48 protein-coding genes (2 of these 48 running past the window's edge) are annotated in these 57,671 nt (G+C 47.6%); 14 read left to right on the forward strand and 34 right to left on the reverse strand.

Annotated elements, in window-relative coordinates:
• From ACQCVH_RS20725 to ACQCVH_RS20735, 3 genes are all read right to left on the reverse strand, one after another.
• Positions 1-2,044, reverse strand: the 5' portion of a protein-coding gene (locus ACQCVH_RS20725) for a polyprenyl synthetase family protein (RefSeq protein ID WP_426837473.1). It extends 320 nt beyond the left edge of the window; only the first 2,044 of its 2,364 coding nucleotides appear in the window; it begins with the start codon at positions 2,042-2,044; its stop codon lies beyond the left edge, outside the window.
• Between the two features lie 277 nt (positions 2,045-2,321).
• Positions 2,322-3,182, reverse strand: coding sequence for an EamA family transporter (locus ACQCVH_RS20730; protein WP_426837474.1), 861 nt, complete (start codon positions 3,180-3,182; stop codon positions 2,322-2,324).
• Between the two features lie 91 nt (positions 3,183-3,273).
• Positions 3,274-4,710 (reverse strand): glycoside hydrolase family 1 protein, encoded by a 1,437-nt coding sequence (locus tag ACQCVH_RS20735; protein ID WP_426837475.1) that lies wholly within the window; start codon positions 4,708-4,710, stop codon positions 3,274-3,276.
• Between the two features lie 238 nt (positions 4,711-4,948).
• Between ACQCVH_RS20735 and ACQCVH_RS20740 the strand changes: the two genes are divergently transcribed.
• Positions 4,949-5,674: a MurR/RpiR family transcriptional regulator gene (locus ACQCVH_RS20740; RefSeq protein ID WP_426837476.1), complete on the forward strand. Its 726-nt coding sequence runs from the start codon at positions 4,949-4,951 to the stop codon at positions 5,672-5,674.
• 67 nt (positions 5,675-5,741) lie between these two features.
• Here ACQCVH_RS20740 and ACQCVH_RS20745 read toward each other — a convergent pair whose 3' ends face one another.
• Positions 5,742-6,515, reverse strand: coding sequence for a GNAT family N-acetyltransferase (locus ACQCVH_RS20745; protein WP_426837477.1), 774 nt, complete (start codon positions 6,513-6,515; stop codon positions 5,742-5,744).
• Positions 6,516-6,749: 234 nt separating this feature from the next.
• Between ACQCVH_RS20745 and ACQCVH_RS20750 the strand changes: the two genes are divergently transcribed.
• Positions 6,750-7,160, forward strand: coding sequence for an ion channel (locus tag ACQCVH_RS20750; RefSeq protein ID WP_426837478.1), 411 nt, complete (start codon positions 6,750-6,752; stop codon positions 7,158-7,160).
• Positions 7,161-7,232: 72 nt separating this feature from the next.
• Here the strand turns inward: ACQCVH_RS20750 and nhaC are convergent, their stop codons facing one another.
• The 6 genes from nhaC to ACQCVH_RS20780 form a co-directional block, all read right to left on the reverse strand.
• Positions 7,233-8,654, reverse strand: coding sequence for a Na+/H+ antiporter NhaC (gene nhaC / locus ACQCVH_RS20755; RefSeq protein WP_426837479.1), 1,422 nt, complete (start codon positions 8,652-8,654; stop codon positions 7,233-7,235).
• A gap of 450 nt (positions 8,655-9,104) precedes the next feature.
• Positions 9,105-10,100 (reverse strand): LacI family DNA-binding transcriptional regulator, encoded by a 996-nt coding sequence (locus tag ACQCVH_RS20760; RefSeq protein ID WP_426837480.1) that lies wholly within the window; start codon positions 10,098-10,100, stop codon positions 9,105-9,107.
• A gap of 14 nt (positions 10,101-10,114) precedes the next feature.
• Positions 10,115-10,909: an alpha/beta hydrolase gene (locus tag ACQCVH_RS20765; RefSeq protein ID WP_426837481.1), complete on the reverse strand. Its 795-nt coding sequence runs from the start codon at positions 10,907-10,909 to the stop codon at positions 10,115-10,117.
• Between the two features lie 70 nt (positions 10,910-10,979).
• Positions 10,980-11,801, reverse strand: coding sequence for a carbohydrate ABC transporter permease (locus tag ACQCVH_RS20770; protein WP_426837482.1), 822 nt, complete (start codon positions 11,799-11,801; stop codon positions 10,980-10,982).
• Positions 11,802-11,812: 11 nt separating this feature from the next.
• Positions 11,813-12,700, reverse strand: coding sequence for a carbohydrate ABC transporter permease (locus tag ACQCVH_RS20775; protein ID WP_426837483.1), 888 nt, complete (start codon positions 12,698-12,700; stop codon positions 11,813-11,815).
• 78 nt (positions 12,701-12,778) lie between these two features.
• Positions 12,779-14,026 carry a sugar ABC transporter substrate-binding protein gene (locus ACQCVH_RS20780; RefSeq protein ID WP_426837484.1) on the reverse strand — a complete coding sequence of 416 codons (1,248 nt, stop codon included), beginning with the start codon at positions 14,024-14,026 and terminating at the stop codon, positions 12,779-12,781.
• 361 nt (positions 14,027-14,387) lie between these two features.
• Between ACQCVH_RS20780 and bglX the strand changes: the two genes are divergently transcribed.
• The 3 genes from bglX to ACQCVH_RS20795 all read left to right on the forward strand — a co-directional run bounded on the left by bglX (position 14,388) and on the right by ACQCVH_RS20795 (position 20,473).
• Positions 14,388-16,550, forward strand: coding sequence for a beta-glucosidase BglX (gene bglX, locus ACQCVH_RS20785; RefSeq protein ID WP_426837485.1), 2,163 nt, complete (start codon positions 14,388-14,390; stop codon positions 16,548-16,550).
• Between the two features lie 16 nt (positions 16,551-16,566).
• Positions 16,567-19,896, forward strand: coding sequence for a GH36-type glycosyl hydrolase domain-containing protein (locus ACQCVH_RS20790; RefSeq protein ID WP_426837486.1), 3,330 nt, complete (start codon positions 16,567-16,569; stop codon positions 19,894-19,896).
• 172 nt (positions 19,897-20,068) lie between these two features.
• Positions 20,069-20,473 carry a DUF2500 domain-containing protein gene (locus ACQCVH_RS20795; RefSeq protein ID WP_426837487.1) on the forward strand — a complete coding sequence of 135 codons (405 nt, stop codon included), beginning with the start codon at positions 20,069-20,071 and terminating at the stop codon, positions 20,471-20,473.
• 68 nt (positions 20,474-20,541) lie between these two features.
• Here ACQCVH_RS20795 and ACQCVH_RS20800 read toward each other — a convergent pair whose 3' ends face one another.
• Together ACQCVH_RS20800 and ACQCVH_RS20805 are read right to left on the reverse strand one after the other, a co-directional pair.
• Positions 20,542-20,718 (reverse strand): hypothetical protein, encoded by a 177-nt coding sequence (locus tag ACQCVH_RS20800; protein ID WP_426837488.1) that lies wholly within the window; start codon positions 20,716-20,718, stop codon positions 20,542-20,544.
• Between the two features lie 138 nt (positions 20,719-20,856).
• Positions 20,857-21,555 carry a Na-translocating system protein MpsC family protein gene (locus ACQCVH_RS20805; RefSeq protein ID WP_426837489.1) on the reverse strand — a complete coding sequence of 233 codons (699 nt, stop codon included), beginning with the start codon at positions 21,553-21,555 and terminating at the stop codon, positions 20,857-20,859.
• Positions 21,556-21,867: 312 nt separating this feature from the next.
• Here ACQCVH_RS20805 and ACQCVH_RS20810 point away from each other — a divergent pair, with 312 nt between their 5' ends.
• Together ACQCVH_RS20810 and ACQCVH_RS20815 are read left to right on the forward strand one after the other, a co-directional pair.
• On the forward strand, positions 21,868-22,566 hold the full coding sequence (locus tag ACQCVH_RS20810; RefSeq protein ID WP_426837490.1) for a Na-translocating system protein MpsC family protein: 699 nt from the start codon (positions 21,868-21,870) through the stop codon (positions 22,564-22,566).
• 129 nt (positions 22,567-22,695) lie between these two features.
• A complete protein-coding gene (locus tag ACQCVH_RS20815; protein ID WP_426837491.1) occupies positions 22,696-23,118 on the forward strand; it encodes an anti-sigma regulatory factor in 423 nt (140 codons plus the stop codon).
• A gap of 151 nt (positions 23,119-23,269) precedes the next feature.
• Here ACQCVH_RS20815 and ACQCVH_RS20820 read toward each other — a convergent pair whose 3' ends face one another.
• From ACQCVH_RS20820 to ACQCVH_RS20840, 5 genes are all read right to left on the reverse strand, one after another.
• Positions 23,270-24,415 (reverse strand): glycerate kinase, encoded by a 1,146-nt coding sequence (locus ACQCVH_RS20820; protein WP_426837492.1) that lies wholly within the window; start codon positions 24,413-24,415, stop codon positions 23,270-23,272.
• Between the two features lie 25 nt (positions 24,416-24,440).
• Complete coding sequence (locus ACQCVH_RS20825) at positions 24,441-25,715, reverse strand: GntP family permease (RefSeq protein WP_426837493.1); 1,275 nt, start codon at positions 25,713-25,715, stop codon at positions 24,441-24,443.
• Between the two features lie 119 nt (positions 25,716-25,834).
• Positions 25,835-26,956, reverse strand: a complete 1,122-nt coding sequence (locus ACQCVH_RS20830; RefSeq protein WP_426837494.1) for a sugar diacid recognition domain-containing protein — start codon at positions 26,954-26,956, stop codon at positions 25,835-25,837.
• A gap of 76 nt (positions 26,957-27,032) precedes the next feature.
• On the reverse strand, positions 27,033-28,493 hold the full coding sequence (locus ACQCVH_RS20835) for a carboxylesterase/lipase family protein (protein WP_426837496.1): 1,461 nt from the start codon (positions 28,491-28,493) through the stop codon (positions 27,033-27,035).
• Positions 28,494-28,563: 70 nt separating this feature from the next.
• The gene (locus tag ACQCVH_RS20840) at positions 28,564-30,021 is read right to left on the reverse strand and encodes a protein adenylyltransferase SelO (protein WP_426837497.1); all 1,458 of its coding nucleotides are present in this window, start codon (positions 30,019-30,021) and stop codon (positions 28,564-28,566) included.
• A 281-nt stretch (positions 30,022-30,302) separates the two neighbouring features.
• Between ACQCVH_RS20840 and ACQCVH_RS20845 the strand changes: the two genes are divergently transcribed.
• The gene (locus tag ACQCVH_RS20845; RefSeq protein ID WP_426837498.1) at positions 30,303-31,199 is read left to right on the forward strand and encodes a 3-hydroxyacyl-CoA dehydrogenase; all 897 of its coding nucleotides are present in this window, start codon (positions 30,303-30,305) and stop codon (positions 31,197-31,199) included.
• A gap of 386 nt (positions 31,200-31,585) precedes the next feature.
• Here ACQCVH_RS20845 and ACQCVH_RS20850 read toward each other — a convergent pair whose 3' ends face one another.
• From ACQCVH_RS20850 to ACQCVH_RS20870, 5 genes are all read right to left on the reverse strand, one after another.
• Positions 31,586-32,293 (reverse strand): M48 family metallopeptidase, encoded by a 708-nt coding sequence (locus tag ACQCVH_RS20850; RefSeq protein WP_426837499.1) that lies wholly within the window; start codon positions 32,291-32,293, stop codon positions 31,586-31,588.
• 6 nt (positions 32,294-32,299) lie between these two features.
• Positions 32,300-32,815, reverse strand: coding sequence for a YehS family protein (locus ACQCVH_RS20855; protein WP_426837500.1), 516 nt, complete (start codon positions 32,813-32,815; stop codon positions 32,300-32,302).
• A 66-nt stretch (positions 32,816-32,881) separates the two neighbouring features.
• Positions 32,882-34,783, reverse strand: coding sequence for a ribosomal protection-like ABC-F family protein (gene abc-f / locus ACQCVH_RS20860; protein WP_426837501.1), 1,902 nt, complete (start codon positions 34,781-34,783; stop codon positions 32,882-32,884).
• 422 nt (positions 34,784-35,205) lie between these two features.
• On the reverse strand, positions 35,206-36,255 hold the full coding sequence (locus tag ACQCVH_RS20865; protein ID WP_426837502.1) for a C45 family autoproteolytic acyltransferase/hydrolase: 1,050 nt from the start codon (positions 36,253-36,255) through the stop codon (positions 35,206-35,208).
• 62 nt (positions 36,256-36,317) lie between these two features.
• Positions 36,318-37,202: an aminoglycoside phosphotransferase family protein gene (locus tag ACQCVH_RS20870; RefSeq protein WP_426837503.1), complete on the reverse strand. Its 885-nt coding sequence runs from the start codon at positions 37,200-37,202 to the stop codon at positions 36,318-36,320.
• Positions 37,203-37,478: 276 nt separating this feature from the next.
• Between ACQCVH_RS20870 and ACQCVH_RS20875 the strand changes: the two genes are divergently transcribed.
• The 3 genes from ACQCVH_RS20875 to ACQCVH_RS20885 all read left to right on the forward strand — a co-directional run bounded on the left by ACQCVH_RS20875 (position 37,479) and on the right by ACQCVH_RS20885 (position 39,703).
• Positions 37,479-38,270, forward strand: a complete 792-nt coding sequence (locus ACQCVH_RS20875; protein WP_426837504.1) for a transporter substrate-binding domain-containing protein — start codon at positions 37,479-37,481, stop codon at positions 38,268-38,270.
• Positions 38,271-38,333: 63 nt separating this feature from the next.
• The gene (locus tag ACQCVH_RS20880) at positions 38,334-38,978 is read left to right on the forward strand and encodes an amino acid ABC transporter permease (protein ID WP_009791872.1); all 645 of its coding nucleotides are present in this window, start codon (positions 38,334-38,336) and stop codon (positions 38,976-38,978) included.
• A complete protein-coding gene (locus tag ACQCVH_RS20885; RefSeq protein WP_426837505.1) occupies positions 38,975-39,703 on the forward strand; it encodes an amino acid ABC transporter ATP-binding protein in 729 nt (242 codons plus the stop codon). Before ACQCVH_RS20880 ends, ACQCVH_RS20885 begins: the two co-directional genes overlap by 4 nt.
• Before the next feature lie 232 nt (positions 39,704-39,935).
• On the opposite strand, the gene abc-f (ACQCVH_RS20890) is transcribed toward ACQCVH_RS20885, so the two are convergent.
• Entirely contained in the window at positions 39,936-41,567 is a 1,632-nt protein-coding gene (gene abc-f / locus ACQCVH_RS20890) for a ribosomal protection-like ABC-F family protein (RefSeq protein ID WP_426837506.1), read from the reverse strand.
• A gap of 307 nt (positions 41,568-41,874) precedes the next feature.
• On the opposite strand from abc-f (ACQCVH_RS20890), the gene ACQCVH_RS20895 reads away from it, so the two are divergent.
• Complete coding sequence (locus ACQCVH_RS20895) at positions 41,875-42,030, forward strand: hypothetical protein (protein ID WP_426837507.1); 156 nt, start codon at positions 41,875-41,877, stop codon at positions 42,028-42,030.
• Between the two features lie 4 nt (positions 42,031-42,034).
• On the opposite strand, the gene ACQCVH_RS20900 is transcribed toward ACQCVH_RS20895, so the two are convergent.
• Both ACQCVH_RS20900 and ACQCVH_RS20905 read right to left on the reverse strand, forming a co-directional pair.
• Positions 42,035-42,910, reverse strand: a complete 876-nt coding sequence (locus ACQCVH_RS20900) for an aminoglycoside 6-adenylyltransferase (RefSeq protein ID WP_426837508.1) — start codon at positions 42,908-42,910, stop codon at positions 42,035-42,037.
• Between the two features lie 18 nt (positions 42,911-42,928).
• On the reverse strand, positions 42,929-43,441 hold the full coding sequence (locus tag ACQCVH_RS20905; RefSeq protein ID WP_426837509.1) for a DinB family protein: 513 nt from the start codon (positions 43,439-43,441) through the stop codon (positions 42,929-42,931).
• 358 nt (positions 43,442-43,799) lie between these two features.
• On the opposite strand from ACQCVH_RS20905, the gene ACQCVH_RS20910 reads away from it, so the two are divergent.
• Positions 43,800-44,285 (forward strand): DinB family protein, encoded by a 486-nt coding sequence (locus ACQCVH_RS20910; protein ID WP_426837510.1) that lies wholly within the window; start codon positions 43,800-43,802, stop codon positions 44,283-44,285.
• Positions 44,286-44,485: 200 nt separating this feature from the next.
• Here the strand turns inward: ACQCVH_RS20910 and ACQCVH_RS20915 are convergent, their stop codons facing one another.
• The 6 genes from ACQCVH_RS20915 to ACQCVH_RS20940 form a co-directional block, all read right to left on the reverse strand.
• The gene (locus ACQCVH_RS20915) at positions 44,486-45,505 is read right to left on the reverse strand and encodes a GGDEF domain-containing protein (protein WP_426837511.1); all 1,020 of its coding nucleotides are present in this window, start codon (positions 45,503-45,505) and stop codon (positions 44,486-44,488) included.
• Positions 45,506-45,708: 203 nt separating this feature from the next.
• Entirely contained in the window at positions 45,709-47,403 is a 1,695-nt protein-coding gene (locus tag ACQCVH_RS20920; RefSeq protein WP_426837512.1) for an NAD-dependent malic enzyme, read from the reverse strand.
• 267 nt (positions 47,404-47,670) lie between these two features.
• A complete protein-coding gene (locus ACQCVH_RS20925; RefSeq protein ID WP_426837513.1) occupies positions 47,671-49,017 on the reverse strand; it encodes a 2-hydroxycarboxylate transporter family protein in 1,347 nt (448 codons plus the stop codon).
• Positions 49,018-49,138: 121 nt separating this feature from the next.
• On the reverse strand, positions 49,139-49,846 hold the full coding sequence (locus tag ACQCVH_RS20930) for a response regulator (RefSeq protein WP_426837514.1): 708 nt from the start codon (positions 49,844-49,846) through the stop codon (positions 49,139-49,141).
• Positions 49,843-51,444: a DcuS/MalK family sensor histidine kinase gene (gene dcuS, locus ACQCVH_RS20935; protein ID WP_426837515.1), complete on the reverse strand. Its 1,602-nt coding sequence runs from the start codon at positions 51,442-51,444 to the stop codon at positions 49,843-49,845. Before dcuS ends, ACQCVH_RS20930 begins: the two co-directional genes overlap by 4 nt.
• Before the next feature lie 124 nt (positions 51,445-51,568).
• Positions 51,569-52,309, reverse strand: coding sequence for a sulfite exporter TauE/SafE family protein (locus ACQCVH_RS20940; protein WP_426837516.1), 741 nt, complete (start codon positions 52,307-52,309; stop codon positions 51,569-51,571).
• 448 nt (positions 52,310-52,757) lie between these two features.
• Here ACQCVH_RS20940 and xylE point away from each other — a divergent pair, with 448 nt between their 5' ends.
• A complete protein-coding gene (gene xylE / locus ACQCVH_RS20945; protein ID WP_426837518.1) occupies positions 52,758-54,179 on the forward strand; it encodes a D-xylose transporter XylE in 1,422 nt (473 codons plus the stop codon).
• 70 nt (positions 54,180-54,249) lie between these two features.
• On the opposite strand, the gene ACQCVH_RS20950 is transcribed toward xylE, so the two are convergent.
• The 3 genes from ACQCVH_RS20950 to xylA form a co-directional block, all read right to left on the reverse strand.
• Positions 54,250-55,233 (reverse strand): aldo/keto reductase, encoded by a 984-nt coding sequence (locus ACQCVH_RS20950; RefSeq protein WP_426837519.1) that lies wholly within the window; start codon positions 55,231-55,233, stop codon positions 54,250-54,252.
• 98 nt (positions 55,234-55,331) lie between these two features.
• Positions 55,332-56,831, reverse strand: coding sequence for a xylulokinase (gene xylB / locus ACQCVH_RS20955; protein ID WP_426837520.1), 1,500 nt, complete (start codon positions 56,829-56,831; stop codon positions 55,332-55,334).
• Between the two features lie 22 nt (positions 56,832-56,853).
• Positions 56,854-57,671, reverse strand: partial view of a xylose isomerase gene (xylA, locus tag ACQCVH_RS20960; RefSeq protein WP_426837521.1) — the 3' portion only. Its footprint extends 505 nt past the window's final position; 818 of the gene's 1,323 nt are visible here — the last part of the coding sequence; its start codon lies beyond the right edge, outside the window — the gene reads right to left on this strand; its stop codon occupies positions 56,854-56,856.

Here is a 57,671-nt window from a genome sequence, read left to right on the forward strand (position 1 = left end):
TGGACGCCTCAAAGGCAATGCCGGTTTTATAAAAACAAAGAGCATCAAGCTGTTCGGGTGTTAGTGTTTTTCCTTTTGCTTCAAGGTCCATCGCCTGTCCGCGGCACATTTCAGCCGTTGAACGGGCGGTATAGCGGATCAGTTCCAGTACCGCTTCAGGCGCGAATGAGGTGAGCGATGCCTGATCCTCCATAGCTTTCTGCGTCAAATAAAGGCCTGTAAGCTCAGCAGCTGCAGTGCCATATACCTCATGGACAGCGGCCTGCCCCCTTCTGCTCGGAGCATTATCCTGTGCCGGAAGATCATCGAAGATCAGGGAAGCTGTGTGCATATATTCCAATGAACGAAGAAGCGGCATTAAAGCAGCTTCCTCCATCCCATATGCCTCAACCCCTGCAAACCAGGCAATGACCGGACGCAGCCTTTTTCCTCCGGCTGCCAGGCTGTAGTTGGCCGCCTCCCGGACAGGCTCCTCCATCACCAGATCTTTGTCCTCAATCGGAAGCACTTCATTGATCTTTTGCTGTACTTCCTCCACTCTGCCGCGGAATTTATCCCGCTCCTGCCGCTCCCTTTTGAGGCTATCCAGCATATGGTCCCTCAGCAGCTTATCGAAAAAGTCGACATCAGCAGACTTCGCGGCCATCTGCTGAATCAGCCGGCTGAATGCCGGGCTGCCTGGGGCAAACAGGACCATAACTTCCATGTATTTTTCTTTCCCAAGCCTCTGCCTGCTGCGCTTCAAGCCATTGATGGCCCGGTCCAAAATAACCTCGCTCGCTTTCGGATCGGAGCCGTAGACATCATGGATGAGGTGGGCAATGACGGTCCAGTAGAGCTCAAACGGGTTCAGCAGATCCTGCCGCGTCCTATGGTGGGTGAGATAGTATGTATAAGGGGTGACCGCCCCATCCTCCAGATCAGCGTACAGATCGGCAAAATCATCGGCAAGCTGGTTATAGATTCCATAATAAAAGGTCCGGCTGTCAAAGCCGGCATCCTTCACGCTGTTCAGCACCGAACGGACAATCAGGCGTGAAGAGGACGACTTCAGGATCACCGGAATATACAATTCTTCATTTGTGTATGATGAATTATTCAGATCCTTTTGCCGGTCCACCTCCTGGGACTGGAAAAAGACATAGGCCTGCTCAAGGAAGCTGGCCAGCGTCTCCGGCGTCTGCTGGGCTTTTATATAGTGGAAGGCTTCCCGGAGCTCAGAATGCACATAGCTGATAAAAGGATGAATAGCACGCTGCCACCTGCCAAGCGGCGGGACGCTTCCTGTTGTCAGGGTGGTGCGGATCAGCTCTGAATACTGCTTTTTCTCTTCTTCAGTCAGCACCCGGCTGTCCAGCAGATCGTCAATAAAGGGATAAGTCAGCCCATAAGAATAGCCCAGCCTGATGGCCCTCTCCAGCCTTCTTTTCCGCTCTTCTCCCTCTATCCCTTCTTCCATTCCATCATTTTCATGCATGAGGACGCCTGCGATGATTTTGATCAGCTTCCGCTGGGCATGGGCAGCATTCATGCCTTCAGGGATATTCTGTGCAGTCTGCAGCAATTTTTCCATCAGCCAGATGACTGCTGATTGGAGGCCCTCTTTCTCAGCCCATCTGTACAGCCCTGCCATGCCGAAATGCCCTGCCTCTTGCTGCTTCGGCGCCGTGAGACGCTCCTTCAGGCTCTCCACTGCCCGTCCGATGCTTTCCTTTGTATCCTGGTCATCAAGGGATTTTCCCAGATCCCTCATATATAAATAAGAAACGCTCCGGTCCAGATAATCATCCAGCTTGCCCCTGTACTCCAGCCACTTGATATAAGAATAATAGGCTTTGGAATCGGGCTTTCTGTTTTTTCGTGAAAAAAACGGCAAAAAAGGCCGCTGCCGATGATTCTTTTTCCATGAATGAAAGTCTCTCTCCAGAACGGGAACAAAGCTTTTTTCTGCAGCCTGGGCGGATAGCACCTGAAAATAGGCAGCTGCCTTCTTCTCCGCCTCCCGGCAGCAGGCTTCAGCATTGATTATGGTTTCTTTTATCATCTGGACACTACCTTTGCTTTTGGTCTCTTCTATATGTATGCATGCAAATGGGCAATCATTAATGAGGCCATCCTCCCATATCATTCTTTTAACATAGCATGTTTCAGGGCTTTTGCGGGGGTAAGAAAGGAAAAAAATCCCCTGTCTGAGAAAAGCAGAGGATTGCCGGGTGTAATTATAAGGCAGGAAGTTTTTCGGATACGGGAGGGGCAACAGGATTATTTGGTACTAGTCAGCAAGGGTGGGGGCAATGGTTTGTTCCTGGACAGGCCTCCTGTTAAAAAACCAGAAACGCCGTCCCAACAGTGATGATCGCCCCGCCCGCAATCGTGTGCTTCCTCGCTTTTTCTTTTAAAATGACAAAGCTCAAAATCATGGTGATAACAACACTGAATTTGTCAATTGGAGCCACGACCGAGACCTTGCCGATCGCAATCGCCCCGAAGTAGCAGAGCCAGGACAGCCCGGTTGCCGCTCCTGAAAGGATGAGAAACAGATAGCCTTTGGAGGAGATGGTTTTCATTTGCCGGTATGTCTTTTGGTAAAAAACAATGGCCCATGCGAACAGGAGGATGACGATGGTCCTGAGAAAGGTGGCAACATTGGAGTCTACCCCTTCCATCCCGATTTTGGCCAGGATTGAGGTCAGGGCAGCAAAAACAGCACCCAATATCGCATAAACAATATAGCTTTGTGAGCCGGTGAATCTCTTTTTGTCTTCATTTTTGCCGATCAGCACGAAGGTGCCAATGGTGATGAGGGCACCTCCGGCCAGGATTTGGGGAGCTGCGGGTTCACCGAGCAGCAAAATGGAGAGGATGATTGTGAGGACGATGCTGGACTTATTAATTGGCACGACCTTGGAAACCTCGCCGATTCCCAGTGCTTTGAAGAAAAACAGCCAGGACAGTCCTGTTGCGAAGCCTGATAAATTAATGAAGAGCATGGCTTTCGGCTGTATTGCAGCGATCGTGCCGAACTTGCCTGTGATCAGGACCATGAGGAAAGCGAGGATCAGGACAACGATGGTCCTCACCGCTGTTGCCAGATTGGTGTTTACATTTTCCATTCCGATTTTCGCCAGAATATTGGTCATTGAGGCGAAAAGAGCGGCCAATAATGCGAGGATGATACTCATTGTGACATCTCCTTTGAATAGGATGCCTGCCCAAATAAAAAGGCTGCCGGTTACAGCAGCCTTAGACTGGGTACATCCGGGTTCTTGTACCCTATAGTGTACGCCCGTTTGTCCCGATTACATCCTTATACCAATAAAAAGATTTCTTTCTGCTTCTCTCCATGGTGCCGGTTCCGTCATCCTGCTTGTCCACATAGATGAAGCCATAGCGCTTTGAGAATTCACCCGTCGACATGCTGACCATGTCGATGCAGCCCCAGCTTGTATAGCCCATCAAATCAACTCCGTCTTCAATGGCCTCCCCCATCGCTTCAATATGGCCGCGCAGGTAATCGATCCGGTAATCATCATTGATTGTGCCATCTTCCTCAGGTTCATCATAGGCACCCAGACCGTTTTCAACTACGAAAAGCGGCTTCTGGTAGCGGTCATGCAGCAGGTTCAAACTGATCCGCAGCCCTTCTGGATCAATCTCCCAGCCCCAGTCGCTTCTCTTCAGGAAAGGATTGCGGACGCCTCCGATCAGATTGCCCTGTGAAGCTTCTTCATCTGACTTCTCCTTCTTCTCGGTGCGGGACATATAATAGCTGAAGCCGATATAATCGACAGTCCCTTCGCTGATAATATCCAGGTCTCCTTCTTCCATTTCAAGCTGGATACCATGATCTTTAAAGTATCTGTCCATATAGGAAGGATATGCTCCCCTGACCTGCACATCTGCACAAAAATAGTTGAAGAGCTGTTCTTCCCTTAAGCTGTGCATAACGTTGGCCGGATTGCTGTCATAAGAATACACAGGGGCAAACAGGATCATGCATCCGATCCTGGATTCAGGGCTGATTTCCCGGCACAGCTTCACTGCAAGAGCGCTGGCGACAAATTGATGGTGATACGCCTGGAATGTGGCTTGATAACGGTCTTTTTCTTCTTGGATGGAAAAGCCCAGCCCCTGAATCGGCATGACAAGGCCGCTGTTGATTTCATTAAAGGTCATCCAATATCTTACCTTATCCTTATAACGGGTTAAAACTGTCCTTGCATATTTTTCAAAAAAGGCAACTGTCTTCCGGCTTCTCCAGCCGCCATATTCCTTCACCAGATGAAGCGGCATTTCATAGTGGGAGAGTGTTACGACCGGCTCAATGCCATGCTTATGAAGCTCATCAAAGACACGGTCATAGAATGCCAATCCCTCTTCATTTGCTTCAGCTTCATCCCCGTTCGGAAAAATCCGCGTCCACGCAATCGACATCCGGAAAGCCTTGAAGCCCATTTCCGCGAACAAAGCGATATCCTCCTGATAGCGATGGTAAAAATCAATCGCTTCATGGTTGGGATAATAGTAATCGTCAGGATGGATCTCAAAGTTAAAGCCCGGCCTTGTTAAAATTTCATAGCGCCCTTTTCCGCCGGGAAGGACGTCTGCTATATTCAGTCCCTTGCCTCCTTGATTATAGGCGCCTTCTATTTGGTTGGCTGCCGTCGCGCCTCCCCATAAAAAACCTTCTGGAAATTGATATTCCTTCATGATATCTGCCTCCTCTGGCTAGTCCTTTTTTAGCTTAGCCTAATCTCATTAATAAGCCTGATATTAATTATCTTAACGCCGAATCCCTAGAGGAGTAAATAAAGGCTGCTGATTCAGTTCGTTTTTACCGACAAAGTGATTTGTTTCATAACAGGAACACTGTGTTTCAGGAAACACGCTTGTGATAAAATAAGGAAACGATTGATGACATCCTTTAGTTAAAGGGGCGAAGACAGCCTTGTTTACCAATGAAATGATTGCCAGCTTTAATCAGCTGGAGATTTCTCTATATAATTATATTTCCCAAAACCGCGAGAAAGTGGTTTATATGCGGATCCGCGAGCTGGCAGATGAAACACATGTCTCAACAAGCACGATCCTCCGCTTTTGCCGCAAACTGAATTGCGAAGGATTTTCGGAGTTTAAGGTAAAGCTGAAAATGCAGCTTGAGGAGCAACAGGGAGCGGGCATCAAAAGCTCCCGGGAGTCGGCAGCCGAGTTTCTGGAAAGGGCGCTTAAGGGGGATCTTGAGGAGAACATTGCAAAAGCTGCCAGGCTTGTGGCAGGGGCTGACAGTGTCATTTTTATCGGAATCGGGAGCTCAGGGATCCTGGCTGAATATGGAGCCAGATATTTTTCAAGCTTAGGGGCCTTCTCTCTGTATATAAAAGACCCGCACTTCCCAATCCATTCTAAGTGGCAGAAAAACAGCGTCGTCATTGCCCTCTCTGTTTCAGGGGAAACACCCTTTACCGTGGCACATCTGAACAGGCTGAAGCAGGAAGGAAGCAGAATCATCAGCATTACGAATAACCGTGCTTCGACGATTGCGAAGATTTCAGACTTGAATATCTCCTATTATGTAAGCGAGGAATGGATGGGAGAATCCAACATCACCACCCAGGTGCCAGTCGTTTATATCCTTGAATCGATTGCCAGGAAAATACACCGGCTTGGCAATTAGGGCAGCCTGAAGGGGTGAAATGGCCGGGAACTAAATAAAGACCCGGCCATATTATATCGCGGGAATTTCAAGTCTGGCCTAAGCCGCCCAGTGCCTTCAATCGCTTCATCGCCGAATGTACAGTCAGCCTGTGATAAGAAATCAGTGTCCCTTTATAAACAGCACCATAAATGCCGTATGGTGTCGGTGAAAGCTGCAGCAGTTCTTCCCTGCTTGTTAATTCAATGATATTTGCTTTCAGCCCCAGTTTTTCCGCCGCGGCTGTGAGGTTGTCTGCCGCAATTTCCACAAACGGGCACTGCGGCATCCGAAGTATTGTCAGCTCTTGGAAAGGCTCCAGCCGCTTCTCCCAGTTATCAGGAAAATAAGGGTCAGTGTCATCTGCAAATTTATGGACCATAAGCTGGAATCCGTAAGGCGCCCGCCCTTTTTCCACAAATCCATGTTTGATGAAAATATCCGCGCTTGGCGTCCAGGAGGTATCCGGATTCGTGATTACGACGACACCTGCTTTCTGCTGCTTTCCGGCATCCTCTAAGCACCGCTCAATCAATTGCGAGGCATAGCCTTTCCCTGTCACATGCACCCACAGGCAATGGATGACAAGATAATTTTCCCCATAGACAGCCCTTGAGGAAAATTCGATCGGCGTATATTCAATGAATCCTGCGTGCTTGCCGTCTTCCATGATTCTTACATATTTCAGGCCCTCCGCAAACCTCTCGGCCAGCCATAGATTTTTATTTTGGTAGCCCCGGGAACCCGGCTTGCTGCGCAGGCAGTAACAGCCTTTGTCCCCAAGACATTCTCCATTTAATTCTCTCAGTTCTGGAGCAGGCATATTTCTTCCCCTCTTTCTCTCTAGTTTGCAAGTATGATGAGAGCCCGGTTTCATCCGTTTTCTTCTCTACTTTTTTCATCCGTACCGCCTCAATACATATTATTTCTTCATATCTGCCTTTTTTCCTCCTTTTACCAGATGAAGGAGCTGTTTACTGGCAGTTCTAACGTTTACCCCCAGCCCATTAAGGTCAAATACATTATATAAGCTGTATGCAAGGAGGTTCACATTGTTTTGAGTTCTGTTCTAACAGGGGCCGCCCTCATTTTTATCGGGGCGAATCTGTATTATTTTTTTGCTAATAAGTCCTATAAGAAGAGCCGCTTCAGCTCTGTCTTATTTTTAAAGCTATTTTTTGTGATGCTTGGCCTCACCATTGGCTTTTCCGTTATTTTCTTCGCCCTTTCACTGGATGATGTGGTACTGCGGATTGGGACACTGGACGGGAAACCGGCAGACCAGTCATTTTGGAATCTGCTCTATTTCAGCGGAGTTACCATTCTATCCGTCGGCTACGGAGACCTGATTCCTGTAGGTTCCCTGCGATTTTTTGCCCTGCTTGAAGCTGCAATCGGCGTCCTCCTGCCGACTGCGTATTTTATGAAAGCGATGGGGTCGTCAGGAGATGAAAAAGAGCAGGATTAGGATAGGCCTATCCATCCTGCTTGTCATAAAGAAAGGCTGCCGGACAAAATCCTCCGGCAGCCTCTTTTTATCTTATGATGCTTCCACAGTTTTCATGGAAGTTTTCTTCTTTGGACGTTCTTTCTCGGTCATGGTCAGCCCGGTGAATCCGTAGAACAGGGATACAAGCGGCGTGATCAGGGCAAGGAAACAGAATGGCAGATATGCCCCTGTTGCAACGCCGAGCGCGCCAGCTGTGTAAATGCCGCTTCCGGTCCATGGGACAAGGGAAGAGCTTTGTGTCCCTGTATCCTCCAATATTCTCGACAGATTTTCAGGCTTGAGGTTAAGCCGTTCAAAAATTGGCCTCATCAGTGTGCCGCCCATGACGGTCGAGAAGTATACCGATCCGCCGATGGCAAGTGTTGCATAGCTGACAAGGATGGTCACAAGGGTCAAAACGCCTGTGCTTTGGATCTTATCCGCAAAAGAAGCAATGAGCGCTTCCAGGACGCCGGATTCAGCAAGCATCCCGCCAAGGCCCAAGGCGAACAGAAACAGCGCGATGAGCGCAAGCATGCTGACAAGTCCGCCGCGCTGAAGCAGGCTGTCGGCCATTTCAATGCCGGATTCTACTCCATAGCCGTTATAAAAAATGCTGATTGTGTCTGAAAAACTGAAGCCCTGGTAAACGATGGCAATGATGCCGCCAACAGCTGCACCGATAAAAATGGCCGGAATGGCCGGTTTTTTCAGCATTAGCATCCCGATCAGGACGATGACAGGAATCATCGGCACAAGACCCAGATTAAATGCTTCAGCCAGATAGGATGTCAGTTCATTTACACTTGCTGCATCCACGGTGGCCCCGCTGTATTTAAAGCCAATAAACGTGAAAATAATCGCCGTGATCAGATAAGCGGGTACAGTCGTCCAGAGCATATGCTTGATATGGCTGAACAAATCTCCGCCTGAGACGGTCGGAGCCAGATTCGTTGTGTCAGACAAGGGCGACATTTTATCCCCGAAATACGCACCGCTAATGATGGCGCCGGCTGTCACGCCGACAGGTATGCCTAATGTCGTCCCTACACCCATCATGGCAATCCCTGCTGTTCCAATGGTTCCCCAGGAAGTCCCTGTTGCCACAGACACCAGTGAACAGAACAAAAGAGTCGTGACCAGGAAGAATTGGGGCGATATGGCTTTAATTCCATAATAAATCAGAGTAGGCACGGTTCCAGATGCAATCCATGCACCGATTAAAATGCCGACGGTTAAAAGAATCAGCGAAGGCTGAAGCGCCTTGCTCATCGATGACAGCATCGATTTTTCCACTTGCTTATAAGAGTATCCCAGCCCCATCATGAAAGGGATCAATACAAGCATACTAATAAACATCAGAATTTGAATCGGTGCATCAAAAGCAAGAATGCCGACCGAGATAACGGCAATTGCCGCAAATAACATCGATAACGCATAAATAAAAGACGGTTTTCTAATATCGGTTTCCAACCAACCACTCCTTACAGTGAATTTGATCTTACAACTGTCCTGGATTGTTTTTTGACAAGAAAGAATAAGATCGTTTGTTTTTGCAGTACGAGGTTTAAATAGGATAAAACAGAGGGCCCAAAAAAGGGCAGCAGCGTGCAAAGCTTGATGTGACAAGCTTTACTTGGAAGGCTATGCAGCGGTGCCTTCTCGCCGACCTAATAAAAAGGTATATAAAAATAATACTATAGTGGAATTTTTCTGTAAATTCCGATATAAGCGCATATTTCATCATGAAACATGGTGAGCCTACCTGAAAGCTTCTTTACGCTGGAATTCTTAATAATGCACCGGTATGGTCCGGGAGACTTCCTAAAACAAAAGGTTTAATTGCAGTATGACACGAAACTTCAAAACAAAGCCCTGAACAAAGAAATTTGTCAGGGCTTAAGAGTTTTCCTTTTCACCTAATTATAAATCAGCATGCTTGACCGATTGCCGTTCTACCAGCTTTGTCGGCAAAGAAAAGAAAGAAGACACCTTCCCGCCCTCCAAAACCTGAAGGATCAGCTGTACAGCCAGCGCCCCTGCTTCGTATTTAGGCTGGGCAATGGTTGTCAGCGGAGGGGATACATATTCTGAAATCTGAATGTCGTCAAATCCAATTACGGAAATATCATCCGGCACTTTCAGCTGATTCTCCTGGAGAGCCTGCAGTCCCCCTATCGCCATCTCATCGTTAGCATAAAAGATTGCCTGCGGCAGATCCTGCTGGGCAATGAGCAGCTTTGTCGCACGATATCCCCCTTCACGGGTGAAATCGCCGGGAATCTTCCACTTCGACTGAAATCCGATCCCATGCTCTTTCAAAGCTTTCATATAGCCCGCGAATCTCTTATTATTATCCAATGAATTAGATGGGCCGCTCACATAGGCAATGGTTTTGTGGCCGCTGTCAATCAAATGTGTGGTCGCCATAAATCCGCCCTGCTCATTATCCACTTCTACATGAAATATATTGTCATTCGGCAGCTTCCGGTCCAGCACTACCAGCGGGAAACAATCTCTGGCAGACTCCAGGGCAATTTGATCGCTGATATTATGCGCCAGAATGATGGCACCATCAACTCTTTTTTCCTTAAGGAATTTGACTGCAGTTGAATTCGCTCCGCCAATTGAACTGCATGCAATTAAATCATATCCATTGGATGTGGCGAAATCCTGTACGCCTTTAATTAACTCAGAATAATAGGGTCCTGATAAATCGCTTAAAATAAGGGCGATCGTATTCGTTTTATCCTTTTTCAAGTCGGAAGCAAGCCCATTCTTCTGATAATTCAGCTCCCTGGCTGCTTCCTCTACCCGCTGTTTGGTTTCTATACTGATTTTACTGCTGTTATTCAGTGCATAAGAGGCTGTAGACACTGCTACGCCCGCCAGCTTTGCTACATCTTTAATTGTTGCCATGCTTATTGCCTCCGTCAGAAACTGCTTGCATCTTCAATAGGCAGCCACCTTAGAATCTTTTGTATTGCCTGATCCCAATACGCCCAATTATGGTCACCCTCCATAAACTCAGACGTGATTGGTATATTTAATTCTTTACACTTCTCATAAAAACGAATGTTATGCTCATAGAGAAAATCCTCTGTGCCGCATGTTTGGTAAAGCAGCGGCATTTCTTTGTCCGATTTCGCCATTTCCTCTAATTTCCATAATATATCGTTCGCCGTCCCCGAGATATCTCCTTCTCCAAAAACAAGAGACAGAGCCTTTGTTTTATCGCTATTTTCTTTTCTGACATTCTCCAGATGGAAGACCATATCAGCCACGCCCGACATAGAGGCTGCCGCTTTGAACATATCAGGGCGGTTCAGCACCCATTTCAGCGCGCCAAAGCCTCCCATAGAGTGTCCCGCAACAAAGTTATCCTCCCTTTTTGAAGATAAGGGGAACATCGCCCGCGCTTTTAGCGGAAGCTCCTCGGTCAGATAGGTCCAATACTTGCCCCCATGAACCATATCCGTATAATAACTGTTGTCTGCCTGAGGCATGACAACAGCCAGGCCAAGCCCTTCCACATATCTTTCCAGCGAGGAAGTCCTTGTCCACGCGCTATGGTCATCACTAAATCCGTGAAGCAGAAACAAAACAGGATACACTTTCCTCCCGCTGCCTTCCTTTAAGCTTGAAACCGTTTCTCCAGGCAAAATCACTTTCATGGAAACTGTTTTCGACAATACTTCTGAAGAAAAGCTGCATTCAATCAGCGGCATTTCCACCACTCCTGTCTATTTATATTACCAATGGATGATTATATATATTTAAAAACGCCTTCTGCCTTACTTATTTAATTCCTGAAACATTGAACCCTTCAACAATATACTTCTGGAAAATCGTGAAAATAATGATGATAGGGATGACCATCAGCGCAGAACCAGCCATCTGCAAACCATAGTTGGTTACATTCTCATCCTGCAGAAGCGATAATCCCACTGATAAAGTATAAAGTGATTCATCATTTGCTACAATCAGCGGCCACAAGAAACTATTCCATGAACCGATAAAGGTCAAGATGACCTGCACAGCAAGAATCGGCTTTGCCAGCGGAATGATGATTCTCATGAATATATAAAACTCCCCTGCCCCATCAAGCCTGGCCGCCTCAATCAGGTCATCAGGGATGGTGACCATAAACTGCCTTATCAGGAAGATATTAAAGGCCGCGATTAAGCCTGGCAGGATAATCCCTGCCATCGTATTCGTCAATCCCATTTCATTCAGGATTAAATAAGTCGGAATCATTGTCACCTGTCCAGGGAGCATCATGGTGACAAGCACCACCATGAACCAGATTTCCTTGCCCCTGAAGCTGAACTTGCCGAACCCATAGCCGGCCATCGTATTGAGCAATAATCCAAACATCGAAAAGAATACAATGATGAGCGTATTCACAAGATATACATCAAAATTCAAATTCTGAAACAATTCAAGATAATGCTCAAAAGTCGGTTCCTTCGGAAACACTGTCGGAGGGATAGCCAGCACTTCTGTTTCATTTTTGAAAGAGCTCAATATCATCCAAATAAAAGGAAGAGCAACAAGCAATCCGCCGATCAGCATGATTCCGATCACGATTGACTTTTCAAATCTATTTTTTAAGGTCATCGAATGCCACCTCACATAGTCTGATCTGATTTTCTAAACTTAAATTGAACCAGTGTAGCAACAATGACAATGGCAAACAGGACAAATGATGCTGCTGCCCCATATCCAAATTCACTGTATTGGAAGCCTTCCTGGTAAATGAACAGGGCAATAGAGTTCGTCCCGTTCAGAGGGCCTCCCTCTGTCATGACAAAAGGCTCTTCGAAAAATTGAAGCCAGCCAATCAATGTCGTGACCGTTACAAAGAAAGTAGCGAAGCTCATTGACGGCAGGGTAATCTTCGTAAGCTTCTGCCAGCGATTTGCCCCATCAATTTCAGCTGCTTCATAATATGTGCGCGGAATTGATTGCAGGGCCGCCAGGAAAATGAGCATGCTGACCCCATTGCTTTTCCAGACCGCTAAAAGGATCAGGGAAAGCTTGGCGACGAAAGGGTCTTCCAGCCATGGCACTGCACTTAAGTTCACGGACTCTAATATATAATTGAACAGCCCGTATTCCTGGTTGTACAGAAAACTCCAGACAACCGCCACTGCCACGATGTTTGTGATGGATGGCATATAATAGATCACACGGAAGGCAGATGACAGCCAGCTTCCGAGCATATTCAGGAAAAAGGCAATGATGAACGAGCTTCCCACAGCGAGCGGAACTCCGATGATTACATAGATAAATGTATTGCCCAAAGATTGCAGAAAAGCTTCATCTTGGAATAATTCCACGAAATTGTCTATGCCGATGAAATTGATATTGGACCAGTTCGCCAGTCCTGCAAGGTCCAAATCGGTAAAGCTTATGCCAAAAGCTATGATGATTGGCAGGAATGCAAACAACATCAGCAATAAGACAGCAGGTCCGATAAAGAAGAACGGTGTAAGCCTAGATTTGTATTTGTGCATGGAAGTCTCCTTCCTCCTACCCTTTATAATAAAGAGGGGCGCAAGCAGATCTGCGCGCCCCTTCTATCTTTCTCTCAATCATTCAGATAAAACCTTGGCCGCTTCCTTCTTATAATCAGCTATGGCCTTGTCGATATCTTTTCCTCCACGATTGATTTCCTCTAATTGAGTGATCAGCTCCTGTCCTAACCTTTCAAATTCAGGTATAAGCGGGAGCGGCTGTGTAGACTCAAGCTGTTCACCGAACGTGCTTACCATTGGGTCATCAGATAAAGCAGGATCTTCCCAGGCAGCCATATTTGCCGGGAGCTCACTGTTTGTTTCATACCACTTTACCTGAGTTTCCGGATCAGCCATCCAGTTGATGAAATCAAGCGCCAAATCCTTTTTGTCAGAATTATGGAAAACAGAGAAATGTGCTCCGCCCATCATAGATTTATTATTTTCAGCCTTTGGCATCACATGTACGTCCCATTTACCTTCAATTTCAGGAGCCCTTTCTTTAATGGTTCCGATATCCCAAGGACCGCTGAAGAACATAGGCTTTGAGCCATCCGCGAATGACTGGAAGAATTCTTTCCCTTTTTCCATCTGTGATAATTTTTCATCATAGAAAAGGTGGTGCAGTTCCACAGCTTCTTTGAATGCCGGGCTGTCAAAGTTTGCAGAACCTTCCCCTGCTTCATAATCCCAGCCCTGCTGCCATGCCAGCATGAACGGGAACTGAGGATCACTCTTAGGCATATCGATGGCATATTGTCCATCGCCGCGGGCAGCCAGTTTCCTTGAAGCATCAATCATATCGTCCCATGTCTCCGGTCCTTCCGGGTAGCCGACTTCACCTAAGATATCAGTCCGATAGAATACCAGGCGCGTATCCACATACCAGGGAATGGCTATTGTCTTATCTTCAAAAGTAGTGGTCCCGATCGCACCTTCATAGAAATTGCCGCTGGCCAGATTTTCATAGTCATCCAGATACTCTGTTAAATCAAGGAATGTCCCTGCTTCAGCAAACTCAGCCACCCAGGTCGTCCCGATTTGCAGAACATCCGGACCTTTTCCTGACGCAACAGCCGTCAGCAGCTTGTCATGCGCATTAGCCCAGGGAATCGTTTGTACTTTAACGGTAACACCCTCTTCATTTTCAAACTCTGTCACAAAATCATCCAGTGCCCCTGACATTGTCCAAACTTCCAGCGTCTTATCGCTTCCTTTGCCATCCCCGCCTGCTTCATCACCAGATGAACAAGCGCCAAGCATGGCAACCAGGCTTACGGCAAGAATTGCTGCTGCCCATTTACTCCAATTCATTCTCTTAACCACTCTCTAACACCCCTTTTAGAAAATTAAGATTCCGGAGAGCCTTCCTCTCCCAAAGAAACCGAGAAATTATTAGTGAAACGTTTCAACAACTAGATTATAAAACAGACTGAAATCGTTTTCAATATATTTTATGTTTTTTTGCAAATTATCTATTAAAACCTTTAAATAATAGCATTGTAGAGAGTTAGTATAAAATTCAGTTTAATTATATTCCTTCTTTTCTATTGAAACGTTTCTCCAAATCTCTTATAGTTATTGGTGAAATCGATTACAATGTTTCACTAAAACAAAACCAATCACACAATATACAGACAGATACCATTTTCTATCGCGTCTGCAGCCAAAGGAGGAATCATCATATATGAAGGACTTGCAGCAATTGGTCAGAGACATGACTTTAGATGAAAAAATTGCTCAGCTAATACAATTAGCAACACCATTTTTTAAAGGTTCAACTGATCAGGGAGAAATAACCGGACCTATGAAGGAAATGGGAGTCTCTACAAAGACAATCGAAAACGCCGGATCTGTTCTTGGCGCATCAGGTGCTAAAAACATCAAAAGCATACAAGAGCAGCATTTGAAGGATAGTCGCTTGGGCATCCCGCTGCTTTTCATGTCAGATATCGTTCACGGGTACAAAACGATCTTCCCTATCCCGCTGGCTATAGGATGTTCATGGGATTTGGAACTGGCTGAAAAAAGCGCGCAGATTGCAGCTCTGGAGGCATCAGTTTCCGGCATCCACGTAACGTTTGCCCCAATGGTTGACCTGGTCAGGGATCCAAGGTGGGGACGTGTGATGGAATCAACAGGAGAAGACCCTTATCTGAACAGCGAGTTTGCCCGTGCCCAGGTGCGCGGTTTCCAGGGCAGCGATCTGACCAATGATCTGGAACGGGTTGCCGCGTGCGTAAAGCATTTTGCTGCATACGGTGCACCGGAGGGCGGACGGGACTATAATACCGTCACGATGTCTGAACGGGATATGAGGGAATCATATCTGCCGGCTTATAAGGCTGCCCTGGATGAAGGATGCGAAATGGTCATGTCTGCCTTCAACACAGTTGACGGGATTCCCGCCACAGGAAACAAGAAGCTGATGCGCGACATACTCCGCGGGGAGATGGACTTTAATGGAGTTCTGATATCTGACTGGGGAGCAGTAAAGGAATTGATTCCCCATGGCATAGCAGAGGATGAAGCAGCCGCTGCTTTAAAAGCAATCCAGGCAGGCATAGACATTGAAATGATGACAACCTGCTATGCGGATCACTTAAAATCTTTCGTGGATAACGGCGATCTGGACGAAGGAGTCATTGATGAAGCAGTGTTCAGGATTTTAAAGCTCAAGGAAAAGCTGGGATTATTTGAGAACCCGTACCGGGGAGCTGATGAACAGCTCGAGAAGGAACTGGTCATGTCAGAAAACCACCGCAAGGTTTCCCGGGAACTTGCAGTAAAGTCAGCGGTGCTTTTAAAAAATTCCGGGAATGTACTCCCGCTGGATAAAGGCACAAAAATTGCCCTGACCGGCCCTCTGGCCGACAGCGGCGACATACTAGGCGCGTGGTCATGGCAAGGATCAAATGAAGACACAGTAACTCTCAAGGAAGGGATCTTGCAGAAAATCGATCCTTCCCTTTTATCCGCGGCTTCGTGCTCCAGTATAGAAGCCATATCACAAAAAGAGGCAGCAGCAGCCATAAAGTCCGCAGAAAAAGCCGATATCATATTGCTTGCCTTGGGAGAAAGCTCAGGAATGAGCGGTGAAGCTGGCTCCCGTGCAAATATAAAGCTGCCTGAAGCGCAACTGGAACTTTTCAGGGAGCTCAAAAAAACAGGCAAGCCGATTGTCGTCATCCTATTTAACGGGCGTCCGCTTGACCTTACTGACATTGCAGGCGAGGCAGATGCCATTTTGGAAGCCTGGCAGCCCGGCACTGAGGGAGGAGCTGCCATCGCAGATATAGTGTACGGGGACGAAAATCCGTCCGGCAAGCTGACAATGTCCTTTCCTTATACAGCCGGCCAGGTTCCTGTCTATTATAATCACTATAATACAGGACGTCCTAAAGACGCACCGGATGCGCAAGAAAGGTATGTATCACAATATCTGGATATTCCGAATAAGCCGCTTTTCCCCTTTGGATATGGACTAAGCTATACCACATACAGCTATAAAAATATTAACATCTCTGCTGATACGCTGGTTAAGGGGGATAAATTAACTGTTTCCGCTGAAATTACGAACACTGGCAGTAAAGCAGGAGAGGAAACGGTTCAATTCTATATCCGTGATGCTGTTGGGGAAGTCGTACGCCCTCTTAAAGAATTGAAAGGGTTTAAAAGGATCGCCCTGGAGCCTGGAGAGACAAAAAGGGCTGAGTTTTTTATAACTGAGGAACAGCTCCGCTATCACCATGCAGATCTCAGCTTCACGAGTGACAACGGACAATTTTTTGCATACATCGGCTCAAGCAGTGATGAAGTAATGACGGTTCCCTTTAAACTGCAATCATAAAAAAGGAGAAGATATAATGAACAGCTCTACTATTAACATACAATCAGGTGATCTAAGCTTCTCTTTTATGAAGAGCGGCGATGTGTTCAAGGTTTCCCATAAAGACACGATGATTAATCAGCTCCTCTCCAATCCGATTGATGGCTCTTTAAACAATATTTATCTGCGTATTTTTAATGAGAGAGAAATTACGGCGATCCCTTTGCTCGGGATCCGCTCTGAATCAGCGGTTTTTGCCTCAGGATCATCCATCAGATGGACAGGGGAGGCAGAAGGCATCCGCTATAAAGTCACTTTTACATTAACGGATAATCAGATCTGGTTCTGGGACGTGACTTTGGAGGGCTCGAATAAAGAAATCGATCTGATCTACGGACAGGATATCGGTCTGGCAGGTGAAGCCGCCGTCCGCTCCAATGAGGCCTACACCTCCCAATATATAGATCATTCTGTTTTCAATGATGGACTAAAAGGATATGTTGTCTGTTCCCGCCAGAATCAGCCGCAGCAGGGACAGTTTCCTTATTTGCAGCAAGGGAGCCTTGGCAGGTCCGCAGGGTTTTCCACCGATGGATTTCAATTTTTCGGTTTATCCTATAAAACAACAGACCAGCCTGCTGCACTGGCAAAGCCTGGTCTGGAAAATAAAGTTTCACAATATGAATTTGCGTACACTGCCCTGCAAACAGAGAAAACCATGCTTAATGGTCAGCAACGCTTTGTTTTTTATGGCCTGTTCAGAGAAAATCATCCTGATGCCGTAACCTGTCTGGAATATAAAGAGGAAATCCAATCTGCCTGGGAACAGCTGAACGGGAAAGAGATAGTTTTGGCAGACCAGATTGAGCGGGTAAAATTATCCAGCAGACTGGGAGCTCCAATTGAAACCACCGGACTTACCCAAGAGGAAATTGATCAATATTTTCCCGGCAGAATATTGGAGGAGAAAAACGGGGATACGCTTCTTTCCTTCTTTACAGATACTTACGAACATATCGTTCTTAAGCCAAAAGAAGAGCTTGTTGAAAGGCCGCACGGCCATATTTTGATGAATGGAAATAACGACAGAGTCCGTGAAGATGTACTCTCTACTACCTCTTATATGTATGGTGTCTTTAATTCTCAGCTTGCCGTCGGGAACAGCTCCATGAATAAGATGATGACCAATGTGCGCAATCCGCTTAACCTGCTGAAAACATCCGGACAGCGCATTTATATTGAGATCGATAACCGCTATCAGCTGTTAACGATGCCTTCACTGTTTGAAATGGGATTCAACTATTCAAGATGGTATTACAAGACAGATGATGAAACTTTCATCATCACTGTATTCACCACAGTCGGCAGCAGGGATGTCCAGCTTGACTTTAAAGCACAGAGCGGAAAATCCTATCGCTATATGGTGACTACCCAGATATCAATGAACCAGAATGAATATGCGGTCCCTTTCCACTACAAACTTGATCATGACATTATCACCTTTACTGCAGCGGATAATGCTGATAGCGCCGGAACATACCCGGATCTTGTCTATCGGCTGACAGTAAGAGGCGCAGACTTTCAGCTGCTTGACGAAAGTGAACTTGCCTCAGGCACAGAATCTGCAGCGTCTCTTGCAGTTATAGAGATAGACTCCGCCAGCGATTGGACTATGCTGATACAGGGAGACTTATCCGGAGATTTTTCTGAATTCGAGAAAAGGGATTTGCCGGAGGAAGCAGCGGGATTCAGGAGCTATTATAAGAGCGTCATGAATGATTTTCATTTATCGCATCCAGAAGGTGATTCTCGGGAAATCGAAAAATTTAATGCATTGGCTCACTGGTATACGCATAATATGCTGGTCCATTTTTCGACACCGCATGGCCTTGAACAATACGGAGGCGCAGCCTGGGGAACACGGGATGTCAGCCAGGGACCTGCTGAATACTTTTTGGCTACCCAGAAGTATGGGACTGTCCGTGACATCATCCTGACAATATATACCCATCAATATAGTGCAACAGGCAGCTGGCCGCAATGGTTCATGTTTGATGAATATACGAAAATTCAGCAGCCGGAAAGCCACGGAGATATAATCGTATGGCCATTAAAGCTGGTCAGTGATTATCTGGAGGCTACAGGAGATTTTTCAATTTTACAGGAACAAATCCCCTATATGGACCAGGAGGCCTTTACATTTACAGAGAGTCACGCTGCATTGCTCGATCACGTTAAAAATCAGATTGCTTATATGGAAAGGCATTTCCTGCACGGCACCTTCCTGCCTTCTTATGACGATGGAGATTGGGATGACACTCTGCAGCCTGCAAATCAGCTGCTGAAAAAATATATGGTCAGCTCCTGGACGGTATCATTGATGTTCCAATCAATAAAGAAGATGGCAGATATGCTCTCAGCTGCAGATGTTCCCGAAGCATCAAAGCTGAGTGAGCTGGCTCAGGGGATTAAGAAAGATTTCAACCGGTACATTTTATCTTCCAGTGTCATTCCCGGCTTTGTTTATATGGAAGACCCGGAGAAAACAGAATTTATGCTTCATCCAACCGATGCCGACACCGGCATCCAATATCGCCTGCTGCCTATGCAGCGGGGCATTATCAGCGAGATCTTCACCCATGAACAGGCAGATGCCCATTATAAGCTGATCAAAGAGCATCTGACCTTTCCGGATGGCGTCCGCCTGATGAACCGGCCGGCCAACTATGCCGGCGGGGTCAGCACCCACTTCAAACGTGCTGAACAGGCATCCAATTTTGGGCGTGAAATCGGGCTGCAGTACGTCCATGCCCATATCCGGTTTGTAGAGGCCCTGGCCAAGCTGGGTGTACAGGAGGAAATATGGCATGCCTTGTCTGTCATCAATCCAATCAGGATCCAGGACGCGGTGCCGAATGCTGCCCTCCGCCAAAGCAACGCATACTTCAGCAGCTCTGACGGAGATTTTGATACCCGCTATGAAGCCCAGAAAGAGTTCAATAAACTGAAAGACGGCACCGTCCCTGTAAAAGGCGGATGGAGGATCTATTCGAGCGGACCGGGCATCTACCTGAACCAGCTCATATCGAATGTTTTGGGAGTCCGCCAGAAAAATGGCCGCCTGGAGCTTGATCCCGTCCTTCCAGACAGCTTGGATGGTCTGGAATTCCGATATAACTTCATGAATAAGCCGATAACATTCATATATCACCTTGCTAAGGGAAAACGGGTTATCCTCATCAACGGGACAGAGGCTGAGGTAGAACCCAGCCCCAATCCTTACCGGGAAGGCGGAGCAGTCATTCCCAAAAAAATACTGGATGACTTGCCAGAAACCGAGAATAACCGTATAGATATCTATATGTAAAAAATCCTCACAGATCAAAGTGAAATCCGAAAAGCAGGCCATAATGGCCTGCTTTTTGCATAGGTTCCCTTGCCAGCACTTATTAAACGTGCTATGAAAGCCAGCAGTTTTGTGAAACTTTAAACCCTCCCGCGCGTAACTATTATATAAACACCGTGAAAGGAGCACTAGCATGTCAGAACCATTTTTCATGGGGGACTTTATCTTTCAGGCTGCCCCCGTTTTTATCGGCCTTATATTTATCATCGTTATCGGCGGCCTCATATTCAGCATTTTCAAAGGGGTCGGCCAGTGGCAGAAAAATGAGCAGTCCCCCAGGCTGAGCGTGACGGCGGCCGTTAAATCAAAGCGGACAGATGTATCAAGGAGATCACATGCCCATCATGATAACCATCACCATGTTTCCTCAAGCACCCGCTATTATGTGACATTTGAATTTGACAGCGGCGACCGCTCGGAATTCCATGTATCCGGAAAAGAGTATGGGCTGCTTGCAGAAGGAGACGTTGGGATGCTGACGTTTCAGGGAACGCGGTATTTGGGGTTTGAGAGGAATAGAGGGCAAAGCCATTCTTAAGGAGAGGCGGGGTTCTGCCTCTCCTTCCTTCCTTCCTTTCTTTCTTGGTCACCGGTCTTTCGGGAATGTCAGTATCTTTGTATCCTGTTTATGACGGTCAGCAGGATCTGAATATCAGCCTGAAGTTCTTTTTTAAAAAATTCATCTTCACATTGTTCATAATCCTGTTTCAGACGAAAAAGCTCTTCCATAAAGAGTTCTAATTCTTCCTCCATTATGCCGGTCTTTGGCTGTTTCTGTGCCATTGATATCCTCCTGTTTTAATAGATCAAAAATGACCTATTGCAAAATCTGCTGCTGAGCAAAAGAAAAAGCCGAAAAGAACAGGATTTCCTGTTCTCTTCGGCTTATGTCCGGCACAATTTGTCCGGTTCATTACTGCCTTATGCATCATTGGGTTTGAGTATAAATGAAATAACACTGTTATCCAGTTCAAAATTCCAGTCAACAAAAACGTCCTGTATCTCTGCTTCCAGGATACCAGCAAAATGAATATCATTGCTGAGCAATTCACCTTCCAGCTGCCTTTTGGCTACCCGGAGCGTTTCGACAAATCCCAGGGCAATCAGCTGCTTTTCGATTGGCACCAATATCCCCTCGCGGATCACAACCAATGTGCGGGACCCGAGCATATAAGATTCAACCCGGTCCGGCGCTTTCTCAGCCTGCCTGCTTATGCTGATGATTTCTTCGTGGACCTTTTTCTTCCCTTTATAGTCAGATTCTGAATCTTTGCCTTCAGCCACAATGGACGGGCCAACGCCTACAAAAACCCCTGTCTGCCTATCAAGATTCCAATCATAATACATATGCTGAATGTCTATATCTGTGATTGCTTTAATCTGGCCCCGCATTTCGGGGTCCAGCGATTTCATCAGATATTCTCTTGTTGTCAGTACCGTCAATTCCTGGCCCTGGTCAAGAAGCACCTGCTCTGTTGCTGATATAAAGCCGCTTATATAAATAAGGACATATGGCTTTGATACCGTCACGTAAATGGCTTCCGGGCCTTTTCCAAACTTCTCCCGCAGCAGCTTGCCAAAATTATTTGCCAGTTTTGTCTGCTGCGCCTTAATCTCCATGTTTACGTCTACCCTTGCACACAGAAAGAAGCATCATATCCTCTCTCCTTTTTCCATTTTAGCATCAGCCTGCCAGAAGGGAAACTCCTAACAGGCAAATCTCCACAACTTAATTCTCCCCTTTTTATCACAAAAAAAACATATTTTATGAATAATCTGTAAAAATATAGAGGATTATTTTAATTTTGGAAGAATAAATAGGTAGAGCTAAAATTTTTACGTTATAATGGCATTATCTTATGACTGAACGATCCCCATCCCCGCAAACGAATGGATTCGGGATATGAAGCCTGAATCTAAAGGATGGCGAGTATGGACATTAAGAAAAAAGAAAAAGAATTGGGATCTTTTATCGGACGCCTTTTGCGCAGCGCTTTCGGCAAGGGGCCAGGGGCAGTGTTTGCCACCATTTCTCCCCCTTATATCACTGTATATATGAAAGACTTTATGTCACCGATAGAAGATAGATTATTAGATACAGAGCAAAGCAAGTATGTCGAGAAAATCAGGGATATGCTGATGCCTGCACTCATAGACGAGATAAAGGTATATATCCAAATGGATATAGGAGTTACGATTGATGAATTCTATTATGACTGGAATCTGGAAAGCTATTCCGGGATGTTCGTTGGCATTTCAAAAGAAATCGCCCCGGAACACAGCTTGTATCAGAACCAGGAAGATGTACATAAGGAAGTCATCCAAGTTAGCATGGAAGCCGAAAAGCCTCCAGGGGAAGTGCACTCATCCCTGCTGAATCCCAGGACGCTGGTGATTGTCCGTAATCAAATACTGGTAGCTGTTGAAAAAGAATTGATCCGGCAGGGCTATCCGGAAGTCCTTACCCTTGCCAAAAGGGATCTGGAAAAAAGATTGTTCATGGAGCACAGACCACAGTTCGAACGCTATTTGGATGCAGAACTGGAAAATGTATTTGCTTCATGGGATTTTGAACAGGATAAAAGCGTATGCTTATTCATCTTAAAGCCCAATAATAACAGGCAGCAATGACCCAGGCGACAGAACTGGACATGAGCCAAAAGAAGGAAGCTTCCTTCTTTTGGCTCTTTTTTTTTTAACATTAGACACGTGACCATACAAATGCCAGAGTGCGATTTGGCAGTAAGGGGTTTGCCAGACATGGAGAAATCTGCAGTGGTTCAAATTATAAAGGAGAATGACATCATCCTGGCCAGAAAAACGGGCAGAGAACTTGCCCGATCCCTGCACTTCAATCCAATCGACCAGGCAAGAATTCTAACCGTCATTTCTGAGCTTGCCAGAAACATCTACCGTTATGCCGGCAGGGGCCAGATTCAATTTGACAGTCTTTCACAAGGCGATCAGATTGGGCTGCGGCTTACTGCCATTGATTGCGGCCCAGGCATCGCTGACATTCCAAAGGCACTTAAGCAGGGCTATTCCAGCAGCAGTGGGCTTGGGGCAGGACTGCCTGCTGTAAAAAGGATGATGGATGAGTTCTGCATTGATTCCAGCAAAGAAACGGGAACCAAAATTACTGTGATCAAATGGAAAATAAGGATCTATGAAGGAATGTGTTAAGCGTCTGCAATGGATGGATTGCGGGAAGGCACTGGCGGGAAATTTTTAATATACTGATAAAAACTATAAAGATGAATTTCTATAGAAACGCATAAAAAGCGCCTGGACTTTTAAAAAATCCAGGCGCTTTTTTATTTTATGCCTATTCCAACTAAGGTCTGACTAGCCGTCCCAGTTTCCAGACAGCTGCTATATTGGCAGCGGCCTGCTCCACATACCCAGATGCGTTCCGGAAGGCGTCCTCCAGGGAGACTGCTCCAGGCACGATGCTGAAGACTGCGTCAATCCCGTGCTCCCGTACAACATCACTGTCCCTTGAAATGCTGCCGGCCAGCCCGATCACCGGAACTCCCGATTTTTTAGCGGATTTGGCAACACCGATCGGGGTTTTTCCAAAAATCGTCTGTCCATCGATCCTGCCTTCTCCTGTGATGACAAGATCAGCATCTGCCACAATTTGCTCGAGCCTGGCAGCTGCAATGACAATATCGACTCCCCGCTTCAGTTCAGCCGGAAGGAAAGCCAGCAGTCCGCCGCCAAGGCCGCCCGCCGCTCCGGATCCAGGCACATCCTTGATTTTTTTCCCAAGATCCTGTTCAATAACGCTCGCATAATGTGCCAGGTTTTTATCCAGTATTCCTACCATCTGAGGATCGGCCCCTTTTTGCGGACCGAAAATGGCGGAAGCTCCTTTCTCCCCTGTCAGCGGGTTGTCGACATCACATGCAACCTCAATCTTTACAGCTTCAAGGCGTTCATCAAGCTCGGAAAGATCAATCGATGCCAGGCTTGAGAGCGATCCTCCGCCCCCGCCGATTTCCCGCTCTTCTGCATCGAGCAAACGGGCCCCAAGTGCCTGTGCCATCCCGGCCCCTCCGTCATTCGTCGCGCTGCCGCCGATGCCAATGATGATATGGCGGACTCCGAGATCAAGTGCAGCCTTGATTAATTCGCCGGTCCCTTTTGTAGTTGTCACAAGCGGGTTTCTTTTTCCTGGCGGCACAAGATGGATGCCTGATGCTGCCGCCATCTCAATAACAGCGGTTTTCTTATCTCCCAAAAGGCCGAAGAAGGCTTCCAAAGGCTCCCCCAGCGGTCCTGTCACCTGCGCCGTGATAATGCTGCCGCCGGTCGCATCGACCAGCGACTGGACCGTACCTTCCCCTCCATCAGCCATCGGCACTTTCACATATTCAGCATCAGGAATGATCCGCTTGAAGCCTTTTTCGATACAGTCAGCGGCCTCCATGGCCGACAAGCTCTCTTTATAGGAATCTGGTGCAATCACAATCTTCATTTCTATCACTCCTGTTTATTGAATTCTATCCGAACAGCTGAAATACACCGTAAATGAGAGTAGATACAACCGCCATTGTTAGGCCGACCAGTGATTCGTACGGCATGACCTTCAAACGTTCTTTAATTTCCATATTGACGCTTCCGCCTGTTGCGTGGAAGAAGCTTCCGTGCGGCAGATGATCAAGGACTGTAGCCCCCGCATGGACCATGGCTGCGCCTGCTAAAGCACTGACGCCCATTTCCAGGATCGTTGAACTGAATACCTGGCTCGCTACAGCCGTACCTGCAGTTGTTGAAGCAGTGGCAGCCGACATGAAGATACCGGATGCAGGTGCAAGCACATACCCTGGCAGACCGACGGCCTCAAGTCCATTTATAAGAACATCCTTCAGCCCTGAATTGGCGATGATTCCCGCCAATGTGCCTGTTCCAAGCAGCATGATGGCGACGCCTGTCATTTTTCCGAGTCCCGAGACGGCAAAATCATTAATCTTCCTTGCCTTGCCCATCACAATTGCTCCTGCAATCCCTCCAAGCGGCAGGGCAATCATCGGATCGATACTGATATCAAATAATGGCCTCAATGCCAGTAAAATGATGGTAATGACAGGTCCGATCAGCGCGGCCCAAAACGGTGGAAGCGTGCCTTCAGTGTGCGGAGCAACTTCGCTTGCAGAAATGGCAGTCCCTTTATTCACAAGCTTTCTCGCAATGAAATAGGTCATAGCTAGACCAAAGACTGCCGGGATGATCCCGGCTGCCATAATGCTGGTCAGCGGGATATTGAATGCATCTGATGCTGCAATGGCATTCGGGTTCGGCGACATAATATTGCCGGCCTTGCCCCCGCCGATCATGGCGAGCAATATCGCCGTTTTGCTGATAGCTGCTCTTTGCGCAATGGCCAGGGCGATCGGTGCAACCGTAATGACAGCCACATCGACAAACACGCCTACCGCTGTAAGAATCATCGTGGCAGCCGCCAGTGCAAGCAGAGCCCTCGTTTCCCCGAGCTTCTTCACAATCGTTTCTGCAATGACGGATGCAGCGCCCGATTCGATCAGCACACCTGCCAGGACGCCGGCAGCCAGTATCCTTAAAACAGCCGGGATGATGCCTTTAGCGCCCTCCATCATTAAAGTGACGGTATCGGTGATATTTACCCCGCCGATGAGGCCGCCGATTAAGGCGCCGGCAATCATGCCATAGGCCGGGGAAACTTTTTTCAAAATTAATATGATGGCAACGGCTAAAGCGGCAATTGCCCCTAAAGCGCTTACTTGAATGGTAGCTTCCAAGATGATTCCTCCCTTAAAAGATGTTACCTATATTGTAAGCGTTTGCGTAAAGGTTTACATTGTTCACATCATAAAATAAAGGCCCGGTAATCCCGGACCTTTTTGTGCATTTGCACAATTTATATAAGCTGATTCTGCAAGAGAGATAAATAGAGTTCCAGCAGATCCTTTATGGAGCGCGGATCTTTTCCGGTCAGCTCCCTGATCCGCTCCAGGCGGTATCTCAGGGTGTTGCGGTGTATGTAGAGGCGGCTTGCCGCAGAGCTGCTGTCCCCATTTTCTTCAATATAAATCCTCAAAGTCTCCAGCATCTCGCCTTTTTTGTCATGCTGATTTAAGTTTACGGCATGGTGCCGGAACGCTCCTGCTATTCCGAGCTCGGCTGCCCTGGCAACGAAGACTGGCAGCTTATAATCTTCATAGTAATAAAGTGCCTTCTGGGGGTCAATCTTCCTTCCCGCCTCCAGCGTATGTACAGCCTCCCGGTAAGAGCTGGAGATCCCCTCCAAACCGGGATGATACTGGCCGATGGCCGCCTGGCATGACAGCTCCTGGCTGCCTGCAAGCCCGGAAAGCCAATCCTTCACCTGGTTCATGGTTTGGCCGTGATCCCAGTTTTCTCCTTTTATCATCACCTTTTTGAGCAGGACGATAAACTCGGGGTTCATCACATACAAATCATCCTTTTCCAGCCTGTCGCGGATCCATTTATAGCTTTTGGTCTGCTCATCGGCTGCTATGACGATTGCCGTCCTCGGGATATCCAAGTCAATTCCGAGGCGGTCCGCTCTTTCAAAATAGAGAGAATCCAGGCTTTCCGTACCAGACAGCAGCTGGCTTGTCAGCTCTTCTTTCAAGCGTTCATCCCACTGCATTTCATCCATTAAAACAGCCTGCTGAAGGATCATTTCAGAAGCCATTTTAACAAGCTCTCCGTAGCTGCGTATTTCCCTCGGCTCCCCTGTAATCCCAACCACGCCTATGATGCGATCCCGGAAGGTGATCGGCAGATTAATCCCTGCCCTGGCCCCGTTCAGCTGCCCGGCCTCTGCTTCAGTAATTTCAAACCCGCGTCCAGCCCTGATCACTTGGACCGCCCCTTCATGGACAGACTGGATCCTCTCCTTATCACCGGAACTGATGATCACACCTTTTTCATTCATTACATTAATATTCCGGCCGATGATCTGCATCGTCCGATCCACGATTTCCTGAGCTAAAGCTCCATCCAGAAACTTCATTTTGCACCTCCTCAGGACGGAGGTGCCAGGTTTACTGTCCCAGCCTGTTGAAGAAGCGGGACAACTAGCCCGGCCATTATCCCCGTCCTGTGATCAGCTCACGCTTTTCTTTGTAAGGGTCAGCTTCAACCCGGCTCTCACTGTCAAAAATATAGGTATAGCGGTCCAGCGGCTGATACGCCGGCCAATTCATGTCATCTCCAGCCGCATTCGGATTGCCCGCTTTGGCAAACGAAATCCAGGCTGACTGCATATGCCGGGAAAGTCTTTGTATGGTTTCATCCACTTTGACGCCAAGCCGGCTGAAGTAGAAAAGATTTGAAAAAACAAACGCTATTTCCAGTCCATGTGCTGCCTTGCCGACATGAGGATGACCGGGTATATGCCAATCAAACCGGTACATCCAGACAGGAGCATGCTTTGCCTGCCCGGAAGCATATTCAATCGCAGGCTTCCAGAAAACAAAATCGGTCATGAACTGGGATTCCCCTTCAATTGTTGCCGGGTACTGCTCTTTTACCTTTTCTGCCGCTTCCGGACCAATCAGCTTGGCCATTGCTTCATCTCTTGCCGGACCAGGCATCGGGGCTGAGCCCGGCCTGAAGAAAAAGGCGCCTTCATCATGATTGGTCCCGATCATGACAGGTATCCCTTCTGCTGCTCCTCCGATGATTGCCTGCAGCGGAGGAACCGGCAGTGTCTCCGCATCAACCGTTGGCTGGAAAATCATACCCGGCCCCTGACCCGCGGTGACCCGCTCGGCAGCCTTCAAAATATCCTCCGCCGGCACTTCATTCAATTTATCCATGTTCCCCTCATCAATGCCCAGCTGCTGCAGCACTGCTTTAGCTATCATGGAAGCCTGCTCTGGCGGGATGATCTGCGATGCCCCGCTTTCCATGATGGCCTTCTGAAATTGTCCCTTTGCAGCAGGCATGGCCAATAATGAGGCTATGCTCATCGCCCCTGCCGACTCCCCGAACACCGTCACCTGTTCAGGATCGCCGCCGAATGCTTCAATGTTTTCCCTGACCCATTTTAATGCAGCAATCTGGTCCAGCAATCCAAGGTTCGCACTATAACTGCTGTCCAGCCCGGCAAGATGCAGGAAGCCGAAGGCGCCGAGCCTGTAATTGATTGTTACAACAATGACTCCGCCGTTTTCCGCCATACTTGTTCCATCATAAAGAGGGCTGCTGCCGGCACCTGCCCTGAAGGCACCGCCATGAATCCACACCATAACCGGAAGCCCTTCCCTTGGACCTGCCGGCGCCCATATATTCAAATACAGGCAGTCCTCTGTCATGTTTTCAGCCGGCGCGCCAAGCATGGCTGCTATATCTTTGTTTTGCGTACAAACAGGGCCAAATTCAATCGCCTCGAAAGTTCCTTCCCATGCTTCAGGCGGTTCTGGAGGCTGAAAGCGCAGATTGCCGACCGGTTTCTTGGCAAAAGGAATGCCTTTCCACACTGTGGCAGCATGTCCTTCCGTCCCCCTTACTGATCCCTGCTTTGTTTTTACAATGACTGAATCCATTTTCACACTCTCCCTTTGGATTTTTTCAAAAAAAGAGCCATGCCCCATGATCGGGGCACGCTCCTGCTGATCAGGTTCCGCAATAAGTTACATAGCCCTTTCCATCATCATCGGGACCGGTGCAGTATTCCTCTTCAGCCTCCGAATGGGCATATGGCTTTGCCAGCACGTTCAGGAGCCTGCCCATCACACTGTAGTCTCCTTCAACAGCCGCCTCAAGGGCCTCTTCGACTCTATGATTCCTCGGGATCACTGCCGGGTTGCTGTTGTGCATCAGCGTTTTGCTGTCTTCAGATGTTTTATCCTGTTTTTCCAAGCGGGCCTTCCATTTATCATGCCACCCGGCAAATCCCGGCTTGCCCTCTAAGGCTGTTTCCCTTCCGATCGTTAAGGCCCTGAATGTGTTCGTATAATCAGCCTGATGCTCCTTCATCAGGGAAAGCAGTTCCTCAAAGAGCGCTTTGTCTTCTTTTTCAACAGTGAAGATCCCAAGCTTTGCTCCCATACCTTCCAGCCAATTGCCCTGGTAAATGTCCATAAAACCGGAAATTTCCTTTTGGGCAATCTCAACAGCCTGGTCCTGATCATCATGCAGAAGAACCAGGAGGCTCTCCGCCAGGCGGGCCAGATTCCAGCCGGCCATGTACGGCTGATTTCCGTAGGCATAGCGTCCCTGTACATCAATGGAGCTGAAGACTGTTTCAGGGTTATAGGTGTCCATAAAAGCGCAAGGGCCATAATCGATCGTCTCACCGCTGATCGTCATATTATCGGTATTCATAACCCCATGGATGAACCCGGCCAGCTGCCATTTGGCGATTAATGAAGCCTGCCGCCTGATGACCGCCTTCAGGAGTGCCAGATAAGGCTCCTTCTCTCCTTCTATTTCCGGGTAGTGGCGGCTGATGGCATAATCTGCGAGAGCTTTTACATCTTCCTTCTCCCCGAATTGAGCTGCGAATTGGAAGGTCCCGACACGGAGATGGCTGTCAGCTACCCTCGTTAAAATGGCTCCGGGCAGCATGGTCTCCCTCCGGATCATTTCCCCTGTCGTGACAACGGCGAGGCTCCTGGTCGTCGGGATCCCGAGGCTGTACATCGCTTCGCTAATAATATACTCGCGCAGCATCGGCCCAAGCGCCGCCCGGCCGTCTCCGCCGCGGGAATAAGGGGTCCGCCCCGAGCCCTTCAGCTGGATATCAAACCGTTCTCCTTCCGGGGTGATCTGCTCGCCGATCAAGAGCGCGCGCCCGTCCCCAAGCATATTGAAGTGGCCGAACTGATGCCCCGCATATGCCTGTGCAAGCGGCGACGCTCCTTCAGGCATTTCATTTCCGGCCAGAATGCTGATGCTTTCATTACTCTGAAGCTCTTCAGCATCCAGTCCCAGTGAAGCGGCCAAAGGCCCATTCAGAATGGCCAGCTCCGGCGCCTCCACAGGATTGGGATCCTGGCTTGTAAAGAACATCTCCGGCAGGCGTGTGTAGCTGTTATCTAACTTCCACCCTGTTCTATTGCTGTTTGTCATTTTAGCTCCTTTGCGATTTTTGACATAAAAATCCTATTTGCAGTCGATAGTTTTATTATACCCTTTCCGTTTTGAGTTGACGCGCGGAATGCACGGGAGAAATGGAGAGATGATTTTAATCGCTGAAATCTGCGAGGGGACTTTTGTATATCATCATTTTTTAAAATAGTCATATAGTCCTTTTTACCCAAGCATTATACTTCTATAATTTCTCAGCTTAGGTATATAATAAAAGTGGTATTAAATCTATGAACGATACAAATAGAAAGGGAGTTTTTTCTATGAATTACAAGAATGTAACCGTTGCCGGAAGCGGAGTGCTTGGAAGCCAGATCGCATTTCAAACTGCATTTAAAGGGTTCAATGTATCTGTATATGACATTAACGACGAGGCACTTGACCGTGCAAAAGATAGAATCGGAAAGCTGAAACCGCGCTATCAGGAGGACCTTGGGGCCAGTGAAGAAGAAGTAAATTCAGCCTATGAGCGCATCTCCTTCCACAGTGACCTGGCTGCAGCGGTTGCTGATGCCGACCTCGTAATTGAAGCAGTACCAGAAGTCGTTCAGATCAAGATTGATTTTTATACAAAGCTTGGTGCTGCGGCTCCGGAAAAAACCATCTTTGCCACTAACTCTTCTACTTTACTGCCAAGCCAGTTCGCAGAAGCGACAGGCCGTCCGGAACAATTCCTGGCGTTGCACTTCGCGAACGAAATCTGGACAAACAATACAGCAGAAGTTATGGGGCATCCCGGCACAAGCAAGGAAGTATTCGATGATGTCATCGAGTTTGCGAAGGCAATCGGCATGGTAGCCCTTCCTGTGCACAAGGAACAGCCGGGCTATATCCTGAATTCACTTCTTGTTCCATTCCTGGAAGCAGGCCAGAAGCTGCTCTTGAACGGTGTTGCCGATCCGGAAACCATCGATAAAACATGGATGATCGCAACCGGCGCGCCAAAAGGCCCGTTCGCCATCCTCGATATCGTCGGCGTCACAACTGCCTACAATATCGCAAACGGCAAAGGCCAGGCCGGTATGGCAGAATCCGCCAAACTGGCTGAAATGCTGAAGAGAGATTATATCGACAAAGGCAAGCTTGGAAGAGAAACAGGCGAAGGATTCTATAAATATCCAAATCCGAGCTATATGGAAGATGATTTCTTAGACAGCTGATTGACTCTTGATTGAGCGCCCCTCTGTCGACGTAAAAAAAGCTGCCCGATTGCGCTTATTGCGCTGGAGGGCAGCTTTTTTTTGTGGTTTATATGATGAGTTGGGCTGGATTCAGGTTTTGGACGGTAAAATGGTGCTCTGAACAGATTATGTTTCGTAAATTTAGCTTCAGATACCATCAGCCAGCACGAATTTTCTGATTAGAGGGAGAACCCTGTGGGCCTGTGGGCCTGCGGACTGGATAAGCTGTTTATTAGCAACTTTTTCGATATATTAGCAACTTTTGGATTTTATTAGCAACTTTTCCTTTTTACTAGCAACTTTTCAGATATATTAGCAACCTTCACTTTTTATTAGCAACTAACCGAAAAACTGCTATTTCTCCGCTAAACCGTCATCTGCCAGCTTGATAGCGCCAGCCACTTCTCCTGCTCTTTATAATCCGGCATCAGCTTACCGACAAGGCGCCAGAAGGAGCGGTCATGATTCATATGCATCATATGGCACATTTCATGGATCACCACATATTCAATCACCTTCGGCGGAGCCATCGCCAGCTTCCAGTTGAACGTAAGACGGCGATTGGAGTCGCATGTTCCCCATGTTGTCGGACTGTCGGAGATGCGGATGGACTGAGGCTTCATTTTGAAATGCTGCTGATTGGCCTGGATGTTTTTCTCAACAAGCGCTTTGCACTGCTGATAGTAAAACCGCTTCAAAGCCCGCTGGATCTGTTCATCTCCCGGCTGCTTCATAAAAATGCGCAGCTTATCACCGTCCACTGCAGCATAATCCTGCTGGATGCCGGCATCTCCGGTTACTTCGATAGGATATGATTTCCCCAGGTAGAGGAGCCTCTCATCCCGGTCATAGCTCCGCTCCTTCGGCCCCTGGAGCCGGTCCTTCATTTCCTGGGTATTCTCGAGGATCCACTCCCATTTCTCCTCTACCAGCTTCAGCACACTTTCATCCTTTGTGCCTTTAGGGACACGGATTTCTATGTGGCCAAGACCATCAATATAAATCCCGGCCGACTTCCTGTTTTTATGGACAACCTGAAAACTGATTGTTTCCCCTTGATATGTGTGCAGCATGTACTGTCATTCTCCCCTATATTTAACCGTCAATCCTTTTAAGAAATTACGTGCGAAATTATCTCCGCATTCTTTATAGTTTTTATGCCCTTTTTTCCTGAGAAAAGCTCCAAGCTCCCCTTTAGTCACTGTGAGCCCTGCCAGCTTGAATACTTCGAGCATGTCTTCACTCGTCAGGGACAATGCTATTTTCAGCTTTTTCAGCAATAGATTATTCGGATGTTCATTGTCAGACAGCCTGACCTGCGGCGCTTCCGGCTCACCTGGCCTTGGCTGCTGCCGGCCGCGCTTAAAAACAATATACCCATTCAAAAACGTTTCCAGCATTTCATCTGTGCACGGAATATGCCTATCCGTTGCCGCTGGAGCCGCACCATCCTCCAAGTCAGGCGATTTTGTCAGAATCAGGAGCACTTCCTCACGTGAAAACTCCATGCCGCCCAGTTTAAAAATCTCTACAACATCATTATTCTTAATATCCATTGCATATCTGCACCGAATCAAAATATCATTATTATCCACTTTCACACACTCCTGTAATATCAGGGCAGGCACCTGCCCCAATTTATTGATGAACCGGAGAAACCCTCACCCCAGCCAAAGCTCGATGGCTTTTTCCAGCTCTTTATTTATGTCCTCTTTCCTGCCATACAGCAGATTGAGCTGGCCATAATCACTCCCGGCCTCTGACATGCATGCATCAATCTCTTTTAATTCCTGCTCAAGCCGCTGCATTCTTGCTTCAGCCTTCTCAGCTGACGCTTCCTGTTTTGGAGAGAAATGCTGATTCTTCTTTTTCTCCTCAGGCACTAGCATCACTTGGACGGCTCTTTGCTCTTTTATCATTTTATAGGAATCATAGTTGCCTGGGTAGTTTTTCAGCGAATAATCTTCTACTGCAATCACTCTTTCGCTGATTCTGTTGATAAAATAGCGGTCATGCGAGATGAAGAAGATCGTTCCTTCAAAGTCTTCCAAGGCAGCTTCCAGTGTTTCAATCGATGGGATATCCAGATGGTTGGTCGGCTCATCCAGGACAAGCAGATTGATATCCTGGTATAGCAGCATCGCCAGCTTCAGCCTGATTCTTTCGCCGCCTGACAGCTGTTTCACCTTCGTAAAGACACTTTTTTTATAAAACATGAACTTAGCCAGATATTCGCGGGCCTTGCCTTCCACAATTGAAATGCCCTCCCGGAATGCCTCAAGGACTGTAAGCTCTTCATCATTAAATTCAATTTTCTGCGGCAGATAGGCTGCCTGCACATTGGCGCCGAGCTCCACTGTGCCTCCATCTGGCAGCACCTCGCCGAGAAGCATCTTCAGGAAGGTAGTTTTGCCGCTGCCATTAGAACCAAGCAGACCGACTCTTTCTCCATATTGGACCAAAAGGCCGCTGTCTTTGAAAATCACTTTATCATCAAAGCTTTTGCACAGCCCGTCAGCTTTGATGACTTCTTTGCCTGAGCGCTGGGCGGTTTTAATATCAAGCCGCATGTTTCTTCGTTTAAAGACCGGCTTTTCAATAATATCCATTTTATCAAGCTTCTTCTGGATGCTGGCTGCCCGCCGGAAGAATTTATTGTTATCCGCCCTCATCGCCCAGTCGCGGAGGTCGGACACCGTCTTTTCCATCCCATTGATCTTTTTCTGCTGCTCACGGAAATGCTCATATTGAATGCGCATATTCTCTTCCTTCTGGCTGATAAAAGAAGAATAATTGCCTTTATAAGTGATCGATTCCATGTCCTCAATCTCGACTATTTTAGTCACAGTGCGGTCAAGGAAATACCGGTCATGCGAGACGATCAGGACAATGCCCCTGCAGCTTTTCAGGTAACTTTCCAGCCACTCGATCGCTTCCATATCAAGATGATTCGTCGGTTCATCCAGCAGGAGAATATCAGGATTGTGGATCAGCAGCTTGCCGAGCACAACAGTCGTTTTTTCCCCGCCGCTCAATTGATCAAAATCTGTGTTCAAAAAGCTTTCGCTGAACTTAAGGCCTGTGCAGACCTTGCCCAGCTTCTCTTCCCGCTCGTAGCCCCCCTTCGCCTCAAGCTGCATAACTAGATCGCTGTATTGGTTCAAGGCTTTTTCTAGCTCCTTATCTATAAGCACCTTCATCTGCTCTTCCAGTTCACGCATACGTGCTTCAATTTCATCGATATCTTCAAAAGCAAGATTCAGTACATCCTTCACAGTCAAGCCCGGCGGAAAAACCGGCGACTGCTCCAGATACGCCTTGCTCGCCCCTCTTGGAAAATGAATCAGCCCTTCATCATAGCCGGGACTGGATGTCTGCGGATAACCCGGATAATAATGCATCTTTTCAATCCCCGCGATCAGCTTCAGGAGGGTGCTCTTTCCGCAGCCATTGGCACCGACAATCCCAATCTTCTCCCCTTCAAACGCTTCAAGCGATACATTCCTCTTGATCAGTGCGGCTTCCATATATTTTTTGATTCCGTTCAATTTTAATTCGAGCATCTTTTATTCCTTCTTTCATCCATATTGGCTGCTATACTTTTATGGACAAGGCAAAGAAGATCTTCCAACTATTCAATTTTCCGCATATAAAAAGGCTGCAAGAAGATATCTCTTCCTGCAGCCTGGATGCTATTATAATTTATCGCCAGTGAAGCCTGAAATGCACCCATCACAAAATAAGCCCATTTCAGCCTCTGGAGCAGCCTATAGCTGCCGGACTGATCCCGTAAATAATACATCCGGTCAAGTAAAGTAAGTTTCCTTCTAATTTGCCATTATTCCATAAAGAGCATAACAAATAGACCTAACCAGATTAGGCATTTTGAACACTCAATACAAAATACATATTAATTTTTAAAATCCATTAATATTGGCAATTAGTTGGTTCCATAAACTTACTTCCCCCTTCACAATTTTCTGTATTATCTCATTTTATCCTTTATTTGTAAATGGGCATACGGACTAATAATACCTTGCATTGCGGTTTGTTCTAGATCTTCCCCTGCAAGCCACTTTTTGAGATTAATCTGCAGCGGATCTTCTCCCCGGCAGAGAGAAGTAACTATCTGAGAATCCTGGAAAGAGTAGCCAAACGTGTGCAGTGTTCCAAAGAGATCTTCATAGTCAGTAAAAAACAGCGGTGACCCTGTGTCCCTGAACAGATCGAAGGTTTCCTGGAAAGAAAGCTGTTTACTTCCGATCAAATCGAGATAACCGGTTCGCTTGATCGACCCATCAATATGCTCACGATTCTTTCCGGCCATCTCTTCTGACCTGAAATGGTTGACGCAGGAATGAAGCACTTCCGGCCCTTGTCTTACCACTACCTTATCAGGGCTTGCCTCCACAGCCGCCTGATTGCCAAAGCTGTCCGCAAGGGAGAAGTTATAGCAGGCTGCATGAGGAATTTCTTCCAGCAGTTTGGCAGCCTCACTCACAGTGGCGCAAATATCCAGCACCATCCTCACACTTGTCCATGCCGATATCCCTTCCTGATAGCCATCGTGGCTGACAAAATGAAGCCCTGCCGCGAGCCCTTTTTCATTCACCCCATCATGCCGGCCGATGGCCTGAAGATTGTAGCCGGCTGACGCAAGAGCCGGCAGATTCTCTGATAGAGTGAAGATACCGTCATAGAACTCTGGGGAGAAATCATAATTGCGCACATAAAAGTCTTTCGTCATAACCGCTGTACAGCCCATCGCAGCCACCTTGGGCACATCATAACCGCTGAAAAGTGCAGCTGCCTTATGATAAGGAATCTCCAAGCCATCCGCGATCCCTTTTAATTCATCCAGGAGATGGGGAGAAAAAGCATTTAGGATTCTCTCCATTTTCTCTATATTGATATCAGCCTTTGTGACACTTTCAAATACATTCACGATAGGTTTCCCTGACAAGTGCCTGCCCAAGGCTGCACCATTTTCATATGGGCCCTTCCGCAGCTGCAAAATATCCGTTTTGAATTCCATATTGAAATCTCCTTTTGATAGACTCTACTGCTCATAAAGTTCAATGCTGTTTATAAAACCTATTACACTAAGGCTCTAAGCTTTCCCAGTCCTGTCTTCCAGTCCGGCTTCTTTCCATTCCGTACATCGTGAAGAAGCTCATGAAAAATAGGCTGAAGCCCGTAAAAGCTCTGAACCCTTTTAAAGAGGGCATCTCCTGATTCATTCGTCTGATACCAGGACAGGACCTCCTTGGTGAAGTCTTCGCCATATGCCCAGTAAATGCCCGCAAAATCAAACGCTGGATCTCCCAGCTGCGCATCGGTGAAATCAATGACCGCGCTGATACAGCCTTTCTTTTCACTGTAAATGATATTGGAAGCTGTCAAATCACCATGGATAATAGATTTTTTAATAGAATAGCCAGGTAATGCGTTCAAAAAATCCCTGAATATGCTATTAATCAGGTCCTTTTCCCTGTCTTTTAGATAAGGGAAAATTTCCTCCCTGACAGATGAATGCAGGGATTCCCAGTACTCAAATGTATGAAGGGTTTTCAGATTCATAGTGTCTGCTTCTGCAGGATCTATAGAGTGCAGCTTTGTTAAAAAATCGGCAAGAAGCCTGGCATTTTCCTGGTTATTCTTAATGAAGTCCATGCTGATATCGCCCAGCATCCTGCCTTCCAGATAGTCATACCGGACACATTTTAACATTTGATTCTTGTACAAATATTGATAGTCTGGGACTTGCAATAAGGGATGTTTCTTTTTCAGCAGATGCAAGAGCTTTCCTTCCGCCTCTACTTTTGAGATCACATTTTCAAATTTCGGAAACCTGAAGACGAGACTTTCATTAATGATCACAATATCGTTATCCCAGCCCTTATCATTTACTTGAAACTTATTTATTTTTAAATCTGGATATTCACCCGAAATGAACTTAAGATATTCTTCTTTCCCCAGCATATAAACCCCTGCTTTTCTCTAACTTAATGAAGGTATTTTCCCGTTTTTTTCCAAGTATATCATAAGAGACGCAGGTACAGGGCCTTTTGCCCCTCCCTTTTCCTCACACATAACCGCCTCACAAAGCCTTTCTTCCTTTCCCATCACATTGCAAAACCGGGACACATTACTCACCCAACTCTCCTGCTGAAAGCCTTTTCCTTTGAAATCACCTGTAAACTTTTGCTAACATTGGTAATGTAGTGAATTATCAAACAATAGATTCGGAGGGGTTAGATGAAAAAAATCCAATTATTCAGCTTTTTGATGCTAGTGATGCTGGTCCTGGCTGCATGCGGCACAGATGATGCAGACAGCAGCGGTGATGGAGGTAGCTCCGGTGACGGTGGAAACAAAACCTACACGGTTGGGACGGATACTACATATCCTCCGTTTGAGTTTGAAGAAGGCGGCGAGTATAAAGGGATTGATATTGACATCATTAACGCCATTGCAGAGGAAGAAGGCTTTGAGATTGAATTGAAGCCTATGGATTTCGGCGGCATCATCCCGGCCATCCTGGCTGACCAGCTTGATGTAGCCATTGCAGGCATGAGCATCACAGATGACCGCAAAGAAAAAGTTGATTTTTCAGACCCGTATTTTGATGCCGGGCTGACCCTTGTTGTTTCAGAAGATAACAGCGACATTACCAGTATAGACGATTTAAAAGGGAAAGTAGTCGCCGTTAAGAATGGTACAACAGGCGCGGAGCATGCCGAGGAAATTAAAGAGGAAGCCGGCATAAAAGAAGTCCGCCAATTCAATGACAGCCCGTCCATGTTCCAGGAAGTGGCCAACGGAAACGCAGACGTGCTGATTGAAGACTATCCGGTTATCGCGTACGCCATTAAAACAAGCGGCCTTGATCTGAAAACCGTCGGGGACCGCCTGACCGGCGACCAGTACGGCATCTCTGTAAAAAAAGGCGAAAACCAGGAGCTGCTGGAAAAAATCAACAGCGGCCTCCAGAAGATAAAGGATAACGGCACATACGATGAGATTTTAGGCCGTTATCTTGAAGAATAAGAATTTGCTCAGCGCGCTCCTCAAAAGCGCGCTGTCTTTTTCGAGAAAGAGAGGAGCAGCGATTTGGATATTTTCATAGAAGCCCTTCCTGTCTTATGGGCCGGGCTAAAACTGACTGCATATATTACCGTTCTCGGTCTGCTGTTTGGATTCATCATCGGGCTGATCACCGCACTTTTCCGCCTTTCCCCGATTCCGCCTTTAAGGTGGATCGCCATTTGGTTCATCAACTTAGTACGGGGAACACCTTTCCTCGTTCAATTATTTTTCATTTACTTTGGGTTGAATTCACTTTCGTTCATTTCGCTTGAGCCTGTAACGGCAGGTATTGTCGGCGTTGCAATCAATGCAGGCGCCTATATAGCTGAAATCATCCGGGCCGGCATTCAGTCCATCGATAAAGGGCAGACAGAAGCTGCCCGCACACTGGGGCTGACAAGTACGCAGACCATGCGCTATATCATCCTGCCCCAGGCTTTAAGAAGGATGCTGCCGACATTTGTGAACCAGGCCATCATCAGCCTGAAAGACACCTCCCTCCTGTCGGTCATCGGAATAGCCGAACTGACTCAAAGAGGGCAAGTCGTCGTATCGGCGACCTATGAACCTTTTAAAATATGGGGCATGGTCGCGCTCATGTATTTCATACTGATCTACCTGCTCACCAAGCTTGGCGACTTTATTGAAAGGAGATATCAGCTGCGATGAGCGTAATCCAAGTCCATAATCTGAAAAAATCATTCGGCGAACTAGAAGTATTGAAAGATATCAGTACAGAGGTAAAAGAGCAGGAAGTGGTCTGTGTTGTCGGCCCTTCCGGCTCTGGAAAGAGTACCTTTCTGAGATGCCTGAATAAACTTGAGGAAATTACGGATGGCCATGTCATCGTGAATGGAAATGACATAACCGACCCTAAAATCAACATCAATAAAATCCGCCAGGAAGTCGGGATGGTGTTCCAGCACTTCAACCTTTTCCCTCATAAAACAGTGCTGCAGAATATTACGCTGGCCCCGATGAAAACGAAGGGCGTCGACAAAGAAACTGCAAAAAAGAAAGCCCTTGAACTTCTTAGAAAAGTAGGGCTTGAGGAAAAAGCGGACAGCTATCCCGGCGAATTATCCGGCGGGCAAAAACAGCGTGTTGCCATTGCCAGGGCACTTGCCATGGAACCAAGGGTCATGCTGTTCGATGAACCTACCTCTGCCCTTGACCCTGAAATGATCGGGGAAGTGCTCGAGGTTATGAAAGACCTTGCCCGCGAAGGCATGACAATGGTCGTCGTCACTCACGAAATGGGATTTGCCCGCGAAGTCGGGGACCGCGTCATCTTCATGGACGGCGGATACATCGTTGAAGAAGATGTCCCAGGCGAATTATTCGGCAATCCTAAGCATGAACGGACTAAGGCTTTTCTTGGCAAAGTGCTTTAGGCCAGGCGTGTGGATACAACAGGAAGGAGCCCTGCTGCGGCGGCAGGGCTCCTTTTGATTTGGACTTTTGAAAAGGCGGGTTGCTAATATATTAGTGAAACTGCTAATAAAAAGCGAAAGTTGCTAATATATGGTGAAAGTTACTAATAAAATCAAAAAGTTGCTAATATATCCTGAAAGTTGCTAATATCCGTCCCCTGCACCCTTCCTCAGTCTAATATCCGCCCAAAATTCAGTCCAACTCCCTTATCTTTCTTGTCAGCTCATTAAATTTCGAGTCCAAATCCTGATAGTCTTTGTCTTTCGGCGTCATAAAGCTGAGCTTGCCAAGCACTTCCTGCCTTTCGGTTTCAAGCTTCATACGCAGTTCTTCCCGGTCATCTCTTGTCTCCAGTTCCTGGCCGAATTGCCTTTGAATAGTCCCGTCTGCAATCACGAGCTTGCTGCTGGTTATTTTCTCAAGAAAATAGCGGTCGTGCGACACTGCCAGAAGTGTACCTGGATAGGCTGACAGGGTTTCTTCTAGCTGCTCGCGTGACGGCAGGTCAAGATGGTTGGTCGGCTCATCAAGGATCAGCACATCTTTCTCTTCTAAAATATACTCCATCAGCTTACATTTTACGCGCTCGCCCATGCTCATATTTCTGATAGGCTCCTTCCACTGCGATGCCGTAAAGCCGAGATGCTTCATCAAGGTTTGGACCTCCCCTCTCTCCGCAAACGTTTCCCGGTAAAAAAGATCCTCCGGCGTCTTTTCGAGCGGCAGATCGAATACTTCCTGCGTCAAATAGCCGACACTGGCTGCCGGCGATATCCAGACCTCGCCGTCTGCTGTTTCCTTCCCCATGATGATTTTCAGGAAAGTCGTCTTCCCGCTGCCGTTCGGCCCTGTAATTGCGACCCTTTCGCCATGCTGGACTGTAAAATGCACCCCTTCAAACAGCCTGCGTCCATCAAAGGATTTCGCAAGATCCTTCACTTCTAAAAAACGCTTGCCACGCTTTGTGTTGGCCGAAATTGAAAAGCGGACCTCATGCTCAGGTGCGACAGGAGCTGCTTTTGATTTTTCCAGCTCTTTTTCCAGCCGCTTCCGTTTGGATTTCACCTGTGAATCAAGGCGTTTTGCCTTCACGCGGTGATATTCCTTGAAGCCTTCCTCTTTTGTTGATTTGGCATGGCCGGTGTTTGCACAGGAGCTTAATTCATTCAGCTGTCCCTCAATCCGCTCGACCATTTTCTGCTGCTTTTCGTATTCCCGCTGCTGTGCGAGCCGTTTCTGCCTCCGGGCCTCCATATAACTGGAATAACTCCCTTTATGCTCTATCAGCTGCTTATCCTCGATCGACCAGATTTTAGAAACCACTTCATCCAAAAAGTGGCGGTCATGGGAGACGAGGATGATCGTCCCTTTATAGACTTCAATCTGTTCCTTTAAAATTTTCATGCTCTGCTCATCCAGATGGTTGGTCGGCTCATCGAGCAGCAGCAGGTCTGCACCCGCAGCAAAGCCCTTTGCGAGCCGGGCCTTCAGCTTCTCCCCGCCGCTCATCAGCTCAAAGACTCCACCAGGAACCTGCCATTTTTCCAGCAGCTTTATTTCTAATGGAGATTGACGCCCGGATATATAGGATTCGGTTTCCTGCTCTACCATCAGGATCTCCGCTTTCGGTCCGACCCACTGAATCTGCCCGCTGGAAGGCTGTCTCTCTCCGGCAATCAGCTGCAGCAGAGTGGATTTGCCTGCACCATTTTTTCCGATGATGCCGATCACTTCTCCCTGCCGGACGCTGCTACTCACACCTTCAAACAAACTCACATCCGTGATTTCATAGCTTAGGTCATTCAGTTTCAACATTTCCTTCATACCATCATCCCTCTCTTTAAGGGAGAACAAAAAAATCCTCCCAAATCAATTGGAAGGATTAGCCGTACCTTTGCATCAGCAAATAAACCATTAATGTTAATGGCTGAATGATGTATAGATGAAAAATGGGCAGACTAATCCTATTTTTTGTGTGAATTGAAATATGCTATTTCAATCGAGAAAAAATAAGATCAGTTATCCATCGTCCACCCATCATTCCTTTCGCACTTAGTTGGATATTAGTATACCACAAAATGGCGGAACATTGTGATATAATACGTAAAAATAAGGAAAAGGAGGACTCACTATGTCTGGCAAAAAAGTTGCCGTATTCATCTTTGTGGGTGTTTTGGCTTTGGTGATTGTTTTATTCGTTGTTATGCAATTGTTCTTCAGTTATATGGAAACCAATGATGGTACGGCCTTCAATACTCCTTCTGCTTATATTGCTGAAAAGTTATAGAGCCTCACACCTGCCGCTGCTGTTTGCTATAAAAAGATTCCACCAGCCCTGCCGCATATGCATCCCCTTCTTCAGGATAGTGGAGATTCATGTTTTCACAGACATCTTTTGCAGTTTCTCTGAAAAAGCTCATCGTATCATGCAGGGCTTTCCAGACATCCTTTTCTTCATAACCTCCATAAAGATTCTTATAGGCAGCCACAGTCTCAGGATCGGCCCATTTTTCAAAAAAACGGTTCCCGTGCCAGGTGTCAAAAGCAGGGCCGTGGTTAAGCTTGGCCTGCGTCCTTACCAGCTGCATGAGCAGTTGCTTCATATAAGAGTCACACATCGATTTTGCGTCAAGCAGCTCGCCTCGCCTGATTTTTTTTGCAGCCAAGACGGCATGGTACCAGAAGTCATGAATAGTATTGCCAACCTCATCTGGACCAGGCATTTGAGGGCCAGGCAGCTTTTGCGGGGCCTGACGAACCAGGGTTGTAACCGCGCCGTCCTTGTCGAACAGTACTCTCACACCCTTTGCAAAAACGCCAAGGGGCTCAGGATCCTGCTCAAGCTCCTGCAGTGCAGAAAGCGGGAAAAAAGCGAAATCGACATCAAGCCCTTCTTCAAACAGAACCCTTCTTTCCTTGCCTCCCCCAACGGCAGTATTTTCAAGGAACGTCAGATAATGCTTCCCTATTTTCCTCAGCCAGCCTGTATCATCAAGAAAGGCAGACGGGTTGTCCACGATGGCTACAAGATCAAGATCGGAATACTCATCAGCCGGCACCTCCTTTCTCGCCCTCGAGCCCACAATGAGCGCCGCACGGATATTTTCATCGTTTTCCGCCATCTCCATAAATCTCGCTATAATTGTTTCATAAGTCAGTTTGTCCATTGTTTGACTGCCCCTTTTTTACTCATACTTTTCAATTCCCAGCCTTTCCTCCAGCTCCCCCTTCTGACGGAGATGATGCAGGAAATGCATTTCTGCCAGCACATACCATTCCTTAGCATTCAGCCATCCGAAACCTCCATGCTCCCTTTTGAGGTTTGAATGAGTCTTATGCAGTTTTTGCCCGAATCCCTCCATCCTCTTTTCCAGCTCTGCAAGTCTTTCAAGCAATGAAGCTGGTGTACCTGAATTGTCAGGCGGCTGATTCATCTCATCCGGCAGCCTGATTTTAACAGGCGGGAATCCTCCGTCCCTGAACAGCTTTTCACCGAATTCCGTTTTCCCGTTGTTATGTACAGAGTCACCCGCAGCGCATGCTTCTGCTTCATCCAAATACTCATGGGCCACCACAATCACATGATCATACATCTGCGCCAGAGACCAAACACCATTCGCAGGAATCTGACTCAGCTGCTCTAAACTATACTTTTCGAGGCTTTGTTTATAAATCTCCATGACACTCTGCTCCACCATTATTTCCGCTCCTTTCCTAAGTCCCTAACAATATATTCTCCACACAAATAAAGAAGTCCTTTGAGGCCGGGGGGTCAGGTCCCTCGGCCCAAAGAGGCCGGGGGGTCAGGTCCCTCGGCCCAAAGAGGCCGGGGGGTCAGGTCCCTCGGCCCAAAGAGGCCGGGGGGTCAGGTCCCTCGGCCCAAAGAGGCCGGGGGGTCAGGTCCCTCGGCCCAAAAAAGGTTTTCTATATTCCAACAAAACCACCTTATAGCTGTAGCTGAATAAGCGATCCTTTATCAGTTAGACAACATTTTAATAGGATTATCTCCAATTAATCTAGAATATTATTAACAAATCCTAAATGGAGAGTGTTACCATGATCCTTGATTTAGAGCAATATGTAAAATATCTGGAAGGTATTCATAAACGAACGATGCAATATGTGAAAGCAATACCTAATGAACTTTTAGAATGGAGGCCTTCTGAAAATAAATTTTCTACAGGTGATTTATTGCGGCATATTGCATCAGCCCGATTAATGTTTCTTGGTATATTCGAGCATGGGACCTGGATATACACCGGACATGATACTGGTAAGGGTGCTTCTATTGAAGATATCTCAAATTATTTAGAGGCATGTCAGATGAAGCTAACAGAGGGTATATTAAGAATTGGCAGCGATGCTTTGACAAAAAAAGTATTCACCCTGCACGGTCATGAAGTGAGTGCCTGGAGAATACTTATGGCAATTCCGGAGCACGAGATTCATCATCGAGGACAAATCTCTGCATATTTACAAATGAACAAAATTGAACCACCCCAAATTTTCGGATTGAAAATTGAGCAAGTTAAAACATTATAATTAGGAAAGAGCTATGCACATCTAAAGCTTTTTTGTGTCTTGCTATGCCAGACTGCCTGGTTTATTTTATATGCCCAGTAATTTTACTCACATTATGCAAAAAGCAGTGCAATTCCTTTGTGGAATCAACACTGCTTTTTTAATTATTTTTTCCTGCGCGGGTATGAGACGAAGGGACAGTCTTCTTGCCCGCACTTGGCCTATATGAGCGTCACCCGGTTCCGCCCCTCATGTTTAGATTTATACAGTCCCTGGTCAGCTCTTGAGAGCAGGGAATCTACAGTATCACCGCTTCTATACCGGGTCACGCCAAAGCTGGCAGTCTGATTCCCAGCCGGAGGAAAGCTGCTTTCCATAATCACCTTCCTCAGTTTCTCAGCCATTTGTGCTGCGCTTTCCTCTGTTTTTGGAGTAAGAATGATAAACTCTTCCCCTCCCCAGCGCCCAAAAAGCTCAGCATCTGTCAGCTGATGTTCAACCAGGGACGCCAGCTGCTTCAGAACAAGATCACCAGCATCATGGCCATAAGTATCATTCACACATTTAAAATGGTCAATATCAAAAAAGATAACAGAAAAACCTTCTGGTTTTTTTATCCATTCTTCAAGCCGCCCATCAATTTGAAGCCGGTTTGCAATTCCAGTAAGCGAGTCAGTAAAGGCGACCCTTTTCATGCTTTCAAGCTCTGAAAACAGCTTGAACAGGTGAAGGGCTATATAGAATACAATAATATAAAAAAGGTAGGCTAAATAGAACTGAGCCAGTGACTCAAGGCTTTCACCAGAGGCATTTTCGAGATTCATCAGTCCAAAGGCAAAAATAATGATAAAAATGAAAAGGGAAAAAACAACACCCCGCTTAGCCCTTAAAATCAGGAAGAAAATCAAAATCACTGCCGGAACCCAGATGACAGAGACCCCAAATGCCCCTTCCTTCCCCTTTCCGATATAATTAAAGATGCCATCATAAATGATTGCAATATGAGCAGCGCTGATGATCGCCAAAGTGGCGAGCTCAAAAGCACGCAAAAACTTTCTTTTATAAACAGCAGCCCAGCTTATGATATTCCAAGCTATCAAAATCCTTGTCAGATATGTTTCCATATTGTCTTCCGAATCATTTTCCATAAGAATGTAACTAACCATCGCCAACAGAATCAAAGGAATCATATACAGATAGATCATACGTTTAAAATCCATATATGAAGTAATCTTTTTCAAATAAGCTTCCCCTTTAAGTCGCAGTGCCAGTTCTGCTTTATAAACTTCTTTCTCTATCTTACAAACAAATGGAAAAAAGTCCAGCCCTCACGCGACAGATCGCATTTATTATACCAAAATGGGCCGCTGAACCTGTCCCCCTGGCCCAAAACCCAGCATTGAACAACAAAAGAGGGACAGCAAAATCTGTCCCCCTTGTACCGCTATTTACTCTTAATTTGTTTGTATTCAGGCTTCCACATAGCATTGTCGACTGCTTGTTCGATGTCGTCGATCTTGGCTTTGGCGATGCCTTCCTGGACGGCTGCCTTTGCGACTTCAATAGCGACATGCCTTGATACATCAGCCAGTTTAGTGATGGCTGGCAGCAGGGACGCACCAGGCGTGCTGCTGTCGGATTTTTCCGCAACTGCATTGGCTGCAGCGGCGAACATGCCTTTTGAAATGATTTCAGCTTTAGCCACGATCGCTCCGAGACCGAGGCCCGGGAATACGAATGCGTTATTGGACTGGCCGATTTCATGGCTGATTCCGTTATATTCCACATTCGCAAACGGGCTTCCTGTGGCAATAAGCGCCTTGCCGTCGGTCCAGTTGAATAGATCCTCAGGCACCGCTTCAGCAAGAAGAGTCGGGTTGGACATTGGCATGATGATCGGTCTATCAACATGCTTGGCCATTTCCTTTACAATTTCCTCTGTGAAGGCGCCGGCCTGGCCGGAGGTGCCGATCAGGATCGTAGGCTTGACCCGCTTCACCACTTCCAATAATGTAATCGTGCCAGCTCCGTCTCTTTCCCAATCCTTGACTTCTTCTGCACTCCGCACATAAGGCTTCTGGAATTTCAGGACATCAGGCGTTTCTTCCGTCAGCAGTCCGCGATAGTCAAACGCCCAGAAGCGGTCATATGCTTCTTCACGGTCAAGCCCTTCAAGTATCATCGTTTCTGCCATCTGGTCAGCATTTCCGATTCCTGCTGCCCCGGGTCCAAAAACAAGGATGCGCTGGTCTTTCAATGATCCGCCTGTCACCTTCAGGGCAGACATGACGGCAGCCAGTGTAACCGCCCCGGTCCCCTGAATATCGTCATTGAAAGTCAGGATTTCATTGCCGTACTTTTCCATGATGTTACGGGCATTAACATTTCCGAGATCTTCCCAGTGAAGAAGGACATTCGGGAAGAATTTCCTTGCAGTTACAACGAACTGGTCGACAAACTGCTCATAGCGTTCACCGCGGACACGCGGGAATTTGTTTCCGATATAAAGAGGATCATTGATCAGGGTCTCATTGTTTGTCCCTACATCAAGCACGACCGGAAGTACGCGGCTTGGGTCTATGCCGGCTGCCGCTGTGTAGACAGCAAGCTTTCCGATTGCGATATTGATCCCGCCTACGCCCTGGTCGCCGATGCCAAGGATGCTTTCAGAATCAGTCACAACAATCAGATCGATTCCATCATGCGGCTTATTCAGGTTTTCGAATGCCTTGTCCATTTCCTCCGGATCCTCTATGGTCAAATAGAGTCCGCCTGGACGGTGATATTCATGGGAATAGCGCTGGATCGCCTCACCGACAGTCGGTGTATAGATGATCGGCAGCATCTCGTTCAAGTGATCCCTAAGGAGACGGTAGAACAGGACTACATTACGATTATATAAGTCATAGAGCACTCCGTTTTTGAACATATTGTTCGTCCGTCTGGAGAACTGCTCATACGCACGAGTTGCCTGTTCATCAAGAGTCAGCACCTGGGTTGGCAGCAAGCCCTGAAGCCCCAGATCATCCCTCTCTTCTTTTGTAAATGCGACGCCTTTATTCAAATAAGGATTCGATAGAAGCTCTTTTCCTCTCAAGTCTGTATAAATTACGTTTTTTGCACTCTCAGAAGCAGTCATAAATCTTCCTTCTTCCTTTCATTTTGAGTCTTTTTCCGCACTCTTCCATGTTAGTAGCCTTTACCCATTATCTCCAGGTTATTTAACTAAAATTATTTAAAAAAGCAAGCAGCATCACACGCTGCCCGCCTATTCCAGAATCCATTAAATACTATTGCAGCTTTTCTGTCAATTCATGGGCCAGGGGGTCAGGTCCCTTGGCGCGGTTTTCGAGCCAGGGGGTCTGTCCCCTTGGCCCAGCCCCCTCAGCCCAGCCCCAAACCCGGTTCAGTTCAAAATCTTCATTAACAGAATCGCAAGGATGACCGTTGATGCGCCGCCGATTCTTGTGGAGACCTGGGCGAACGGCATCAGGGACATGCGGTTGGAGGCTGAAAGGATGGCAACATCGCCTGTTCCGCCAAGACCGCTGTGGCATCCTGTGACGATTGCGGCATCGACAGGATACATTTTCATCAGCTTTCCTGTGAGGTATCCTGTTGACACCATTGCCAGGACGACCGCTACACAAACAATAATATAAGAAGGCGTTACGATTTTTACAACATCTTCAAGCGGGATATACAGCATTCCCAGGCCGACCATTAATGGCCATGTGAGGCTGGATGAAACAAATTTATAAAGATGGAATGCACCCTGCTCCATTTTGGCAGGCATAACCTGAAGGCATTTCACAAGCGCTGCGGCAAAAATCATCAGGACCGGTCCCGGAATGCCCAGCAGTTTGTGGCCAAGGCCGCCGATGATGTAGAAGCTGCAGGCAATCAGGAGCCCTGCCCCCATCAGCGGGAACTCGACAGGCTTGTTGATTGTCGAAGATTCGGTGATTCCGTCTCCGCCCTTCGATTTGACAAGGACGCCTTTTCCTGTAAGCTCCGGCTTTTTTTCCCCTAAGCGGGACAGGATGCCGGCACAGATGATTGCGGCAATATTCCCGATGACCGCTGCCGGGATCAGCTGTCCCACAAAAGATTCAGAGGTCTGTCCAAGAACATCCGCGTAGCCGATGGAAAGAGGCAGGATTCCTTCCCCGATTCCTCCGGCAATGATTGGGACAACAATATAGAATAAAGTATGCTTCACATCATAGCCGAACAGCAGTCCGACAAGCACGCCTGCGCAGATCGATGCGAGTGTGCCCAAAATCAGCGGCACGAACATGCGGGTAAAGCCCTGGATAAGGACCTTGCGGTTCATCCCAAGAATGCTTCCCACAACTAAAACAGAAATATACAGGTACAGGAAGTTGGATGTTTTCATCAGCTGGGTGACAGCATCCATTCCGGTTGTATTAATGATATTAAAAAAGACCAATATAGAAGGAACGAGCAGCGATAAAATCGCCGGGCCCCCAATATCCTTCAGGATCGGGATCCTCATCCCGATATCGCCAAGCAGGATTCCCATCGCCATAATGACGGCAAATCCGCCGATCATATCAGCCGGCAGCGATTCGTAAGCCGCAGCAGCATACACAACAAGTGCTATTAAAACATAAAGCGGAAGCGGCACAGCTCCTACTTTTATACTTCCCAATTTTGCAAAAAAGCCTTTTTTCTCTTCCCTTTTATCTTCTGGTGCAGAAATCGGCTGCAGTTTCTTAGCTGGTTCCATAAAGCTTTCCTCCCATCTGTTCTACATGTCCATCTTAATTTTTCTAAAAGCGTTTTCATAGATTATGTAATTAGAGAAATTCTTTTTGAAATTAAAAAAAGTAAGCAGTTTCAGAAACTGCTTACAAAAAGTTTTTAATAAGATGCTCTTTATATGGATTATACTCATGCTGGTACACGGGACGGCCGATCGTGCCATAGATGACCTTCACATCCAGTATGCCAAGCTCTTTTAAAAAGTTCAGGTATTTCCGCGCTGATACTCTTGAGACGCCTACCGCCTCGGCCATTTCGTCGGTAGAGAACGGTCCTTCCCTGAGCTCCTGCACGGCCTCCCAGACCTGCTTCAGCGTATCCTTTGTCAGTCCTTTCGGCAGCTCTTCCGCGACTGCCGGCTCCTCGCGCCGCAGCAAGTGGCTGTCCAGCTCCTGCTGGGTGACCTCTTCCCTCTTTTCAGCGAACCGGGTCTGCTGCTCATAGGCAGACAGCGCCGCATTGAACCGTTCAAATTCAAATGGCTTGATAAGATAATCCACCACACCGGAACGCAGAGCCTGCCTGATACGGTCCATATCCTTTGCCGCAGAGATAATGATCACATCAGTTCCCAGCTCTTTTTTCCTCAGATAAGTGACCAGCTCAAGCCCAAGCCTGCCGGGCATATAAATATCAAGGAGAATCAGCTGGATGTCCTCCTTCTCCAGAAGACTGACCGCTTCATCGACCGACCTGGCCGACGCAGCCAGCCGGAACCCTTCTACCTTGGCAAGATACCGTTTATTAATTTCAGCGACCATCGGATCATCTTCAACAATCATTACATTGATCATGTCTCTTCATCCCCTGCTTTATAAGGTATATAGACGGCAAACTGAGTCCCCTTTCCTGCCTTGGTGGAAATGATCAGCTCCCCCTCCAGCTTACCAACTGACTGTGTGACCAGATACAGACCGAAGCCCCTGTCCTTCCCTTTTGTGGAAAAACCCTTCTCGGAAATCTGATCCTGGATTTCCTTTGTCATACCGATTCCTGTATCTCTTACTTCTATTGTTAAAATATCCTCTGCATAATCCAGCATTAACTCCACCCTTTTGACCGGCCTTCCCGATACAGCCTCCAATGCATTGTCAATTAAGTTGCCGATGATCGTGATCAGATCATGGGTGATTTCCGGATCAGCGGGCTTTGGCAGATTATCTGCACAGTCAAACGACAGCACCGCCCCCGATTCCCTGGCATTGCTCAGCTTGCCGATAAGAAAACCGGCCAGGACAGGATCCTGGATCTTCTTTGTCACAAATCCCATTTCATTCTCCCGGTGATTGACCGTTTCATTCACATACCTGGCAAGATGCTCGTACTGTTCTGTATGGACCATCCCCAGAATGACATGGAGCTTGTTCATGAACTCATGAGCCTGTGCCCTCAAAGCATCTGCATAATTGCGGACGCCTGTGAGCTGTTCGGCGAGCAGCTGGACCTCCGTCTTATCCCGGAAGGTCGCAATGGCGCCGACGAGCTGATTATCCACCACGACCGGCACCCGATTCACAAGAATCGTCACACCGTGGAAGCTCTGCTCCTGGTCAAGATGTGTTTTACCTGTGATCAGGACATCCTTCAGGCGGGTTTCCGGAAGATAATCCTCAATCTGCAGCCCAACCGGATCCTTCTCAATACCGGCCTTCTGAAAAAGCTTCCTTGCCGCCCGGTTAACCAGCGTAATCTTCCCGGTCTGGTCAACGGCAATGATCCCTTCACGCACAGACTGCAGCATCGAGCTCCGCTCCTCCAGCACCTTTGCAATCGCGGAAGGCTCCAGTCCCAGCAGGATTTTTTTAATATACCTGGCTAGTATGACCGCACCGATAATCCCCACTAGAATGCCGATCAATGTGCCGATGTAGATCGCGTTCTGGCTCTTATGGACAGCCTTCGTTACCGTCTCAAGAGAAATCCCGACTGCCACAGCCCCTATCTGCTCTCCTGTGCTGCCAATGACAGGAGTGAATGCCCGCATCGATGGACCGAGTATGCCTTTGGAATAGGAAACATACTCTTCCCCCTTCAGGACAGGGCCTTCATCCCCGCCCCTGAAGTGCTTTCCTATCTCAGATGACTCCGGATGTGACAAGCGGTAGCCCTTCATATCCAGTACAACAATGAAATTAACATTCGTAAGCACCCGCATTTCATTGGCAAAATCCTGGACCCCTGCCCCCTCAGGCCCCCCTGTCAAAGCATCTTCAACAATCCGGCTGTGCGATATCATTTTAGCGACATTCAGCGCTTTATCCTCCTGTGTTTCCTCAACACTGGAGGTGACCCTGCTGCTGATCAGCAGGTCGGTGATCATAAGGGAAATCATGACCACCACACAAACAAATATAATAATGATGGCTTGCAAGCTCCAGCGGCCCTTCTTCATAGTTTCCTCCAGCCATAAATTTAATTTAAGTATTCTCCTCAACACCTTTATCCACACAAACTATTGACAAAAGACCGCAGAGCCCTCCCCTGAGGAAGAACCTTGCAGTCTGTCTTTTCCTATTTCAGAACAGCAGAATGAATCCGGCCATAATAGGTGTCAGCACCATGGCACTTTTTAAAACCGGAAGCGGCACATAATTGGTGAACCGCGCTCCGAGGTATGAACCGATCATCGTTCCGGCCAGCACCTGCAGCAGCAGGATCGCATCAAAATATCCTTCAAAATAGTAGCCTATGCCGCCGGCCAGTGCAATTGGCAGGATGACCAGCATCGTTGTCCCGACAGACTTCTGCACAGAGAGGCCTAAGACGGCTAATAGCCCAAGCTGAATGAAAGGCGCAGACCCTATTCCAAACGTGCCTGACAGCAGGCCGCAGACGATCCCCACAAAAGCAGCTTTCAAAAACAGCCTGCGCTGCGGCTCTGCTCCCTTGTCCTCCATCCGGCTGACAATGAACAAACGGACCAGCAGCATTACAGCTGATAGAAATAGCATTCCGGCCGTCAGCCAATGAAGCGAATCAACCGGGATCCACACCGCAATCCCTGAGCCCAGGAATGAAGTGACCGCTCCAAAGCAGCCGACAGCCAGTCCCATTTTCACATCAATATTGCCCTGCCGGTAATGGCTGTAAGCCCCCGACATGGTCGTAAACACCATCGCCGCAAGCGACGTCCCAAGCGCCGTATGGATCGGCACTCCGAACACCACCGTCAAAAGCGCAATAATAAATCCGGATCCCCCGGCCCCGATAAAACCAAGCAAAATCCCCAATAACAGCATCGTAAACGTAATAGCCAAGCAAATCCCCCCTCTTAAGCAGCTCCAGCAGAATTCATAAATGGAAGAAAAGCACCAGCTACTATTATAGAACTTTACAAAAGCACGGGAGAATTTTGTAATTAAAAAAACCAGGGGGTCAGGATGTTGGGCCAGGGGGTCGGGTCCCTTGGCTCGGTTTTGGGAGTGGGCCAGGGGGTCTGACCCCTTGGCTCAGTTTTTGGGAGTGGGCCAGGGGGTCTGACCCCTTGGCTCCTTCTTTCTATCCGCAACTTAGTTCATTCATTAGACAAACTTAAAATAGTCTGCTATAATTCAATTATTCATTATTGTAAAAAAATTATCAGCAGGGGAGGGAATAGGCAGTGCCTTTCATTTTATGCCGATAAATGTAAACGCTTCAAAAATTACCGTAACAATGTAAGCGTTTTAACTATCATTCCAGTATAATGAAACCTGCCCTTCACACATGACGAAACAGTATAATGGTTCGCTTTACATCTTCTCGATTACACTCGTTGCCACTCTTGGCGGCCTGCTCTTTGGCTACGATACAGCTGTCATATCCGGAGCCGAGAAATCGATTCAGACCTATCTGGTCGATAGCCTGGGCTTAAGCTCGTTCATTCATGGAGCCACCATCTCCAGCGCCCTGATCGGCTGCATCATCGGCGGACTGATCTCCGGCTATTTCTCATCAGCTCTTGGCCGCAAAAAATCACTGATCATTGCAGCCGTATTATTCCTTTTATCAGCCCTTGGCTCAGCTTACCCTGAGTTTCTCTTCTTCTCAGCAGGTGAACCTACTATCGGCCTTCTGCTGACATTCAATCTTTACCGCATCATCGGCGGCATCGGCGTCGGCCTTGCTTCCGCCATTGTGCCAATGTACATAGGGGAAATCGCCCCGGCAGCCATCAGGGGCCGGCTCGTTTCTTTCAATCAATTTGCCATTATTTTCGGCATGCTGGTCGTTTATTTTGTCAATTGGGGAATCGCCCGCGGGCAATCAGTGGAATGGATCAATGAAACCGGCTGGAGATATATGTTCCTTTCAGAAGCCATCCCGGCCCTGCTTTTCTTCATATTCCTGTTCTTCGTGCCTGAGACGCCCCGCTATCTGTCTCTGAAAAACCAGGACGAAAGCGCATTGAGAATCCTATCAAAAATCAACGGCCCGGCAAGCGCCAAACAGATCCTCAGCGAAATCAAAGGTTCTATGAATGCGACTGCCGAGAAAATGTCCACCTTTGCTTTTGGAAAAAAAGTGATTGTCATCGGCATCCTGCTATCCGTTTTCCAGCAGTTTGTCGGCATCAATGTGGCCCTGTATTATGCACCGCGCATTTTTGAAAGTATGGGCGCTGCAAAGGATGCCTCCATGCTGCAGACGATTGTCATGGGACTGGTCAATGTCATCTTTACGGTCATCGCCATCATGACAGTCGACAAATGGGGACGCAAGCCGCTCCTTATCGTCGGTTCGATCGGAATGGCGGTCGGCATGTTCGGTGTCGCGGGCCTCGCTTTTGCCAATATCATCGGCATCAGCACGCTCTTGTTCATCATTGTGTATACCGCTTCCTTCATGATGTCCTGGGGACCGATCTGCTGGGTATTGATTTCCGAGATCTTCCCGAACCGGATCAGAGGCCAGGCGGTAGCAATCGCGGTTGCCGCCCAATGGGGTGCCAACTATCTGGTCTCCTCAACCTACCCAATGATGATGGAATTCAGCGGCGGCATGACTTACGGCATCTATGGCCTGATGAGCGTCCTTTCAGCCATCTTCGTGTGGAAGTATGTGCCTGAAACAAAAGGCAAATCCCTGGAGCAGATGGAAAGCCTGTGGAAGGCACCTGCCGAAACAAAACGTTCTAAAGCAATGTAAGCTATAAAACGGAACAGTAAACCTGTTCCACCCAAAAAAGGCCTCCAGCCAAAGCTGGAGGCCCTTCCTATTAATATACGCCCCGGATATGGGCATGCACTTCCTTCTGATAAAAGTTCTTCAGCTTCTGCAGTTCTTCTTCACTGAACGGCTTTGCTTTCAGTGCTTCGAGATTGCTCTCCACCTGCTTCACATTCCGGAAGCCCGGGATGACTGTGCTCACCTCCGGCTGCTGAAGAATCCATTTGATGGCAGCTCCTGCCATGCTGCCTCTGCCTTCTTCAATCCACTTCACCTGCTCGCTCAGCTCGACGCCTTTTCCAAAATCAAGTCCGCCGAATGTTTCGCCGACATTAAAGGCTTCTCCATTGCGGTTGAAGTTGCGGTGGTCATCCTGCTCAAACGTGGTATCCTTTGAAAACTTTCCAGTAAGAAGCCCGCTGGCCAGCGGCACACGCGCAAGAATTCCAACCTTCTTCTCCATAGCCATTGGAAAAAGCTCATCCAGCGGCTTTTGCCTTAACAGATTGAAAATGACCTGCAGGGCGCTTGCCTTTGTATTCTCCAGGCAGAAAATCCCTTCCTCGACCGTTTCCACACTGACGCCATAGTAGCGAATCTTTCCTTCCTGCTTCAGCTGCTCAAGCACTTCAAAAACGCTGCCATCCTTCAAAATCTCCATAGGCGGACAATGGATCTGATAAAGGTCGATTGCCTCCCGCTCCAGCCTTTTCAAGCTGTTTTCGCAAAAAGAACGGACACTATCCATTGAATAGGTTGCCGGATCATAAATATCAGCGCTGCGGCAGAACTTTGTAGCGATATGAATGGAATCCTCCTTGCCTTTCGTGGCCTTCGCCAAAAGCTCCTCGCTATGACCATCACCATACACATCGGCCGTATCAAAGAAATTGACGCCCGCATCCATGGCTCGTTCCAGAGCTTTGAGAGCTTCTCCGTCATCTGTCTTTCCCCATGAGCCGCCGATCGCCCAAGTGCCAAAGCTCAGTTCACTTACTTTCAAACCGGTATTGCCAAGCTGATTATATTTCATTTCGCCAACTCCTTCTTTTATACAGAAACCCTGAAGGCTGCCCCGGGACTTTGCATATATGATGCATCCTTCCAAGGCAGCCTTCTGGTTTCATATGGTTATTTTCGATAGGCCAGCAGCTTTTCATTAAGCGCTTTTGTCTGCCCGTAGACTTCCTGGTATACAAAGAATAATTCTTGGTAAATCTTCACATTTCCTGCATCGGGGACAAATTCTTTTTCAACCTTTAAGAATGCATCGCCGCACTCCTTCATGGAAGAAAACCACCCGCTGCCATAGGCCGCAATCATAGCCGCACCCATGCCAGGACCCTGCTCGCTCGAAAGCTTCACAATTTTGCTGTTGAAAATATCCGCCTGCATCTGCAGCCAGTCTTCATTCTTCGTGCCGCCGCCGGTAGATACGATGGTATCGATCTTCTTGCCATTCTCTCTGAAGATAGCCAAAGATTCGTTCAGCGAAAAAGTGATCCCTTCCATAACGGCACGGACGAAATCCTTGCGTTCATGAGAGCTGTCCATCCCGATGAAGCTCGCCCGGATGCTTGCATCCGCATGCGGGGTCCGCTCCCCGGATATGTAAGGCGTGAACAGCAGGCCGTTCGAACCTGGAGGGACAGTTCCTGCTTCAGCAAGCAGTTCCTCAAAGCTCTCTTCCGCTGCAAACACATTCCGGAACCAGCTCAGGCTGTGGCCTGCTGCAAGAGTCACTCCCATCGTGTAAAAAACGTCCTCAGCCCCATGATTGAAATAATGGACTTTCCCCCCGAAATCTTTATCGCTGCTGCTTTCATAAGAAAGGACCACACCAGACGTACCGATGCTGCAAAGGGTTTTCCCATCCTCAAGGATACCGGAGCCGATCGCTCCGCAGGCATTGTCGGCACCGCCGGCAAATACCTGGACAGAAGCCGGAAGGCCGGTCGCTGCTGCAAACTCAGCAGTGATATTCCCCGTCTTTTCATGAGATCCAACCAATGGCGGGCAAAGTGCTGTGTCAATATCGAGAATATCGCAGATCTCGCTGCTCCATTCTTTTTTCGCAATGTCCAATAGCAAAGTCCCCGCTGCATCGGAATATTCCATCTGCAGCTCACCTGTCAACTTGAACCTTACATAATCCTTAGGAAGGACAAAGGTTTTCGCCTTTTCATAAATCTCCGGCTCATGCTCCTTCACCCAAAGCAATTTCGGCAATGTAAAACCTTCCAGTGCCGGATTCTTCGTAATCTCAAGCAGCCTCTCTTCGCCGACCCGATCGTAGATCTCACGGCACTGTGCCGTCGTCCTTGTATCATTCCAAAGGATGGCATTCCGAAGCACTTCATTGTTCTCATCCAGAAGGACAAGGCCGTGCATCTGCCCGGAAAAACTGAGTCCCTCAATGTCTTCCGGATTTCCGCTGAATTTTTGGAGCAGTTCAGACAGCCCTGCAGCTGTCTGATTTACCCACTCTTTTGGATCCTGCTCGCTGTAGCCGGTCTTCTCCTGGATCAGGGGATAGTCCTTGGAAACCTCCTGGATCACATTCCCCTTTTGATCGACCAGCAATATTTTTACCGCACTTGTTCCTAGGTCAACGCCGATCACATATTTCATAGCTGCACCTGCCCTCTAAGAGTTACTCTCCCGCATAAGCCCTTAACAGATATTGATTGATCGTTGCCTTGATGCTTTCGAGGCGGCCGGACTGGTGCTTCACTTCAGTCAAGCCCAATGCATGCTCCTCAAGCTTATGGAAGTCTGTCCTTCCTTCAACGATCTCAAGGCCGATGCCTTCTGTATAGCTCTTATAGCGGTTTTCAACTACATTGTCCAGCACCTTGTCATCAATCAGCTTTTGCGCAACCTTCAGGCCAACCGCGAAGCTGTCCATTCCGGCGATATGGGCGTGGAAAAGATCTTCAGGCTCAAATGAACCCCTTCTTACTTTCGCATCGAAATTGAGCCCGCCGCGGCCAAGTCCGCCATTTTTAAGGATTTCGATCATTGCCAGTGTAGTAGAATACAAGTCTGTCGGGAACTCGTCTGTATCCCAGCCAAGCAATGGATCACCCTGGTTGGCATCTACAGAGCCAAGCATGTTGTTCACACGTGCATAGTGAAGCTCATGTTCAAACGTATGGCCGGCCAATGTTGCATGGTTTGCTTCAATATTGAATTTGAAGTGGTCCTGCAACCCGTAATGCTGCAGGAATGCATACCCTGTCGCCACATCGAAATCATATTGGTGAGTAGTCGGCTCTTTTGGCTTCGGCTCAATCAGGAACTGGGCATCAAAGCCGATTTCCTTCGCATAATCCACTGCCATGTGCATGAAGCGGCCAAGATTATCCATTTCAAGCTTCATGTCTGTGTTTAAGAGAGTTTCATAGCCTTCACGGCCGCCCCAGAACACATAGTTTTCTGCGCCGAGTTCTTTTCCTACCTCAAGGCCTT

Source organism: Bacillus infantis (genome assembly GCF_050107595.1).
Taxonomy (GTDB): Bacteria; Bacillota; Bacilli; order Bacillales; family Cytobacillaceae; genus Bacillus_AB; species Bacillus_AB infantis_C.

Excerpts from the sequence above, each read along its gene's own strand:
- ACQCVH_RS20900 (WP_426837508.1), bottom strand. The coding sequence starts at position 42,910 with ATGGACAAACTGACTTATGAAACAATTATAGCGAGATTTATGGAGATG.
- ACQCVH_RS20925 (WP_426837513.1), bottom strand. The coding sequence starts at position 49,017 with ATGGAACCAGCTAAGAAACTGCAGCCGATTTCTGCACCAGAAGATAAA.
- ACQCVH_RS20895 (WP_426837507.1), top strand. The coding sequence starts at position 41,875 with ATGTCTGGCAAAAAAGTTGCCGTATTCATCTTTGTGGGTGTTTTGGCT.
- ACQCVH_RS20770 (WP_426837482.1), bottom strand. The coding sequence starts at position 11,801 with ATGACCTTAAAAAATAGATTTGAAAAGTCAATCGTGATCGGAATCATG.
- bglX (WP_426837485.1), top strand. The coding sequence starts at position 14,388 with ATGAAGGACTTGCAGCAATTGGTCAGAGACATGACTTTAGATGAAAAA.
- ACQCVH_RS20875 (WP_426837504.1), top strand. The coding sequence starts at position 37,479 with ATGAAAAAAATCCAATTATTCAGCTTTTTGATGCTAGTGATGCTGGTC.
- ACQCVH_RS20765 (WP_426837481.1), bottom strand. The coding sequence starts at position 10,909 with ATGCCGCTGATTGAATGCAGCTTTTCTTCAGAAGTATTGTCGAAAACA.
- ACQCVH_RS20790 (WP_426837486.1), top strand. The coding sequence starts at position 16,567 with ATGAACAGCTCTACTATTAACATACAATCAGGTGATCTAAGCTTCTCT.
- ACQCVH_RS20810 (WP_426837490.1), top strand. The coding sequence starts at position 21,868 with ATGGACATTAAGAAAAAAGAAAAAGAATTGGGATCTTTTATCGGACGC.
- ACQCVH_RS20845 (WP_426837498.1), top strand. The coding sequence starts at position 30,303 with ATGAATTACAAGAATGTAACCGTTGCCGGAAGCGGAGTGCTTGGAAGC.
- dcuS (WP_426837515.1), bottom strand. The coding sequence starts at position 51,444 with ATGAAGAAGGGCCGCTGGAGCTTGCAAGCCATCATTATTATATTTGTT.
- xylB (WP_426837520.1), bottom strand. The coding sequence starts at position 56,831 with ATGAAATATGTGATCGGCGTTGACCTAGGAACAAGTGCGGTAAAAATA.
- ACQCVH_RS20745 (WP_426837477.1), bottom strand. The coding sequence starts at position 6,515 with ATGCCTGCTCCAGAACTGAGAGAATTAAATGGAGAATGTCTTGGGGAC.
- ACQCVH_RS20920 (WP_426837512.1), bottom strand. The coding sequence starts at position 47,403 with ATGACTGCTTCTGAGAGTGCAAAAAACGTAATTTATACAGACTTGAGA.
- ACQCVH_RS20835 (WP_426837496.1), bottom strand. The coding sequence starts at position 28,493 with ATGGATTCAGTCATTGTAAAAACAAAGCAGGGATCAGTAAGGGGGACG.
- ACQCVH_RS20850 (WP_426837499.1), bottom strand. The coding sequence starts at position 32,293 with ATGCTGCACACATATCAAGGGGAAACAATCAGTTTTCAGGTTGTCCAT.
- abc-f (WP_426837501.1), bottom strand. The coding sequence starts at position 34,783 with ATGCTCGAATTAAAATTGAACGGAATCAAAAAATATATGGAAGCCGCA.
- ACQCVH_RS20735 (WP_426837475.1), bottom strand. The coding sequence starts at position 4,710 with ATGAAGGAATATCAATTTCCAGAAGGTTTTTTATGGGGAGGCGCGACG.
- ACQCVH_RS20800 (WP_426837488.1), bottom strand. The coding sequence starts at position 20,718 with ATGGCACAGAAACAGCCAAAGACCGGCATAATGGAGGAAGAATTAGAA.
- ACQCVH_RS20820 (WP_426837492.1), bottom strand. The coding sequence starts at position 24,415 with ATGAAGATTGTGATTGCACCAGATTCCTATAAAGAGAGCTTGTCGGCC.
- ACQCVH_RS20930 (WP_426837514.1), bottom strand. The coding sequence starts at position 49,846 with ATGATCAATGTAATGATTGTTGAAGATGATCCGATGGTCGCTGAAATT.
- ACQCVH_RS20870 (WP_426837503.1), bottom strand. The coding sequence starts at position 37,202 with ATGCTGGGGAAAGAAGAATATCTTAAGTTCATTTCGGGTGAATATCCA.
- ACQCVH_RS20795 (WP_426837487.1), top strand. The coding sequence starts at position 20,069 with ATGTCAGAACCATTTTTCATGGGGGACTTTATCTTTCAGGCTGCCCCC.
- ACQCVH_RS20840 (WP_426837497.1), bottom strand. The coding sequence starts at position 30,021 with ATGACAAACAGCAATAGAACAGGGTGGAAGTTAGATAACAGCTACACA.
- ACQCVH_RS20905 (WP_426837509.1), bottom strand. The coding sequence starts at position 43,441 with ATGGTGGAGCAGAGTGTCATGGAGATTTATAAACAAAGCCTCGAAAAG.
- xylE (WP_426837518.1), top strand. The coding sequence starts at position 52,758 with ATGACGAAACAGTATAATGGTTCGCTTTACATCTTCTCGATTACACTC.
- ACQCVH_RS20865 (WP_426837502.1), bottom strand. The coding sequence starts at position 36,255 with ATGGAATTCAAAACGGATATTTTGCAGCTGCGGAAGGGCCCATATGAA.
- ACQCVH_RS20885 (WP_426837505.1), top strand. The coding sequence starts at position 38,975 with ATGAGCGTAATCCAAGTCCATAATCTGAAAAAATCATTCGGCGAACTA.
- ACQCVH_RS20775 (WP_426837483.1), bottom strand. The coding sequence starts at position 12,700 with ATGCACAAATACAAATCTAGGCTTACACCGTTCTTCTTTATCGGACCT.
- ACQCVH_RS20815 (WP_426837491.1), top strand. The coding sequence starts at position 22,696 with ATGGAGAAATCTGCAGTGGTTCAAATTATAAAGGAGAATGACATCATC.
- abc-f (WP_426837506.1), bottom strand. The coding sequence starts at position 41,567 with ATGAAGGAAATGTTGAAACTGAATGACCTAAGCTATGAAATCACGGAT.
- ACQCVH_RS20830 (WP_426837494.1), bottom strand. The coding sequence starts at position 26,956 with ATGAAGTTTCTGGATGGAGCTTTAGCTCAGGAAATCGTGGATCGGACG.
- ACQCVH_RS20950 (WP_426837519.1), bottom strand. The coding sequence starts at position 55,233 with ATGAAATATAATCAGCTTGGCAATACCGGTTTGAAAGTAAGTGAACTG.
- ACQCVH_RS20805 (WP_426837489.1), bottom strand. The coding sequence starts at position 21,555 with ATGGAGATTAAGGCGCAGCAGACAAAACTGGCAAATAATTTTGGCAAG.
- ACQCVH_RS20910 (WP_426837510.1), top strand. The coding sequence starts at position 43,800 with ATGATCCTTGATTTAGAGCAATATGTAAAATATCTGGAAGGTATTCAT.
- ACQCVH_RS20730 (WP_426837474.1), bottom strand. The coding sequence starts at position 3,182 with ATGAGTATCATCCTCGCATTATTGGCCGCTCTTTTCGCCTCAATGACC.
- ACQCVH_RS20760 (WP_426837480.1), bottom strand. The coding sequence starts at position 10,100 with ATGGCAACAATTAAAGATGTAGCAAAGCTGGCGGGCGTAGCAGTGTCT.